At 39.5% G+C, this 43,186-nt stretch carries 45 protein-coding genes and 1 riboswitch (1 of these 46 running past the window's edge); of the genes, 30 read left to right on the forward strand and 15 right to left on the reverse strand.

The window, feature by feature from the left end:
* The 3 genes in view from urtC to urtE are tightly spaced (at most 10 nt apart) and all read left to right on the forward strand, a layout consistent with a single transcriptional unit that may run on beyond the window.
* Window positions 1–9, forward strand: partial view of an urea ABC transporter permease subunit UrtC gene (urtC, locus tag M2R48_RS00850; protein ID WP_262084808.1) — the 3' portion only. It extends 1,062 nt beyond the left edge of the window; only the last 9 of its 1,071 coding nucleotides appear in the window; the start codon falls outside the window, past its left edge; its stop codon occupies window positions 7–9.
* Window positions 9–845, forward strand: a complete 837-nt coding sequence (gene urtD, locus M2R48_RS00855; protein ID WP_410004151.1) for an urea ABC transporter ATP-binding protein UrtD — start codon at window positions 9–11, stop codon at window positions 843–845. The genes urtC and urtD overlap by 1 nt, the downstream gene beginning before the upstream one ends.
* Window positions 846–855: 10 nt before the next feature.
* Entirely contained in the window at window positions 856–1,554 is a 699-nt protein-coding gene (urtE, locus tag M2R48_RS00860) for an urea ABC transporter ATP-binding subunit UrtE (RefSeq protein WP_151957495.1), read from the forward strand.
* A 107-nt stretch (window positions 1,555–1,661) separates the two neighbouring features.
* On the opposite strand, the gene M2R48_RS00865 is transcribed toward urtE, so the two are convergent.
* The 4 genes from M2R48_RS00865 to M2R48_RS00880 all read right to left on the reverse strand — a co-directional run bounded on the left by M2R48_RS00865 (window position 1,662) and on the right by M2R48_RS00880 (window position 4,632).
* Window positions 1,662–2,360 (reverse strand): phospholipase D family protein, encoded by a 699-nt coding sequence (locus M2R48_RS00865; protein ID WP_154129934.1) that lies wholly within the window; start codon window positions 2,358–2,360, stop codon window positions 1,662–1,664.
* Window positions 2,361–2,447: 87 nt separating this feature from the next.
* Window positions 2,448–3,188: a hypothetical protein gene (locus tag M2R48_RS00870; RefSeq protein ID WP_262084809.1), complete on the reverse strand. Its 741-nt coding sequence runs from the start codon at window positions 3,186–3,188 to the stop codon at window positions 2,448–2,450.
* Between the two features lie 104 nt (window positions 3,189–3,292).
* Complete coding sequence (locus tag M2R48_RS00875; RefSeq protein WP_096732573.1) at window positions 3,293–3,796, reverse strand: GNAT family N-acetyltransferase; 504 nt, start codon at window positions 3,794–3,796, stop codon at window positions 3,293–3,295.
* Between the two features lie 113 nt (window positions 3,797–3,909).
* Window positions 3,910–4,632: an outer membrane protein OmpK gene (locus tag M2R48_RS00880; RefSeq protein WP_262084810.1), complete on the reverse strand. Its 723-nt coding sequence runs from the start codon at window positions 4,630–4,632 to the stop codon at window positions 3,910–3,912.
* A 502-nt stretch (window positions 4,633–5,134) separates the two neighbouring features.
* On the opposite strand from M2R48_RS00880, the gene M2R48_RS00885 reads away from it, so the two are divergent.
* The 4 genes from M2R48_RS00885 to M2R48_RS00900 all read left to right on the forward strand — a co-directional run bounded on the left by M2R48_RS00885 (window position 5,135) and on the right by M2R48_RS00900 (window position 7,835).
* The gene (locus M2R48_RS00885) at window positions 5,135–5,488 is read left to right on the forward strand and encodes an HPF/RaiA family ribosome-associated protein (RefSeq protein WP_004718651.1); all 354 of its coding nucleotides are present in this window, start codon (window positions 5,135–5,137) and stop codon (window positions 5,486–5,488) included.
* Window positions 5,489–5,683: 195 nt separating this feature from the next.
* Window positions 5,684–6,226 carry an ankyrin repeat domain-containing protein gene (locus tag M2R48_RS00890; RefSeq protein ID WP_262084811.1) on the forward strand — a complete coding sequence of 181 codons (543 nt, stop codon included), beginning with the start codon at window positions 5,684–5,686 and terminating at the stop codon, window positions 6,224–6,226.
* Window positions 6,227–6,241: 15 nt separating this feature from the next.
* A complete protein-coding gene (locus M2R48_RS00895) occupies window positions 6,242–7,009 on the forward strand; it encodes a transporter (protein WP_262084812.1) in 768 nt (255 codons plus the stop codon).
* Window positions 7,010–7,154: 145 nt separating this feature from the next.
* Window positions 7,155–7,835, forward strand: coding sequence for a glutathione S-transferase family protein (locus M2R48_RS00900; protein ID WP_262084813.1), 681 nt, complete (start codon window positions 7,155–7,157; stop codon window positions 7,833–7,835).
* A gap of 15 nt (window positions 7,836–7,850) precedes the next feature.
* Here the strand turns inward: M2R48_RS00900 and M2R48_RS00905 are convergent, their stop codons facing one another.
* From M2R48_RS00905 to M2R48_RS00915, 3 genes are all read right to left on the reverse strand, one after another.
* Window positions 7,851–9,038, reverse strand: coding sequence for a GGDEF domain-containing protein (locus M2R48_RS00905; RefSeq protein WP_262084814.1), 1,188 nt, complete (start codon window positions 9,036–9,038; stop codon window positions 7,851–7,853).
* A gap of 183 nt (window positions 9,039–9,221) precedes the next feature.
* Entirely contained in the window at window positions 9,222–9,824 is a 603-nt protein-coding gene (locus M2R48_RS00910; protein WP_262084815.1) for a GGDEF domain-containing protein, read from the reverse strand.
* A 332-nt stretch (window positions 9,825–10,156) separates the two neighbouring features.
* A complete protein-coding gene (locus tag M2R48_RS00915; protein WP_004818371.1) occupies window positions 10,157–11,071 on the reverse strand; it encodes an alpha/beta hydrolase in 915 nt (304 codons plus the stop codon).
* Between the two features lie 153 nt (window positions 11,072–11,224).
* Here M2R48_RS00915 and M2R48_RS00920 point away from each other — a divergent pair, with 153 nt between their 5' ends.
* Complete coding sequence (locus tag M2R48_RS00920) at window positions 11,225–11,656, forward strand: DUF2147 domain-containing protein (RefSeq protein ID WP_096732585.1); 432 nt, start codon at window positions 11,225–11,227, stop codon at window positions 11,654–11,656.
* A gap of 65 nt (window positions 11,657–11,721) precedes the next feature.
* Here M2R48_RS00920 and M2R48_RS00925 read toward each other — a convergent pair whose 3' ends face one another.
* Complete coding sequence (locus M2R48_RS00925) at window positions 11,722–12,078, reverse strand: Spx/MgsR family RNA polymerase-binding regulatory protein (RefSeq protein WP_034611235.1); 357 nt, start codon at window positions 12,076–12,078, stop codon at window positions 11,722–11,724.
* Window positions 12,079–12,565: 487 nt separating this feature from the next.
* Window positions 12,566–13,384, reverse strand: coding sequence for an exodeoxyribonuclease III (locus tag M2R48_RS00930; protein ID WP_004818376.1), 819 nt, complete (start codon window positions 13,382–13,384; stop codon window positions 12,566–12,568).
* Between the two features lie 40 nt (window positions 13,385–13,424).
* Here M2R48_RS00930 and pyrE point away from each other — a divergent pair, with 40 nt between their 5' ends.
* Window positions 13,425–14,075, forward strand: coding sequence for an orotate phosphoribosyltransferase (gene pyrE / locus M2R48_RS00935; RefSeq protein ID WP_004718641.1), 651 nt, complete (start codon window positions 13,425–13,427; stop codon window positions 14,073–14,075).
* A 75-nt stretch (window positions 14,076–14,150) separates the two neighbouring features.
* Entirely contained in the window at window positions 14,151–14,684 is a 534-nt protein-coding gene (locus M2R48_RS00940) for a hypothetical protein (RefSeq protein WP_004718640.1), read from the forward strand.
* A 2-nt stretch (window positions 14,685–14,686) separates the two neighbouring features.
* On the opposite strand, the gene M2R48_RS00945 is transcribed toward M2R48_RS00940, so the two are convergent.
* The 4 genes from M2R48_RS00945 to M2R48_RS00960 form a co-directional block, all read right to left on the reverse strand.
* Window positions 14,687–15,397 carry a VanW family protein gene (locus M2R48_RS00945; RefSeq protein WP_056517150.1) on the reverse strand — a complete coding sequence of 237 codons (711 nt, stop codon included), beginning with the start codon at window positions 15,395–15,397 and terminating at the stop codon, window positions 14,687–14,689.
* Window positions 15,398–15,413: 16 nt separating this feature from the next.
* Window positions 15,414–16,118, reverse strand: coding sequence for a class I SAM-dependent methyltransferase (locus M2R48_RS00950; RefSeq protein WP_262084817.1), 705 nt, complete (start codon window positions 16,116–16,118; stop codon window positions 15,414–15,416).
* 66 nt (window positions 16,119–16,184) lie between these two features.
* A complete protein-coding gene (locus M2R48_RS00955) occupies window positions 16,185–16,595 on the reverse strand; it encodes a hypothetical protein (RefSeq protein ID WP_262084819.1) in 411 nt (136 codons plus the stop codon).
* Between the two features lie 83 nt (window positions 16,596–16,678).
* Window positions 16,679–16,873: a DUF3565 domain-containing protein gene (locus M2R48_RS00960; protein ID WP_315972850.1), complete on the reverse strand. Its 195-nt coding sequence runs from the start codon at window positions 16,871–16,873 to the stop codon at window positions 16,679–16,681.
* A gap of 110 nt (window positions 16,874–16,983) precedes the next feature.
* Between M2R48_RS00960 and gshB the strand changes: the two genes are divergently transcribed.
* From gshB to lpxC, 8 genes are all read left to right on the forward strand, one after another.
* Window positions 16,984–17,928 (forward strand): glutathione synthase, encoded by a 945-nt coding sequence (gene gshB, locus M2R48_RS00965; RefSeq protein WP_209828440.1) that lies wholly within the window; start codon window positions 16,984–16,986, stop codon window positions 17,926–17,928.
* 304 nt (window positions 17,929–18,232) lie between these two features.
* Window positions 18,233–19,330 (forward strand): undecaprenyldiphospho-muramoylpentapeptide beta-N-acetylglucosaminyltransferase, encoded by a 1,098-nt coding sequence (gene murG, locus M2R48_RS00970; RefSeq protein ID WP_262084822.1) that lies wholly within the window; start codon window positions 18,233–18,235, stop codon window positions 19,328–19,330.
* A gap of 13 nt (window positions 19,331–19,343) precedes the next feature.
* A complete protein-coding gene (gene murC, locus M2R48_RS00975) occupies window positions 19,344–20,792 on the forward strand; it encodes a UDP-N-acetylmuramate--L-alanine ligase (RefSeq protein WP_004818388.1) in 1,449 nt (482 codons plus the stop codon).
* Between the two features lie 81 nt (window positions 20,793–20,873).
* On the forward strand, window positions 20,874–21,803 hold the full coding sequence (locus tag M2R48_RS00980) for a D-alanine--D-alanine ligase (RefSeq protein WP_224964557.1): 930 nt from the start codon (window positions 20,874–20,876) through the stop codon (window positions 21,801–21,803).
* Window positions 21,804–21,807: 4 nt separating this feature from the next.
* Window positions 21,808–22,662: a cell division protein FtsQ/DivIB gene (locus M2R48_RS00985; protein WP_004818392.1), complete on the forward strand. Its 855-nt coding sequence runs from the start codon at window positions 21,808–21,810 to the stop codon at window positions 22,660–22,662.
* A gap of 63 nt (window positions 22,663–22,725) precedes the next feature.
* On the forward strand, window positions 22,726–23,988 hold the full coding sequence (gene ftsA, locus M2R48_RS00990; RefSeq protein ID WP_004718623.1) for a cell division protein FtsA: 1,263 nt from the start codon (window positions 22,726–22,728) through the stop codon (window positions 23,986–23,988).
* A 163-nt stretch (window positions 23,989–24,151) separates the two neighbouring features.
* Complete coding sequence (gene ftsZ / locus M2R48_RS00995) at window positions 24,152–25,345, forward strand: cell division protein FtsZ (RefSeq protein ID WP_004718620.1); 1,194 nt, start codon at window positions 24,152–24,154, stop codon at window positions 25,343–25,345.
* A 125-nt stretch (window positions 25,346–25,470) separates the two neighbouring features.
* On the forward strand, window positions 25,471–26,373 hold the full coding sequence (gene lpxC, locus M2R48_RS01000) for a UDP-3-O-acyl-N-acetylglucosamine deacetylase (RefSeq protein ID WP_016539103.1): 903 nt from the start codon (window positions 25,471–25,473) through the stop codon (window positions 26,371–26,373).
* Between the two features lie 97 nt (window positions 26,374–26,470).
* Here the strand turns inward: lpxC and M2R48_RS01005 are convergent, their stop codons facing one another.
* Complete coding sequence (locus M2R48_RS01005; protein ID WP_262084823.1) at window positions 26,471–26,920, reverse strand: DUF721 domain-containing protein; 450 nt, start codon at window positions 26,918–26,920, stop codon at window positions 26,471–26,473.
* 105 nt (window positions 26,921–27,025) lie between these two features.
* On the opposite strand from M2R48_RS01005, the gene M2R48_RS01010 reads away from it, so the two are divergent.
* The 10 genes from M2R48_RS01010 (at window position 27,026) to recJ (ending at window position 40,871) form a co-directional block, all read left to right on the forward strand.
* Window positions 27,026–27,703, forward strand: a complete 678-nt coding sequence (locus tag M2R48_RS01010; protein WP_004718614.1) for a M23 family metallopeptidase — start codon at window positions 27,026–27,028, stop codon at window positions 27,701–27,703.
* Window positions 27,704–27,991: 288 nt separating this feature from the next.
* A complete protein-coding gene (gene aceE / locus M2R48_RS01015; protein WP_004718613.1) occupies window positions 27,992–30,700 on the forward strand; it encodes a pyruvate dehydrogenase (acetyl-transferring), homodimeric type in 2,709 nt (902 codons plus the stop codon).
* A gap of 2 nt (window positions 30,701–30,702) precedes the next feature.
* Entirely contained in the window at window positions 30,703–32,685 is a 1,983-nt protein-coding gene (locus tag M2R48_RS01020; RefSeq protein ID WP_262087429.1) for a 2-oxo acid dehydrogenase subunit E2, read from the forward strand.
* A gap of 363 nt (window positions 32,686–33,048) precedes the next feature.
* A riboswitch (yybP-ykoY riboswitch) is annotated at window positions 33,049–33,205 on the forward strand.
* A gap of 89 nt (window positions 33,206–33,294) precedes the next feature.
* The gene (locus M2R48_RS01025; protein ID WP_262084824.1) at window positions 33,295–33,873 is read left to right on the forward strand and encodes a TMEM165/GDT1 family protein; all 579 of its coding nucleotides are present in this window, start codon (window positions 33,295–33,297) and stop codon (window positions 33,871–33,873) included.
* A gap of 213 nt (window positions 33,874–34,086) precedes the next feature.
* The gene (locus M2R48_RS01030; RefSeq protein ID WP_004718609.1) at window positions 34,087–34,884 is read left to right on the forward strand and encodes an MBL fold metallo-hydrolase; all 798 of its coding nucleotides are present in this window, start codon (window positions 34,087–34,089) and stop codon (window positions 34,882–34,884) included.
* Window positions 34,885–34,973: 89 nt separating this feature from the next.
* Window positions 34,974–35,339, forward strand: coding sequence for a YkgJ family cysteine cluster protein (locus M2R48_RS01035; protein ID WP_262084825.1), 366 nt, complete (start codon window positions 34,974–34,976; stop codon window positions 35,337–35,339).
* A 222-nt stretch (window positions 35,340–35,561) separates the two neighbouring features.
* Window positions 35,562–37,028: an IMP dehydrogenase gene (guaB, locus tag M2R48_RS01040; RefSeq protein ID WP_004718605.1), complete on the forward strand. Its 1,467-nt coding sequence runs from the start codon at window positions 35,562–35,564 to the stop codon at window positions 37,026–37,028.
* A gap of 118 nt (window positions 37,029–37,146) precedes the next feature.
* Complete coding sequence (glmM, locus tag M2R48_RS01045; RefSeq protein WP_262084827.1) at window positions 37,147–38,478, forward strand: phosphoglucosamine mutase; 1,332 nt, start codon at window positions 37,147–37,149, stop codon at window positions 38,476–38,478.
* A gap of 32 nt (window positions 38,479–38,510) precedes the next feature.
* Entirely contained in the window at window positions 38,511–39,167 is a 657-nt protein-coding gene (gene pdxH, locus M2R48_RS01050) for a pyridoxamine 5'-phosphate oxidase (RefSeq protein WP_224964561.1), read from the forward strand.
* Window positions 39,168–40,871, forward strand: coding sequence for a single-stranded-DNA-specific exonuclease RecJ (gene recJ / locus M2R48_RS01055; RefSeq protein WP_262084828.1), 1,704 nt, complete (start codon window positions 39,168–39,170; stop codon window positions 40,869–40,871).
* 55 nt (window positions 40,872–40,926) lie between these two features.
* Here the strand turns inward: recJ and M2R48_RS01060 are convergent, their stop codons facing one another.
* Window positions 40,927–41,688, reverse strand: a complete 762-nt coding sequence (locus M2R48_RS01060; protein ID WP_262084829.1) for a putative porin — start codon at window positions 41,686–41,688, stop codon at window positions 40,927–40,929.
* 377 nt (window positions 41,689–42,065) lie between these two features.
* Between M2R48_RS01060 and M2R48_RS01065 the strand changes: the two genes are divergently transcribed.
* Together M2R48_RS01065 and M2R48_RS01070 are read left to right on the forward strand one after the other, a co-directional pair.
* A complete protein-coding gene (locus tag M2R48_RS01065; RefSeq protein WP_224964563.1) occupies window positions 42,066–42,608 on the forward strand; it encodes a PadR family transcriptional regulator in 543 nt (180 codons plus the stop codon).
* A gap of 38 nt (window positions 42,609–42,646) precedes the next feature.
* Entirely contained in the window at window positions 42,647–43,036 is a 390-nt protein-coding gene (locus tag M2R48_RS01070; RefSeq protein WP_262084830.1) for a Fur family transcriptional regulator, read from the forward strand.
* Window positions 43,037–43,186 lie beyond the last annotated feature (150 nt).

The raw sequence follows: 43,186 nt of genomic DNA on the forward strand, positions 1-43,186 counted from the left end.
GATCACTAATGTCAGAGCTATTGTCAGATTTGGGCTTAAATTCGCAGCATGGTGGTCAAATCGGTGAGGGTTATGGTCGTCCTAAAGCTGAAGGTGCTGATTTCAGTCATGGTATTGCGCTTTATTTAGAGAAAGTCAGTGTATGGTTTGATTCTTTCCGCGCTTTAAATGATTTGTCTCTTTACATTGAAGAAGGGGAGTTGCGCTGCATTATTGGGCCAAATGGTGCGGGAAAAACCACATTGATGGATGTCATCACTGGTAAAACACGTCCTACCGAAGGTTCTGCCTTTTTTGGTCAAAACTATGATCTTGCCAAAATGAGTACAGAGCAAATTGCAGAAGCGGGTATTGGTCGTAAGTTTCAGAAACCAACTGTATTTGAAAATTTTACCGTGATGGAAAATCTGCTCCTTGCTGCACCAAAAGACAAAACCGTGAAAAAAAGTTTTTTTAGCAAGTTAAGTTCCGATGCACAGTTGGCTTTGGATGAGTCTTTGCAACAGATTCGTTTACAAGAGTTTATTCAAAAGCCTGCGGGATTGTTATCACATGGACAAAAGCAGTGGCTAGAAATTGGCATGCTGTTGATGCAAAGACCTAAACTGATTTTGTTGGATGAGCCTGTAGCGGGAATGACCGATGCTGAAACTGAACGCACAGCAGAGTTATGTTTGGAATTAAAAAAGAATCATACCTTAGTTGTGGTCGAGCATGATATGAGCTTTATCGACACCATCAGTGAGAAAGTTACGGTTCTGGCACAAGGTGCCATTCTTGCAGAAGGAACCTTGGCGGAAGTACAAGCCAATGAAGATGTGATTGAAAAGTATTTAGGACGTTAAGGGGAGCAATATGCTAGAAATAAAAGACGTCAATCAATTTTATGGCGGCAGTCACATTCTCCGTGATGTGACTTTAACTGCACCGATTGGTGAGTGTTCTGTGGTTTTAGGACGGAATGGTGTGGGTAAAACCACCTTATTAAAATGTTTGATGGGAATTTTACCGATTAAGTCTGGGCAAATCTTATTGGATGGCAAAGACATTGCTAAAATGAGCCCTGAACAGCGTGTACGCGCGGGTTTGGCCTATGTTCCTCAAGGGCGTGATATTTTCTCAACCCTGACTGTAGAGGAAAATATTTTGATCGGCATGGCAAAGTTTTCAGGCGCAAAAACCCGTAAAGTTCCTGAGCATTTATATGAGATTTTTCCTGTCTTAGACGAAATGAAACATCGCCGTGGCGGTGATTTATCGGGTGGTCAGCAACAGCAATTAGCCATTGCACGTGCTTTAGCATCGGAGCCGAAAGTTTTGATTTTAGATGAGCCGACCGAAGGAATTCAGCCTTCGATTATTAAAGATATTGGTCGAGTGATTCGCAAATTGGCTGATGGTGGCGAAATGGCGATTGTACTTGTAGAGCAATTCTATGATTTTGCCGAGGAGCTGGCTGATAACTATACCGTGATGGCACGTGGTCAAGTGATTGCACAGGGCATCGGTGAAGAAATGCCTGAAAAGGGGATTCGAGATTTAGTGGCGATTTGATGGTTAATGAGGAATGAAGCTCTCAACTTATAAAATGAATAGTGAGAACTTCATTCTTTTCAACCCTTGTATTCGATTAAGGCTAAACGAATACACATGAAAATAGTCTAGATTTCTGTATTTTCATTCCACAGAAAATAACCACCATATTGGCTTGACCTGAATTCTCCACCCACAGTTTTACCTTGTTCAGTCAAATAATGTTTACCGCCATCGTTTAAAGTTAAAAAACCTTTTGCTACAAGTTTATCTAATAATTCAGGCGTTTTAAGCTTATGTTTAGCAGCAAGTTTTGAGGAAGTTAATTTACTCGAATTCTCTAATAGCTCTTTTGAATTATCTTCCACTTCTTCTGTTTTTACTTCATCAAGAGAAATTCGAACCTCATCGCTAATACGAATGATACGTTGAGCTTCTTCATAGGCATCTTTATAGACGTCAGTATCATCTTCTTTATTGATTAAGATCCCCATTTCATTATTATTTACTTGGCTAAATTCATATAAATTTAAGCTGGAAATAATGCAACTTGTTTCATTTAAATAACATTTAGCATGAAGATTTTTGCAGAAACTTACTCGAACATAATCTAATTTTTGCATCCATTTAATTTCATCAGGATGTAAATCGCTTTTCCCATAAATGATCCGAATATCAATTTTTAAACGATTTTTATCCTCTAATAATTCTTTGATACGGTCATTAAGCCGAAGATAAGGGCTAATTAAAATCAGTCTTTCTTTTGCATTTTTTATCAATTCTTCTAAGAAAAAATTTGTACCGCTCGTATTTAGAAATTTTGCCATTTTTCACCCAATTATTATGTATTAAGTAAAGGATATTAAAGCATATAATGCAACAAACTGAACTATTTTGAATTCCGAATCAAAATTTTATTGAGGCTCAACTTTCTGATAATAGCCTGTTGATGAAACATTCATACCAAAGCCACAATCGGCTTGTTCATTTAATTCTTTCACTTTAATAAAATTGCCTAAAGAGGAGTTATAGGTGAAATTGATGTCAATTTGACAATTTTCAAAACGATAGCTTGCTTTCTTGGCATGAAGAGGCATTTCTGTTTCAAACTCGCCAATATTTGGACCATAAATTAGGCTTCGAGCACCCATCCATAGACCAGTGAATTGAATGAGATATTTTTGATCACGTTTTTTAATGGTGATATTATTCCATTCGCCAAAACCTGCATAACTGGCATATTCTCCTGTTAAGTCATTGTTTGGTTTTGGTGTTACTAACTTTTTTAAATTAAATTGACTGGTTTTTGTGGGTTTAATTTGAAACCACGCTCTTGCCCATAAGGGTTGATTGAGTTTGCTATACGTTAAACCCACATTATTATTGGCAATGTCGATGTCATTATCTGAAACCTGAATGCCAGTGTCTTCTTCACCAACAGACTGACAAAAAGCACTCCAAGATGCTTGTCTTTGAAACTGATCAAGCGCTTTTTTATAGTTTTTCTGGTCGTAAGATTTTTGTCCCAATTTACGATATTGACTGAGTTTGGCACAACCCTGTTTTATATTTTGTTCATCGTAGTCAGCAGCATGGCTTGCTGTATTAAGTATCAATGCAAATGGTGCCAATAGACTGATTATCATTTTATTCATCGATATTCGCTCTGAAGTTCAGCAATATTGTTTATGGTTATACAACAAATTTTAAAAAAGCGACAAAAAATTTACGACGGATGCTGTATAAATACTGCTCTATTTTAATCAAAATTTAATTGCATCAATACCAAATCACGCCACTTCCCAAATTTTTGTCCGACTTGTGGCATGTAACCTGTTTGTTTAAATCCGAGTTGTTGGTGGAGATAAATCGAACCAGTATTTTCATGGTCAATTGCAGCAACCATAACGTGGATATTGTGCTGTTGAGCATGTTCAATCAATTTCAGCATTAAGCGTTTGCCGAGCCCTTGTCGAGTAAATTCTGGGTCGATATAAACAGAGTGCTCAACTGTATATAGATAACCGTTGATTGCTCTAAAGCTTGCATAATCAGCATAGCCTGCAATGGCATGAGTCGCTGTTTCTTCAGCAACAAAAAGTGGAAATTGCTGTTGTTGTAATTCTAGAAACCACTGTTGGTAATCTGCGAAAGTCTTTAATTGGCTGTTCCATGTTGCTAAACCTGTTGCAATTTCATGATTATAAATACGCATAATCTCAGTTAGGTCAGAAGCTTGAGCGGGGCGGATCTGAAAATTCATGGATACAGGTCAATGGAAAATTGATAGGGGTATTCTAAAAAGAATTATTTTTAAGGGCAATAAAAAAAGCAAAACCGAAGTTTTGCTTTCTAATCAATGGATTTAGCTCAGTCTTAGAAATGATACTTGATTAAAGCACTGACATTATTTTCATCTTTGCCTGGAACGCCATATTTGTTGTGCCATACAGAGTGTTCAACACCAAGATATAGACGCGTATCTGGAGAAATGTGTTTACCCGCATTCCATTTCCATTGTGTCGTCCAGTTCAACTCGCTTGAGTGAGCGACTTGATCTTTTTCTGCAGTTGACCAATCAAGGAAGCCATCTACAAGGAATTCTTCAGATGCAATTTTAAATGGAATTCCATAAGTAAATGTCAATTGATAGTCATCTTCTTGGATTTCATTATTGGCACGGTAGAAATTTAATTGCGCATATTGAAAATAAGGAATGGCTAAATCAACACCAACACCGTATAGGTAGTTGTTCATGTCTTTACCACCTTCCCATGTGGTCGCGATTAATACGTCTTTAATTGGGCCTAATTCAAGTTTTTTCCCAGAAACAGCACCTAAGCTAAGACGTGGAGAAACCTCAAAATAAGTATCCGATTGACCATCACTGTTGGTACGGTCAGCAAAGGCAAAGAAATCACCGTATTTAAGTTTTGCAGCATACTCAAAAGTGATGGTAGATTGTTTCTCATCTGGTGTTAATTCATAGTTTTCACCATAAAGACCAGTAATACTAAAATCTTGCCAAACAGGCGCAGCTTGAGCCAAAGTTGCAGTTGAAGCGATTGCGCAGATAGCCGCAATTTTTGTAAGTTTCATGAATTCTTCCTTTCCCCCAAGAAAAGCGCTTCAAGAATACAGATTCTTAAATAAAAATAAAGCGAAAATTAGATGGAATGAAAATAAATATGTAAACATCAAGAGGTGAAATGTTTTAAAACGTGAGTCGCATATTTAAAGCAAAGATTTAAAATTTATATCCATTAAAAGCCTAAGAATTAAACATAGTTGATGTTTTTAGTTGGAATTAGCCATTAAAAAATCAATTAAATCATTTAATTATAAAGTAACGTAACAAGATGTCATTTTTCATATTCTTTTCATAAAAAAGTTAAAAATCTACTTGCATATTTTCCAATATGGCCTGATATTGAATGTATAAGAACACCTATCTGCAGATCGTTAAAAGTGTTCATCTTTGCAATAGAGGAGTTACGGTTCCAATTTATTGTAGGTGAAAAGCTGTCTTATACAGCAGGCGCAAAGTGTGCCGTAAATATAAGTTTTGCACTCGTTTTTGATTAGAAAGAGGATGTTTTTTATGAATATAGAAATCCGTACAGATAAAAATATTAGAAATAGTGATCGTTTAATTACTTACGTACGCGATGAGCTAAATCAAGAATTCCAACGTCATAGCGAACGTATTACCCAGTTTTCAGTTCATATCAGTGATGAGAACGGTGACAAAGGTGGGGCGGATGATATCCAGTGTATGATTGAGGTCAAAGCAGCGGGTTTGAAGCCAGTCGTGGTAAAACATAGAGCGAAAAACATTGATCTTTCATTACACGGTGCGATAGATCGCGTAAAGCGTAGCCTAGAGCACGTATTAGAGAAAATTGAAAATCCACGTGGTGGAAAACTAGAACTTGCTGATGCAGATGAAGCATGATCTGATAAAAAGCCCTTCGGGGCTTTTTTATGGTCTTCAATTTTATTGTTCTAAAAGAGTTATGGATTGTCTTCTTTGTCATAAATGAACAATAAATGCCATTTATAAAATAAAAGCGATACGATTAAAATTTTTCAAAGCTATTTTAAAAATATTCGTCATAATGTTGTATAGGAATAGAATAGTGAGATCAAAATGTTATCAGCACAACAACAAGTCTTTATACAGGCTTTAGAAGATTTAGACCTTGCTCAAGTTAAACGTTTGCTTGCAGATGGATTTGATCCAAACTTTATGGAACCTGAAAAAGGTCCAGCTGTTTCGATTTGGTCAGATGGATTGTTTAAATGGTGGGAAAAAATTTGTGATGCTTATGAAGCGGGCGAACCTTTAACAGCAGAACAAAAAGCGCAAGATTTACAACCACATTTAGATATTTTGGATGCATTAATAAATGCCAAAGCAAACTTTTATTTGTGGGACGCTGAAGAGTGCTATGGTCCACTGTGGGATGCAGCAAGCGCAGCTTGTGTACCTGCAATTGACAAGCTTTTAGATCATAAGGTTGATCCGAATACCAAAGATGAAGAAGGTAAGACCATTTTATCTTCGATCAGTGATTTGTTCTTTGATTGTGAATTTGATCAAATAGATTGGTCTCAGGCTTTACCTGAAGAGAAAGAATCTTTAGAGTTACTACGTAGTCGTGGTGCGAAAATGTCCAAAGAATTATCGTAAATTTTGAGTCTTGATATGGCAATTTTAAATAGAATCACATTAGCCCTTGCTTCGAGTCTAAGTATAAGCGCAATGGCAGCAGAATTTTCTTTTGATCGTCCTGGAACAGGTTTCGGAACAGGAATCACGCCAGTGGGTCAATTGGCTTGGGAGCAAGGTCTTCCAAGTGCGACCTATACAGAAACTAAAGTAGATGGCGCAAAAGCAAAAACTGTAACCCTCAATGGCGATATGCTGCTCCGTACTGGTTTAACCTCAAGTATGGAATTACAGTTAGGCTGGCAGGGTCCAGCTTGGACACAAACCAAATACAAAGGCATGAAAGAGGATGACTCTGGCTTAGGTGATGTTTCTATTGGGATTAAAAAAGCCATCGACTTAAAAGATGACAAATTATCTATGGCGATTTTGGCTCAAGCCTTGATTGCAACGGGCAATGATGGTTTTAGTGAAGAAGATGATATTTATAGTATTGGCACATCATTAACTTATCAGTATAACGATTTGGTCAATACTGGAATCACCATGAACTATGCTGTGCAAGATGGGCATTGGTCAGTGACCGCTGTGCCTACTGTCGGTTATAAAATTGCAGGTAATCTTTCAGGGTTCTCTGAGTTTGTTTATTCAAAAACAGAAAGCCAAGACTATAAGTATGGTCTAGGCTCTGGTTTGATCTATGCGGTCAATGAACGTACCCAACTTGATGGAAGTGTGGGTGTAGATTTGGAAGGGCGAGACCGTAGTTATAAAGCTGGTTTAGGTGTGGCATTCTTATTCTAATCAATTCAGTCTGATACATCATCAAGGAGTAGTCGATCTACTCCTTGATTTGTTTTAAAAGCGAGCATTTTTTGAAATGCTTTTAGAACAGTCTTATCTTGTGTATGCTGAGTTCAAAATAAGCAATAAATACAGGAGTATTAGAATGTTCGAACTATTTATTGGTGATAAAAATTATTCAACTTGGTCTATGCGACCTTGGCTGGTGATTGAGCACTTTAAGATTCCTTTCAAGGAACATTTGATTCCTTTTGATCATTTCGACTTGGACAGTCAATTTAAGCAACATATCTTAAAAATTAATCCTACAGGCAAAGTCCCAGCCTTAGTGGACGATGGCTTTTTAATTTGGGATTCTTTGGCGATTTGTGAATATCTGGCAGAAAAGTTTCCTGAAAAACACTTGTGGCCTCAAGATGTAAAACAACGTGCACGTGCAAGATCGATGTCCGCTGAAATGCACAGTAGTTTTATGGCTTTGCGTAGTTGCTGTGACATGAATTTAGATGCTGATTTAAAGCATATTGGTGCACAGCTTTGGCAGGAAAATTTAAAACTACAGCACGATGTAAAGCGGATTGAACAATTATGGTCGGAGCGACCACACCCTGACAGTTTTTTATGTGGTGATGAATTTACGATTGTCGATGCTTTTTATGCGCCAGTTGTGATGCGTTTCATCGGTTATGGTATTGCCGTATCAGCGAGCAGTCAGCGTTATATCGACAAGATATTAGCGGTCCCTGCTATACAACAATGGATAGCAGAAGCCCATGCAGAATTTCGATTTGTAGCGTGTGAAGAACAATATCGTAGCCAAGTTTAATCTATTGAATACCGCTTAAGCTATTTCATTGATTTGAGCATGATAGAGCTGCACTTGATTGCGCCCGGATTGTTTGGCCCGATATAGCGCTTTGTCTGCGAGATGAATAATTTTGTTGATATTGTCTTCGTCATTCGAGGTGGCAATACCAAAACTGGCGGTCAGCTGAACATAATGATGATCAAGCGATTCAAGCACTTGGTTTTGAATCGCCAATCGGCAGCGTTCAGCAAGTGCTTGAGCAATGTTTAAAGAAGTTTCAGGCAAGGCAATAATAAATTCTTCACCGCCATAACGAGCCACAATATCTGACTGACGAATGTGAGATGATAATAATTTGGCAACTTGACACAATGCTTCATCACCAAAATGATGTCCATATAAATCATTGATTTCTTTGAAATGATCAATATCAATTAAGATAATGGCGTAGTGGGTTTGCTTATTTTGGATATCATCAAGCTTTTCATTAAAAAAACGACGATTATATAAATTGGTCAGTGGATCCGTTTCACTGAGTTTTTTAATTAATGATTCTCTATAGCGCCACTGAGATAGCAAAATTTCACATAAAATCAAACATACAATTAAAATAGGGACAATAAAATACAACATCGTTCCCACCCAGAAGGTATTGTCATGCCGATTATTTTCCAACATATGTTCATTAAAAATTGGAGCGTATGGAATGATGCGCCAATAGGTACAGAACATCATTGCAATATAGAACAGCAGGGCAGTACTAATTTGCAGATAAATAATTTTTCTATTGAATAAGATTAAACCCACACCAGAAATACACACGAATGCAAAAACAGTAGCTGGACTATAGATACCGACAAGAAAGCCATCAGCAAGCATTAAGATAATAAAAATACTGATGACGATATGGGGGAGGATGGTATTTGCCCATTTTTTATTCTGAAACAAATAACAAAATGCGATCAGGAAAAAAAGCAGTAGAGTAGAGCCAGCGTTGACCACAAGTTGTGAACGAATCAAGGAAATATTGACCCATTGCCAAGTTCCTGGATTGAATAAAATAAAAACTTTCCAAGCAATCCATGATAAATGAAGGGCAACAGTCAGGAACAGAATCAAGATACATTTATGTAAACTGCTCCAATTCATAATGATATTTGAATCTAATTGTTGTTTCAGCTTTTGCCAGTAATGATTAAGTCCTATATTCGATACCTTCATTCATAATTATTCCAGGTTTTTTCAGTTTGCTATTCATTAAGTACTGATTAATAATTTTTTAAATTATAGTGATTAAAATTTATTAAAACAAAGAATTGTTATCATTTATTTGTTAATGAAAGAATATTTTATTATTAATATAAAATAAATAGTGGTGTAATTTTTTTTAAATATACAGATGTTTTAAGATAAAACACCTGTACCCGTATAACAAGCTTTGCGATTGGTTTTCGCAATATATAACGCTTGGTCTGCTTGCTGTAATACCACATTACTCATGCTGTCATGTTTAGAAACAGACGCGCCACAACTTGTTTGAAGTGGAATGACTTTGTTATTGATCTTTAAATCATAATGATTCATTAAAAGTGATAGACGATCTGCGATATGATGAGCTTGATCTTGAGTAACATCACTGAGAATTAAAATAAATTCAGATTCGCTATAACGACCAACAAGATCTGTTTCACGGATATTTTGTAATAACTCTTGGGCGATTGCGGCTAAAGCCTTATGTGCGATTTTTGGATTGTATTTATTCTTGATTTCACACCAGTTATCCACACTGAGTAAAACGATACCAAAATTTGATTCAGTCTGAGGATGTAACTCTTTTAAATAGGTATTAATTGCAAACTGATTATAAATACCTGTATGTGGGTCGATTTCCAGATTATTGCTGAGTTGGTTTTTGTGGATTAATTTGGCAATAAAAGAATGTTTCAATACTTGATTGAATAAGGAATGAATTTTACGTCGTTTTTCTGAATAAATTTTATTACGCATAATCTAATCCATCCACACTTGGATTTTTATTGTTGATACTTAGAATGTAGCAACTTATTGGCTTAAACTCAAACTAAAGTTGAAGTAAATACTTGAAGGATATATACATAATTTTAAAAAGTGTGATTAACTTTGTAGTATAGGTTAAGAGTCTATTCGGACTGGGAAAACCCCCTAAAAATAAATCTGACACGAAATATAGTTCCAATGAATTGTATAATTATTATTCTAGTGAATGCTCATTTTGTTTAAATGGATGATTTTATTTTTAAAGGTGAACAACAGTTTGGCTTTTAAAGCGCTTGTTGTTCACCATTTGGTCAATATTGGGATTAATCTTTATCAATTTTATGAGCGAATTCAGCAATATCTGCTAAAGATTGTTTGGCTTCATCAAACCACGGGCTAAACATTTGGAAATTATGCCACATTCCCGTATATAGCTTGTAATTGACTTGCACGCCTGCAGCTTTGGCTTTTTCTTCGAAACGTTGCGCATCTGACAACAGAATCTCTTTAGAGCCAATTTGAACTAAAGTCGGTGGCAGCCCTGCAAAATCTCCAAATATAGGCGAAAGTGGGGGTAAAGAACGATCCATGTTTTTTGGTACGTAAAAATCAATGCCAGATTCAAGTGCTTCGATTGACAGTAAAGCATCATGCTTCTGATTATAGCGTAGAGATTCACCTGTTAAAGTCAGGTCTAAGAAAGGTGACATCAGGATTAAGGCGCTTGGGAGTTGTTGTTTATTTTCTTGTTTGATGCGTAGAGCGAGTGCCAAAGCCAGATTCGCTCCACAAGAATCACCTGACACAATAATGTCTTTCGCTTGCACACCTTGATCTAAAAGTTGCTGATAAATATCATAAATCGCATCACCTGCTTCAGGAAATTTGCTTTCAGGTGCGAGCGGGTAATCGACATGTAAAACTTGCATTTGTGTACGTGCAGCAACTTCAGATAAAAACGCGCGATGGGTTTTGATTGAACCGACAAAAAATGCTCCACCATGAATATGGAAAATCATTTGGGTTGCATGCGCTTGCGGTTTAATTTCTTCTGCCCGAATCCCAGCTATGCGCAAAGAACGAATCTGTACATCTTTACGTTGTGGAAAAACACGTGCAAGTTGTTCTATTCCAAAACGTGCAGTTGCAGGGGGAAGATTGAAACGACTGGGAAATTTGAAGCTAGATTTAAGAATAGATTCTGTAAGATATTGTTTCAGAGCTGAGTTAATCTTCATGTTCCTTCCATATTGTTAAACTTTTGACTTTATTTTTGTTGATTTATCAACATTTGTTACAAGGGTACACTATATAGTCACATTCAAGAATTGCTAAATCGACGTAAATTTTTGATACTATAAAGTGTCAATTAGACTAGGGAAAACAAAACAATGAAAAAAATTGTACTTGCATTAGGCTTATTATCAGCAACAGTTCTTGCAAATGCTGCGGATCCACTCAATGGAACAGTTTGGAAAACAATTGATGATACAACGAAACAGCCCAAAGCAATTGTGAAATTCACTGAACAAAAAAATGGAACATTGACGGCAACGATTCAAAGTATTTTAACGCCAGGTGAAGAAAACTCTTGTACCAAATGTGAAGGTCCTTACCACAATAAATCATTGAAAGGTGTGACGATTGTCAATGGTTTAAAAAATGTTGGTGGTAAAAACTATGACAATGGTACGATTCTAGATCCTAAAAATGGCAAGACCTATAAGCTCAAAGGTGAACTTGCTGGTAACCAGTTAAAGTTACGTGGTTATATGGGTATTTCTGCTTTAGGTCGCAACCAAACTTGGGTGCGTGCAAACTAAGCACATTGATTCACCACAACAAAAAGCCTGATCTATCGATCAGGCTTTTTGTTGCTCGATTATTTTTATGCTGTAAGTTTTAAAGCTTTAATTTTATCTTCATCAAAACCAATTACATATTGGCCATTTTGATCAATCACGGGGCGCTTGATTAAACTAGTGTGTGTGGTTAGCGCTTGAATCAGTGCTTGTTCACTCGATAAGGCCAGTTGTTGTTCTTGTTCACTGAGTTTTTTCCACGTTGTACCTTTTTTATTGAGTACAAGATCTTGCCCAATATGATCGAGCCATTGTTTAACCGTCTCTGCATCTATGCCTTGTTTTTTATAATCATGAAACTCATAACTCAAGCCAAGTTCAGTCAGTAAATCAAAAGCTTTTTTCATGGAGTTACAATTTTTGATTCCATAAATTTTCAACATGTCTTAACCTAATATTCAATTGTTTGATTTGACAGAAAGAGTAGCAAAATTGCCAATATGTATAGTATAAGAATAGATAAAATATTTTAAAAGGCATGATTGCTGTCATCAGAATTTAACAATTTGCGCTTAATATTTTATTGAAGCGAGCAGCAGACTGGCTGATTAAATGATTTAAATTTTAAAAATAAAAAAAAGAGAAAACCCGCATCTAATCATCCTGATTATGCGGGTCTCATTACAACGTCCAATGTCACATCCTTGAAAAATAAATATTAAAAATACTTATTTCCTTTTCTTCCTACGGCGTCCTATCCTTTTGCTGTCATCCTGACAATGTCCCTGTGCCGTGCGTGTATAATGCGCTTGTTGATATGAAGAAAATATAAGATAACACGACAAAATTTGTAAGTTATTGCCTTGTAATCAGTGAACACTTGTTCACAAAATTGCTCAATTTTTATTTAAAAATTGAGCATAGGGCTGTTTAAATTTGATAATCAATAATCACAGGGGCATGGTCGCTATACCATTCATCTTTATAGACCCAGGCATTGACTGTGCGATCCTTCCAGTCAGGTGAGCATGCTTGATAATCAATTCGCCAACCGACATTTTTAGCGCGCGCTTGTCCACGATTCGACCACCAAGAATACAGTTCAGCTTCTTTACGTACTTCACGAAATGTATCGACATAGCCCAGTTCGTCATAAATATGATCTAACCAAGCACGTTCATGCGGTAAACAACCTGAAGATTTTTGGTTGCCTGACCAGTTTTTAATATCGATTCGTTTATGCACAATATTGTAATCGCCACATACAATGATCGACTTATCTTCATCACGCCATTGTTTTAAAATTTTTCGATATTCTTCTAAGAAGTGATCTTTACGGGCTTGTGCTTCATCACCTGATGAACCTGAAGGTAAATACAGCGAGCAGATGTGCACAGGTTTGGCTAAACCGACATCAAATTCCGCGCTAATAAAACGACCTTGGCTATCGGCAAGTTCAAAACCCAAACCATTCTGGATCGATTTAAACGGCAAGCGACTGTAAATCGCTGTACCTGCATAGCCTGATTTTTCCGCAGGGAACAAATGGGTAAACCAACCTTCGGGTTTAAATTTATCGGTCCACTGTTCATGCGTAATACGGCTTTCTTGGATACAGATCACGTCTGCATCTGACTTTTCCATCCATTCAAGTAGGCCTTTAGTGACGGATGAACGTAAGCCATTTACGTTAATTGAGACAACTCTTAAAATTTTTTGATCACTTGGATAGCTACTCTTTGGTATCATGCGCAGTCATAACCTCAATGTATGAATTTTGGAGCACCTCATGTCAACGCCAGCTCAGTTTAACCCGCAAGCTTTTATCGAACTCGCATTATCACGTGGTGTGCTTAAATTTGGTGAGTTTACTTTAAAATCAGGCCGTGTGAGCCCTTATTTTTTTAATGCAGGTTTACTCAACGATGGTGAAGCATTATCGCTTTTAGCTCAAGGTTATGCAGATAAATTAACACAATGTAACAACGTTGAAGTGATCTTTGGACCTGCATACAAAGGAATTCCTTTTGTTGCAGCAACAGCTGTGGCTTTGTCACAAGTACATGGTGTAAGTGTGCCTTGGGGCTTTAACCGTAAAGAAGCCAAAGACCATGGTGAAGGCGGTGTATTGGTCGGTGCTTCAGTAGAAGGTAAAAAAGTCTGGATTATTGATGATGTGATTACTGCGGGTACCGCAATTCGTGAAGTTGTCACAATTCTTAAAAACGCAGGTGCGACAATTGCAGGCGTATTGGTTGCGCTAGATCGTCAAGAAAAAGGGCAAGGTCAATTGTCTGCCATCCAAGAAGTTCAACAAGAACTTGAGATTCCAGTGCATGCTTTAATTAGCATGAAAGACTTAATGGATTATCTAGATGCTAAAGGCGAGCAAGATGCTTTAGCAAAAATGGAAGCTTACCGTGTGAAATATGGTATATAAGTTAAAAAAAAGGATAAGATAAGGAGCATAAGCTCCTTATTTTTATGGACTATAAAGGATTAGGTGCCATTTTAAATGTTCATTCTATTGATAATCGTCGTGGTTGCTGTACTTGGCATTATGCTGGTCAAACATATCGACCAACGACGTTGGCAACGTTACCAATTTGAGCGGGATATGTTTTTTCGGCAATATCCATTTCAATGGAAAGGTTTAGAACAGTTTGAGCTGGTTTTAAATATCAACGTGCACGCCCAAAAAAAATTAATCAATGAATTGATGTTAAGAGCATCTGAGAACAGTTATATCAAGAAATCACGTATTCAACGTGAACCTGAATGTTCGAGACAGCAATACTCGATTAAAGTCATGATTCAAGATTTAACCATTGGTCACTTAGAAAAGAAATATGCAGACTTATTGGGAGAAAGTTTAGATCAAACTGATTTTGAAATTGGTCGTCCAATAGAGCTGGATGCCGAAATCATTGTGTTTGAAAAAGATGATATTGAGTTGGGTTGTCGTGTCAAACTGGCCTTACCGCGTGATCCACGGACTGCACATCAATACCTGATAGAAAATAGCCAACAACAATTTCAAGAAAAATAAGCTTAATCAGCATGCGAATTGAGCAAGTAGATACTTTGCTCAATCTGTTCTTGGTCTTGCAAGGTGCGGACAATTCGATGGGTTTTAGAATCTTCAACAATAAATTTGAGTGTATATTCCTTTAAATGCTGCTGAGCGACCAAGGTGGCGACCAGTTGGTCATGTTGTCTGAAAATTTGAATTTGTAGTGCCTGATCTAAACAATTTTGAAACTGTAAGTCCTTATAGCCATACACCACAGTTGCATCACTGCCTAAAGGGGTAAAGCGCTCATGTTCCTGATAAATATCAATCGAATGTGAATGTCGTTCTGTGATGGTTAAACCCGCTTTTAACGCATTGATATAGAGCAAGCAAGAAATTTGACAAATCCCACCACCCAGATCTTCTGAAATTTTTCCATTGACCAGATTACGCCCTGTTTTAAAGCCATTGTTTAACGTCGGGGCTGTTACCAAATGCCAAAATGAAAAGATTTGATTTGGCTCAATGACCAAACCGTTTATGCTCTGAATCGCAAGATCAATGTTATGGGTTTTATTTTCAAAATAATGATTTATCTTGATGCTTTGTTGGGTTGAAATTTGCTGGTCTGATTGCCACAGTGTTTGATGTTTTAAGGCAAACTGTAGCTTCGAGAAAAGGTGTTCACGACAATACCTGCGTAATAACTGATAAAGCAGTTTCCATGATTTGGGTAAATATTGCCGCATATTCCACCTGCTTATTCTAATTGTTTACTGACGGTTGTTTTTCTAAAACGACAACCAAGTATGATGCATATTCTTTTAAAAATGAACGGCACATCAAGCTGTCTAGGCTTCTAAACAGTGGGCGTAAAATCGTTGGAATACGATGGATAGGGAAAAATAAAAAGCCCTGACTTTCAACCAGCTTCCATTGAGGGCCAAGCAGCTTTTCAATCTCTGCCAATGTCATTTGATGAGCAGCATGCCAGCTTTGTTGTTGATGCTTTACAGCTTGTCGACGTTTGGCAGAGGGGAAATCAAAAATAAGCTTGCCATTGGTTTTTAATTTTTGATGCGCCTCATTCAGAAACTGTTCTGTGGTTGTATGGTCTTGATGCATGATCACATGAAAGCTATAAATGACATCGAGCTGATGGTTTTCGATTGGAATTTCAGTCAGAGAGCCTTCAAGCAAGATTTTATGCGGATATTTTTCTCTAGCGACTTTCAGCATTTCAGGGCTGAAATCTACACCGTAATCGGCATAATCGAGTAAACGACCTGTACCACAACCAATATCCATACAATGTGTAGGTGCTGTTTTACTGAGAATACGCTTGAGAAAAGCACGCTCTTGTTGGTTTAAATATTGCCCATAACTGTTGTTAAAACGGTTGTTATCGTAGTCGTGCGCAAGTTTGTTATAGTAATTTTTAATCTCTGATGAGTCGTTTTGATCTAGCATAGTGATCACGCATTAATTATCTGTTTTGCCATTGATGTGCTTGTACTTACTGGGCTGATGTTAGATCTATGCGGTAGGGCATAAATTTTTTATACCTTCTACTTTTTGATAGGTATAGGTTAAGGCATAATTTTCAAGAAAGGTCTGTTCTAATACCAACTGATCTTTTTTTAATGCTTTGATGACGAGCGTTTGGTTTGCTGCTTCATCTGGGTAAAGCAAATAGATGCTGTTATTTTTAATTTTGTATTTTGAAACCTCAGGTGGTTCTGGCGAACTGACGGTTTTATTTTTAAAGTCACACTCAAAAGGATATAAGGTAGCGGTGTCTTTGCCATCAAAATAAGCGACATTGGCAATTCCATTGTTCAAAGGCAACATCGCCCAATAACCTTGTAATAAATCATTTTTTTGCGCAAATGTATTTGATGCAATAAATAAAATAGAACACGCAATATAAATATTTTTTTTCAACATGTTATATATCCCACTATTGTTTTATTCGTCGAAAATATTGATTTAGAGTCAATCCTACTCCGAATATTATTTTATTTGAAGGCTCATTTCTGGGTTATTTCACAAGCCTTACACTCTAACGGCATGCCTATTTTTTCCTGCCGTCCTTGCTCTGTCAACACCCACGGACGATTCTGCCAAGGTGGAAGATGCCGCACATGTTGTTGATGCCCACACGCAAGTTCAGCAACATAATGTTGCTCCTCATCCAAATGAAATCCCACAATGGCTTGTTGCATTTCGATCATCATATTCACAATAATTGCTAAGAGTTTAGCGAAATTTCGGAAAAGTACACCAGATTCTCCGCTATACTGCATTCAATCCAAAATTTTATAAGAGCATCAATATGCGCGTACTTGTTGTGATGGATCCCATCGAAAGTGTAAACCTGAAAAAAGACTCAACAATGGCAATGTTATGGGCGGCTGCACGTCGAGGGCATGAGTTAGGCTATGCATTACAACAAGATTTATATATTGACCAAGGCAAAGCATTTGGTTTGATTTCACCGCTTCAGGTTTTTGAAGATTATGATCACTACTATGAGTTAGGTGAAAAAGCCAAAGAGTCACTTGCTGCTTATGATGTGGTGTTGATGCGTAAAGATCCGCCTTTTGACATGAACTTTGTTTATACCACTTATATTTTGGAACAGGCAGAGCGTGAAGGGGTGTGGATTATTAACAAACCACAAAGTTTGCGTGACTGTAATGAAAAATTGTTTGCGACCCAATTTCCAGATCTACAAGTACCCACTTTAGTGACTTCACAACAAAGTTTGATTCGTGAGTTCTTAAAAGAACATGGTGACGTTATTGTTAAGCCACTGGATGGTATGGGTGGAATGGGGATCTTCCGTTTATATCAAGATGGGGTCAATATTGGTTCAACCATTGAAATTTTAACTGAAAATGGCACACAACCGATTATGGCACAACGTTATATCCCTGAAATTGTGGATGGTGATAAACGTATTTTGATGATTAATGGTGAGCCTGTACCTTATTGCTTGGCTCGTATTCCTCAAAATGGTGAAGTGCGAGGGAATTTGGCAGCAGGTGGTTTGGGTGAAGCTCGTCCATTGACTGAAAATGACAAAGCCATCGCCGCCAAAGTTGGACCATTCTTAAAAGCCAAGGGTTTGGTTTTTGTCGGATTAGATGTGATTGGAAATTATGTCACTGAAATCAATGTCACCAGTCCAACCTGTATCCGTGAAATTGATGATCAATTTGGTACTTCAATTGCAGATGATTTGTTTAATGTACTAGAAGCTGGTCAGTCAGTTTAATTTAAGCTGGATACTGCATTTTAAATCTCAACTAAAAAATAGAGTCGTTCATGGCTCTATTTTTTTGCTGTCGATTGGCTATAAAAATGATAAATCATCGAGAAATATAAAAAAATAACGTTTAATTCCACTTTTTTTAACGGATTAATGATAAAAGTAGTTTAAACTTTCAAATCAGTAGAAAAAAACAATGAAAGGCTTGGTGAAAAAAAGTAAATAAACTTTTCCCCATAGCGGATTGTGATTACAATTGGTTGTTTAAGATATTCGTTAAATATTTATTTTTGCATTGAAGAATTAGACCGTGACCGAACCCCAGCAAAGCACACCGAAACACATCATGATGATGGCGGCAGGTACAGGTGGACATGTATTCCCTGCACTGGCAGTTGCAAAAGAATTGCAACAACAAGGCAGCCAAGTGTCTTGGTTGGCGACTCCGACAGGTATGGAAAATCGACTTTTAAAACAACATGATATTCCAATCTATCACATTGACATTCAAGGTGTACGTGGCAACGGTATTGTACGTAAATTAGCGGCACCCTTTAAAATTTTAAAAGCAACCTTGAGCGCAATGCGCTATATGAAACAGCTCAATGTCGATGCAGTGGCTGGTTTTGGCGGTTATGTTGCGGGTCCGGGTGGTTTGGCTGCACGTCTGTTGGGTATTCCTGTGATTATTCACGAACAAAATGCAGTGGCAGGCTTTACCAATACCCAGCTTTCAAGAATTGCTAAAAAAGTCTGCGAAGCATTTCCAGATACTTTTCCGAAAAGTGAAAAAATTGTGATGACAGGTAATCCTGTACGGTCAGAAATTACCGCAATTTATAATCCTTCTTTTCGTTATAAAGAACGCGAAAATGCGGCTGAACCCTTACATGTTTTAATTGTTGGCGGTTCTTTGGGTGCGCAAGCCCTGAATGAATGTGTACCTCAAGCCTTAAAACAATTTGATGTTCCATTAAAAGTGTTTCATCAATGCGGGCAAAATAAGCAAGAGACCACACAGGCTCTATATGCGGATGCACCTGCAAATATACAGGTTGAGGTTCAGCAATTTATTGAAGATATGGCACTGGCCTATAGCAACGCAGATTTAATTATTTGTCGTGCAGGTGCCTTAACAGTCACTGAAGTGGCGACGGCTGGTGTGGCGGCTGTATTTGTGCCATTACCAAGTGCGGTGGATGATCACCAAACTGCCAATGCACGATTTTTGGAGAAAACAGGTGCGGCGAAAATCTGTCCGCAACAGAGCATGACTCCAGATTCGTTAAAGGATTTACTAACACCGTTGATGAACCGCCAATTACTGATGGAAATGGCGGTAAAAGCTCGTCAACAAGCTCAACCAGATGCAACACAACGTGTGGTTGGTTTAATTCAAGATTTGTAAGTTAGAGTTGATTATGTCTCCAACAAGCCCTGCTGATAAAGCAAAAAACCTAATTAAAATTCCAGAGATGCGCCGTATTAAACATATCCATTTTGTGGGTATTGGTGGCGCTGGGATGTGTGGTATTGCAGAAGTATTGAAAAACCAAGGCTATAAGGTTTCTGGTTCTGACATTAAGGCATCAAAAACAACGGTTCAACTTGAAGAAAACGGTATTAAAGTTTTTATTGGACATACGGCAGACAATATCAAAGGTGCAAATGTACTGGTAGTTTCTACTGCAATTGACCCTGAAAATTTAGAAGTAAAAGCAGCCATTGAAAATCGTATACCCGTAGTTCGCCGTGCAGAAATGTTGGGTGAATTGATGCGTTATCGTCATGGTATCGCGGTTGCAGGAACTCATGGTAAAACCACGACAACCAGTTTAGTGACCTGCATGTTGGCAGAAGAAAACATGGATCCAACTTATGTGATCGGTGGTCTGTTAAACCGTACCGGTGTTAATGCTGCGTTGGGTGCTAGTCGTTTTATTGTCGCAGAAGCAGACGAATCAGATGCATCATTTTTACATCTGGAGCCTATGGCGGCCATTGTTACCAATATTGATGCAGATCATATGGATACCTATGGCGGTAGTTTTGATGTACTTAAAGACACCTTTATCAAATTCTTACAGAAAATGCCGTTCTATGGCTTGGCTGTAGTGTGTGGTGATGATGCCAATATTCGTGAAATCATGCCACGTATTGGTCGTCCAGTATTGACCTATGGTTTTAATGAAGACAATGACATTCGAGCAATTGATGTTGAACAAGTCGGTATGCAGTCAAGCTTTACCGTATTACGTAAAGGTCGTGAGCCATTACGTTTAACCATTAATCTTCCGGGTTTGCATAATATTCTAAATGCACTGGCTGCGATTGGTATTGCAACGGATGAAGGTGTATCTGATGCTGCAATTGCACGTGCCTTAGAAAGCTTTAGTGGTGTAGGTCGTCGTTTCCAAGTTCAAGGTGAGTTTGAATTGGATGAAGGTACAGTAAAACTTGTAGATGATTATGGGCATCATCCGAAAGAAGTTGAAGCAACCATTAAAGCTGCACGTGCCAGCCATCCAGATCGTCGTTTGGTGATGATGTTCCAGCCGCATCGTTATAGTCGTACTCGTGACTGTTTTGATGATTTTGTAGATGTGTTGTCACAAGTCGATCAATTGTTGTTGTTAGAAGTATATCCTGCAGGTGAGAAACCGATTGTTGGTGCAGATAGTCGTTCATTAGCTCGGAGTATTCGCCTGCGTGGTGAAGTTGAGCCGATCTTGATTGACCCAGTGGAAGGCAATTTGCAGAACGCGATACAAAAAGTGTTACAAGCGAATGACTTGTTATTAACACAAGGTGCGGGTAACGTGGGAGCAATTTCTGTAGAATTGGCTCAAAACCAACTGTATTTAAAATAATTGATTTGGCTTTGTTTAAATTTGGATTTGAATAAAGCCTCGAAATTAAATTGACTAACTTATAAGTTTAAGGATTTAAACGTGTCAAATGCTTCTAAATTCGGCAAAGTAGCGGTGTTGCTTGGTGGGAAATCTGCTGAGCGTGAGGTGTCATTAGATAGTGGTAAAGCTGTTTTAGAAGCATTATTACGTTCGGGTGTGAATGCGGAAGGCTTCGATCCTCAAGAACGTAGCGTGACGGAACTTGTGGGCTATGATCGCGCATTTATTGTATTGCATGGTCGTGGTGGTGAAGATGGTCAAATCCAAGGCGCGTTAGAATGGATGAATGTACCGTATACAGGTACAGGGGTTCAGGGTTCAGCGATTGGGATGGACAAAGTTAAAACCAAACAAATCTGGCAAGGTTCAGATTTACCGACTGCACCGTATCGTATTATTTCCAAAGATTCTGATTTAACTGAAGTGATTGAAAGCCTTGGCTTACCATTAATCATTAAGCCTGTACATGAAGGTTCTAGTGTTGGTATGAGCAAGGTTGAAAAAGCTGAAGACCTTGCTGCTGCAATTGAAAAGGCCACAGTACATGATGCTGTGGTGATGGCTGAAAAATGGATCACGGGGCGTGAATATACCATTTCTTTCCTCAATGGTTTGCCATTACCCGTGATTCGTTTGCAACCACCTGCTGATGTTGCATTCTATGACTATGAAGCAAAATATAACCGTAATGACGTGGAATATGGTATTCCATGTGGTTTAAGCGAGTCACAAGAAAAGAACTTACAAGAATTGTGTTTACGTGCTTTCCAAGCAGTCGGTGCCAGTGGTTGGGGACGGATTGATGCGATGTTAGATGAACAAGGTCATTTCTGGTTGTTAGAAGTGAATACAGTGCCTGGCATGACCAGTCACTCGCTTGTACCTAAAGCTGCAAAAGCTGTAGGTTATAGCTTTGATGAATTGTGTGTTGCGATTTTAGCGCAAACGCTCACGGAACAAGCACACTAAGTTTATGGCTCAACTTCCTGCTTCGATGCGTCGCAAACGTGCGGCAATTACATCAATACACGATAAGCCGCCAACACGTCAGGAAAAGCTTCTCAACGTGGGAAGCTGGTTGCTTATGGTCATTGCTATTGCTGTGCTATTTGCAGGAATCTATGGTCTGTATAAAGTGATTACCGATGCTCGGGTGGCCACACTTCAAGTGGTAGGCACCACTTCATCGGTAGAGTCACAAGCGATTACACAACATTTGGCACCTGTTGTTAAAAATAATTATTTCACCTCGGATTTAGAACAGATTCGAGATAAAGCACTAGAAGTATCATGGGTGGATCGTGTTGTGGTTTCACGGGCATGGCCAAATGGTATTCGTGTGCGGATTATGCCGCGTCATGCAATCGCACGTTGGGGAACCGGGCGATTACTGAGTGATGCTGGAGATGTCTATACAGAAGCGGTGGCGAAGAATTATTCAAACTTGCCATTGCTTCATGGGCCGCTCAGCCAATCCAAAGTGATGATGCGTCGCTATAATGAAATTAATCAATTATTTCACCCAGTCAACTTACGTTTAAAAGAGCTTTATCTCACTGAACGTATGACTTGGTTTATGCAGTTTGATTCGGGACTACGGGTGATCGTAGATCAAGATCAAACCATGAGTAAGCTACAACGTTTAAGTCACTTGGCTCAAACTGATTTGAAACCCGCTTGGTCGAATATTTCCGCCATTGATTTACGCTACCGAAATGGTTTGGCAATTCAATGGAGAAATTCTATTTCACCAAAGATTGTGAATGGTCAATTTGTTGTAACCAGTAATGACATAAGCGTTGCAGGTGGGATGGTTGCACAGCCATAATACGTGGCTTGAAAAAGAGGCATATAGCCAAACATAAACAATGAAGATAATGGTAGCAAAGTGATGAATGAAGCTGTTCCCTCAGTTGTTGCAATTGACATTGGGACACATAAAGTTTCAGTACTGATTGGTAAAGTACATGCCCCTGATAATATTCAGGTTATTGGCATGGCAAGCGCACGCAATAAAGGAATGAATAAAGGCAAAATTGTGAGCCTTGATAAAGTCACAAATGCAATTAAACAAGCTGTTCAAGAAGCTGAAGATATGGCTGAGTGTCGTATTCATTCAGCTTGGGTTTCAATTCCAAGCACCGAATTACAAAGCCATTATGCGATTGGTCGTACGCCGATTTCAAATTCAGAACATACCATTACGACAACTGAAGTGGTGCGTGCATTAGAGCTTGCTAAAGCCAGTCATATGACAGCCGATCATTACTTAGCAAGTGCAGTGCCTTTAGGTTTTGAGCTGGATGATTCAAGTGAGTGGGTACAGAATCCAATCAATTTATCTGCCAATAGTATGACAGCCCATTATCAATTGATGATGATGCCAATCAGTACTATGCAGAACTTGGATCGTGCAATGAAAGGCGCCAATATTTCGGTTGAAAAAATGGTGGTGTCTTGTTTAGCAACTGCAGAAGGCAGTTTGCTGAAAGATGAAAAGGAATATGGCGTTTGTTTGCTCGATATTGGTGCTGGAACGACCAATATTGCAGTCTATATTGAAGGGCATTTGGCATTAGCCCACACCATTCAATGTGGTGGTGAAAATGTCACCCGTGATATTGCCACTGTATTGCAAACCACAACCGAAGAAGCTGAACGGATTAAGTTACTGCATGGTTGTGTCGACATTCACCAAGTGAAACCGGATCATATGATTCAGTTTGAGGCAATTGATGGCCCACAAACCATTAGTCGTATTGAGTTGACTGAAATTATTATCGCACGCTATGAAGATATCTTAGGTAAAGTACGATACGAATTAGAACAACGTAGTGCACTACAAAGTTTGTATCATGGTGTAGTACTGACAGGTGATGTTTGCCAGATCGAAGGCATGGTGACATTGGCTCGTCGTATGCTGGGTATCTCTGCACACTTAGGCAATCCACCGTTACAAGTGGTGACCGATGATCAGAATTTACCATCTTTACGTCGTTCAATGTATGCTACAGCAGCAGGGTTACTTTTGTTCAGTCAAAGTGACATGCAAGAGGCGATTGAAGAACCTGAAGTTCAAGGTGGAAGACCATTCTTTGATCGGATTGTGAATGGTTGGAATGCCTTAAATAACAAATTAAAAGGTATTTTTTAGGTGTGGTTTTTTGGGGAATATTGTTAGGAAGTTGTAAGTGTTCTGTCCAATACTTGACAAGCTCTGCAATGAACAGCATCCTAAAAACAATTTTTATTATTGAAGATCAAGGCAGTATACGGGCTTAAGTGACTGCCAAATTATATTAGGAAATCTAAAGGTCATGGCCTCATTTGAATTTTTAGACGATGGACAAACCGATAACAACGGTCAAGCCCGTTTTACTGTGTTTGGTGTTGGCGGCGGCGGTGGTAATGCCGTACAACACATGGTGCAATCTGACATTAAAGGTGTGAAATTTGTTTGTGCAAATACAGACAAGCAAGCCCTTGATCGCATGAATGCGCCTTTTAAAATGCAACTTGGTGAGCAAAGCACACGTGGTTTGGGTGCTGGCGCTAATCCAGATGTAGGTCAAATTGCTGCTGAAGAAAGCCGTGAGCAAATCCGTCAACACCTTGAAGGTGCAGATATGGTATTTGTGACTGCTGGAATGGGCGGTGGTACAGGTACAGGTGCTGCGCCCGTTGTTGCTGAGATTGCTCAAGAAATGGGTATTCTTACTGTAGGTGTGGTGACAACACCATTTAACTTTGAAGGTCGTCGTCGTCAACGTTCGGCTGAAAAAGGGATTGAAGCATTAGAACAACATGTTGATTCTTTAATTATTATACCAAACCAACGTTTACTCAGCGTTTATGGTGACATCTCTATGCAAGATGCTTACCGTAAAGCAGATGACGTGTTGCTGAATGCGGTTCGTAGTATTTTTGATCTGGTTGTTCGTCCGGGTCATATTAACCTTGACTTTGCTGACTTGAAAACTGCGATGAGTACACGTGGTTATGCAATGATGGGTGAAGGGAAGAGTAGCGGTCCAGACCGTGCTGAAGAAGCGGCACGTTTGGCGATTCGTAGTCCGTTATTGGATAATGTAAATATCATGAATGCCAAAGGGGTGTTGATTAACATCACTGGCGGTGCTGATGTGACTTTACGTGAAACTGAAGTGATCACAGATGTTGTGAACCAGATTGTTGACCTTGAAGAAGGTGAAGTGTTCTTTGGTACTGTATTTGATCCCGACGCACGTGATGAAATCCGTGTCACTGTAATTGCTACAGGTTTAACACGTAATGCCAGTGATGCAACTGAAGCAAAACGCAGAACCCATATCAGCAATGTTGCGCAATCATATAGCCAGCAAGCCAGCCACAACACTGTGGTTGATGAAGATGATGTTCCTGCGATCAATAAACGTCAAGAAGATGGTGCACCTGTTGCAGCACCAAGTTCAAGCGGTCGTTCTACGCCAATGAGTATTCAAGATTATTTGAAAAATCAACAGCGTAAATGATTGATAATTATTAAAAATAATTAATATCAACGAAAAAGGTAGTGAGATTCATTACCTTTTTTGTTTTTTATCAATGGCTAAATGTGCTAACGTATAGCGGATTTGAGAATGAAGACCGAATTAGCATGTTGAAACAACGTACCCTGAAGCGAGTCGTTAAAGCGAGTGGCATCGGACTACATAGCGGACAAAAAGTCATGATTAACTTTTTGCCACATGTGGCGGACGGGGGTATTGTATTTCGCCGTATCGATTTAAATCCACCTGTCGATCTGCCAGCAGATGCCATGCTGATTCAAGAAGCATTCATGTGTTCCAATTTGGTCAGTCATGAAACCAAGGTTGGCACCATTGAACATGTCACCAGTGCAATCGCTGGCTTGGGTATAGATAACCTGATTATAGAAGTGTCTGCTTCTGAAATACCGATTATGGATGGTAGTGCAGGTCCATTTATATACTTACTCATGCAGGGCGAATTAGTAGAACAAGACGCACCGAAAAAATTTATTCGGATTCTCAAACCTGTTGAAGCACTCATAGAAGATAAGCGCGCAATTTTTACCCCTCACGATGGTTTTCAAATCAACTTCACCATCGACTTTGATCATCCTGCTTTTGCAAAAGAATACCAATCGGCGACCATTGATTTTTCAACAGAAACATTTGTTTATGAAGTCAGCGGTGCACGTACTTTTGGTTTTATGAAAGATCTTGATTATTTAAAAGCCAATAATTTAGCCTTGGGTGCGAGCTTAGATAATGCTGTTGGCTTAGATGATACTGGCGTGGTCAATGAAGAAGGTCTACGCTTTGCAGATGAGTTTGTTCGACATAAAATTTTGGATGCAGTTGGTGACTTATACCTACTTGGACATCAAATTATTGCCAAATTCGATGGCTATAAATCGGGACATGCACTGAATAATCAACTTTTACGCAATGTTAAAAGTGATCCAAGCAGCTATGAAATTGTAACATTTGATGACGAGAAGCTGTGCCCAATTCATTTTGTCAACGTGACATAAGTCTTTGTCTTTTAGGCATTGTGTTATAGTGTAACAATAAAAAGTGTGATATCTGTCATATTTTGATCAGTTTTAATCTTAATTTAATCTAATCAGTTTACTTTTTATTGCTTGCCAAACGTAGTAAAGCTTGGCTAAGCTTAGGGTCGCTCACAAAACTAGCGGCATTTTGTAACATTTCAGATGTTGCAGGTTGTATGCTTTTTACAGTTTTATGGCGTTGTGGGGATGTTTCAGTATTGCTGTTTTGAATACGTAAACGAACTTGCAGTTTTTGTAAATCACGAAGTTCGTTGATTTGTGATAATTGAGAAATATACTGTTTTTGAAGATAACCGAGTTGACTAATCATGGCTTGATTTTCACCGGTGATGGTCAAAATACCGTATTGATAACAGACAACTCGCCAATTCTCAGGTTGAGGAAGTAGCGGTTGAATTAATTTAGTAAGTTTTTGCCATTCGGCAACTTGCTTTGTAAGAAACGATAAGTTTCCTGTTTTTAAGTGTTGTCTTGTTGGTTGAAAGACGTTTTTTGGTTCAGACATACATGGTTCCTACATATTTATGTCCTATCTTAAGCGCTCATTTCGATAGATATCAAGGATGAGATCACTCAAGAAACTTGACTAAGAACAGTTAAAGAGGTTTTTATGCATACGCGACGTATTTTATTGGCTTTTACTTTAGCAGCTTCTGCTGCAACCGCTGCATTTGCAGACTTGGTTCAATCACCAGATCGTTTAGAGCAATTATCAAAGACTCTATCTCAAGGCTCTTATAATCCAGATGATTTAGATCTTCCTGCTTCAGCAAAGATGAATATTACTTTACGTAGCCAAGATGCGCCAATCGAGTTAAACAATGCAAGTATCGCTAAAAAATACGGTTCTAGCGCAAACTCTGCTTCTCGTTATACTGCAAACTCTCCATATTCTTGGTTAGTCACTCATCCTCTTCCAGACATGAAGCGCGTAAGCTCTGATTTTGGTGGTCGTACAATGGGTGGTCGTGCCGAACATCATTCTGGTTTAGATCTTTCAGCACCAAGTGGTACACCAATTTATGCAACAGGTCCTGGTATCGTAACCAAGTCTGGTTGGGGCACTGGTTATGGTCAATATGTAGAAATTAACCATGGCAATGGCTATATTACACGTTATGCGCATGCTTCACGTCTAATTGCCCGTGTGGGTGATCAGGTGAAGGCTGGTGAACATATTGCCAACGTGGGTTGTACCGGTCGTTGCACAGGGCCACATTTGCATTACGAAGTAGTGAAAGATGGTCAACGTAAAAATCCATCTTCTTACTTAGCCATGTTGCCATAACGCTAAACATTTGATTGTTGAGCTTATGACTGATGCTCTGTATGCATGGTTGAATTCGTAGTCGCGATGAATTAAATACTGTATTCAGACTATCATCAAATAAAAAATTATTTTGTATAAAAAACCGCCTTTATTGGCGGTTTTTTGTTATTTTAAGTGTTAATTAGTCAACAACTATTTAGTTGCTAAATAATCCTTACAATCTGCATTTGGCTGTAACGATAACTTAACAGGCCTAAAACATGATACATATAATATATAGAAAACTATTCAAGGAGTAAGTGGGAAATGGCGTATTATGGTGATAGCGACGCTCAGGAAACACAAGAATGGCAAGATGCCTTTGATTCAGTGCTCCAGCATATGGGTACGGATCGTGCTGCGTTTTTATTAGAAAAATTATATCAACAAGCAATTTCGAAGCATGTACCTATTCAGCGTCTAAATACCCCTTATTTAAATACCATTCCAGTTGAAGAATCTCCAGCGATGCCAGGCGACCAAGATATGGAGCGTCGTATTCGAGCATTAATTCGTTGGAATGCTTTGGCAATGGTTCTACGTGCCAATAAAACAGGTGATGACTTAGGTGGTCACTTGGCAAGTTTTGCGTCTTCAGCAACCCTATATGATGTCGGTTTTAACCATTTCTTCCGTGCCAATAGTGATAGCTTTGGTGGCGACATGATCTATTACCAAGGTCATTGTGCACCAGGTATTTACGCACGTTCATTTTTAGAAGGTCGTTTGACTGAAGATCAATTGAGTAATTTCCGTCGTGAAGTGGGTGGTCAGGGGCTTTCAAGTTATCCTCATCCTTACTTAATGCCAGATTACTGGCAGTTCCCAACCGTTTCGATGGGCCTTGGTCCAATCATGTCAATTTATCAAGCGCATATTCAAAAGTACTTGATGAATCGTGGTTTGATCAAAGAAGAAAACCGTAAGGTTTGGGCGTATCTTGGCGATGGTGAAATGGATGAGCCAGAAAGCTTAGGTGCAATCTCGCTTGCGGGTCGCGAAAAATTAGACAACTTAATCTGGGTGGTTAACTGTAACTTACAGCGTCTAGATGGTCCTGTACGTGGTAACGGTAAAATCATTCAAGAGCTTGAGTCGCTGTTCCGTGGTGCAGGCTGGCGTGTAATTAAAGTGGTTTGGGGTCGTCATTGGGATCCTTTGATCGATAAAGACACTTCAGGTGCTTTAAAAGCTCGTATGGATGAAACGCTGGATGGCGAATACCAACGTTACCAAGTAAAAGGGGGCGCTTATACCCGTGAAAAATTCTTTGGTAAGTACCCAGAAGCTGCGGAGTTGGTAAAAGGCTTAAGTGATGAAGATATTGATAATCTGAATCGCGGTGGTCATGACCCATACAAAGTATATGCCGCGTATGCAGCAGCAATGACCAGCAATGGTCAACCGACTGTAATCTTAGCGAAAACAGTGAAAGGTTATGGTTTGTCTGACGAAATTGAAGCTGTCAACAAAACTCACCAAATCAAGAAAATGCAACACGATTCATTGAAATATGTACGTGACCGTTTCAATTTACCATTCTCTGATGAGCAACTTGAAGAGCTTCCATTTTATCGTCCAGGTGAAAACTCACCTGAATTGAAATATATGAAAGCACGTCGTGAAGCTTTAGGTGGTTATTTGCCTGCACGTCGTAAAGACAGTGAAGTATTGGCGATTCCTGAGATTTCAGTATTTGATGGCGTGCTTAAAGGCAGTGGTGGTAAAGAACAATCAACCACGATGGTTATGGTGCGTTTGATTGCTGCATTGTTAAAAGAAAAAGCCATTAAAGACCGTGTTGTGCCTATCGTACCTGATGAAGCGCGTACCTTTGGTTTAGAAGGCATGTTCCGTCAGTTGGGTATCTATGCTGCGCATGGACAAAACTATACCCCAGAAGACCAAGAACAGCTCATGAACTATCGTGAAGCAAAAGATGGTCACATGTTGCAAGAAGGGATCAATGAAGCAGGTGCAATGAGCGCTTGGTCAGCATTGGGTACCAGTTATTCAACCAATAACTTACCAATGATTCCGATGTATATGTATTACTCAATGTTTGGTTTCCAACGTATTGGGGATATTGCATGGGCAGCGGGTGACTCTCAGGCACAAGGCTTCTTGTGTGGTGCAACAGCTGGTCGTACAACATTAAATGGTGAAGGTTTACAACACCAAGATGGTCATTCTCATATCTTGGCAGGAACGATTCCAAACTGTGTAGCGTATGATCCTTGCTTTGGTTATGAGTTAGCTGTGATTGTGCATGATGGTTTACAACGTATGTATGTGAATCAAGAACGTGTGTTCTATTACTTGACGCTCATGAATGAAAACTATGACCAACCTGCATTGCCTGAAGGTGCTGAAGAAGGCATCAAACGTGGTATGTACTTGTTCAATAAAGATGAAAAAGCCACAGTTCAGTTATTGGGTTCAGGCGTGATTCTGCGTGAAGTGATTAAAGCTGGGCAAATTTTACGTGATGAATACCAAATCCATTCCAATGTATGGAGCGTAACAAGCTTCAATGAATTGGCACGTGATGGTATGGCTGTTGAAGAATACAATCGCCTACATCCACTTGAAGACGGTAAAGAGTCTTGGGTTTCTCAGCAATTACGTGACACGGATGGTATTGTTGTTTCAGCAACAGATCATATGCGTGCCTATAGCGAACAGATCCGTGCTTACCTTCCAGATAGCCGTCCATATGTAACATTGGGTACAGATGGTTATGGTCGTTCAGATACACGCAGTAATTTGCGTAGTTACTTTGGTGTAGATGCGGCACATATTGTGGTTGCAACATTGAAAAAACTTGCTGATGAAGGTGAAGTGGATCCACGTTTAGTGAAAGATGCAATCTCTTCATTTGAACTTGATGTTGATCGTCCAGTTGCATGGTTACCGCAAGCGCATCCATCTGTACAAGAAGTTGCTGCTTATACTGAAGTGACAGAGGAGAAATAATGATGCAAGTTAAAACTCCTGATATTGGCGTTGATAAGGCCACTGTTGCAGAAATCTTGGTGAAAGTCGGGGATACCATCGCTGTTGATGACAGTATCGTTCTACTTGAGTCAGACAAAGCCTCTGTTGAAGTGCCAAGCACTTCAGCGGGTGTGGTTAAAAGTATTGCTGTTACGGAAGGTGATGAGGTCTCAGAAGGTGCTGTGTTGATCGAAGTTGAATCTGCGGATGCAACAGAGACAGAAACAGCAGCACAGCCTACTCAAGAAGCTGCAAAAACTGAACCTGCTGTAGAGGCTAAAGCTGAACCTGTGGCGCCTGCTGCACCTTCAGCATCTGCGCCAGCTTCATCTCAAACAGTTGAAGTTCAAGTGCCAGATATTGGTGTTGAAAAAGCTTTGGTCGGCGAAGTTCTGGTTAAAGTGGGCGACGAAATTGCGGTAGATGACAGCATCGTTGTAGTGGAATCGGATAAAGCAACGGTTGAAGTTCCAAGTACAGTTGCTGGCACGGTTGAAAGTGTTGTGGTCAAAGAAGGCGATAATGTTAAAGAAGGTGTGGTACTGATTACAGTGAAAACTGTAGGCGCTGCAACGACTTCGGCAGCACCTGCTGAAGCACCTCAACAAGCGTCAGCAACACCGACTCAAGCTGCGGCACTAGAAGCATCAGCGCCAGCCCAATCGGGTAAAGTTGAAGTTGCTGTTCCTGATCTGGGTGTAGATAAAGCAACAATTTCTGAAATCTTGGTGAGCGTAGGCGATCAAGTTGAAAAAGACCAAAGCCTTTGCGTTGCTGAGTCGGATAAAGCCTCTGTAGAAGTGCCAAGTACGGTTGCAGGGACAGTGACGGCGATCCATGTGGAATTGAATCAGTCTGTAAGCCAGGGCAGTGCTTTGGTGACGATTGAAGCACAGGGTCAGACTGCATCAGCACCGCAAGAAAAACCAGCCGCTCAAGCATCACAAGCTGCATCAGCACCAGTCGCGAAAACGACAGCATCAGCGCCAAAAGCTGAAGTGGCCGTTGCTCAAGCGGGTACTGAAAAGTTATCTAAAGCACAACAAACTGAAAATGCTAAAGTTTATGCTGGTCCAGCCGTGCGTAAGCTTGCGCGTGAACTGGGTGTGGTTTTATCACAAGTCGAGGCCTCTGGCCCTCATGCACGTGTGATGAAAGATGATGTTTTTGCTTTTGTTAAAGCCAAATTGACTGCACCACAAGCAGCAGCTCAAACAACTGCTGCGCCAGCCGCTTCAGGTTTGCCTGCATTACCAGATTTCAGTGCATTTGGTGGTAGTGAAATTGCACCAATGACGCGTTTACAGCAAGTGTCTGTACCGCAATTGTCATTAAACAATTTTATTCCGCAAGTGACACAATTTGATTTAGCAGATATTACTGAACTAGAAGCTTGGCGCGGTGAGTTAAAAGGGAAATTTAAGCAAGATGGTATTAGCTTAACGATCCTTGCCTTTATTGCAAAAGCGGTGGCGTTCTTACTCAAAGAAGAGCCTTATTTTGCAGGTCACTTGGCAGATGATCAAAAGTCTGTGCTGTTGCGTAAAGAAATCCATATGGGAATCGCTGTGGCGACACCAGATGGTTTAACTGTTCCAGTATTGCGTAATCCTGATCAAAAATCGATTAAGCAAATTGCCATTGAATTGGGTGAGTTAAGTAAAAAAGCACGTGATAAGAAACTTTCTCCGAAAGACTTACAAGGTGCAAACTTTACCATTACCAGCCTAGGTTCAATTGGTGGTACTGCATTTACGCCATTGGTGAACTGGCCGCAAGTTGCGATTTTGGGTATCTCACCTGCAACCATGCAACCAGTATGGAATGGCTCAGACTTTGATCCAAAACTGATGTTGCCATTGTCATTGTCTTATGACCACCGTGTGATTAATGGTGCGGATGCTGCGCGATTTACCAATAAATTGACCAAGTTGTTATCAGATATTCGGAACATCTTGCTTTAAGTTTTAAATTATAGAAGACCTCGCTTTAGGCGAGGTTTTTTTATATGCATCTGATTTTGTTTTATCAATAATTTTTAAATCTGCTTTAAAGTCATCATTCAATATAGTCAATCTGTCAAAAAACTCAGGCACAAGAATATAATTTCTCCTAATTAATATTTTCAACTAAATCAATCGGCGACATCCATGTCGCCCCACGATAGGATAACCATCTAGGGTTCAAAATTTGTGAAGAAACGAAATTGAATTTATTCTATGCGGGCATTAAAGATGCTTCGGCACGATATTTTTTGAAGTTTATCTGAGCTTTAAATTTTTTAATTTTTAAAAATTGAAAATGATTGATAAAGCGTTGTAGAATAGCTGTACTTCATTGGGGAGTAGCCGCTGTTTGTCATCTGCGAGATGATAAATGGGTGATGATCAACATAATTACTCAACAGAGTATGGTCATCATAGCAAAGAACCAATTTAGCTGAAGGTGTTTACTCAGCTATCTTTTGTTGGCAAGACCTTTGATTTATCACTCCGCGTTGAATAGGCGACTATTCATATTGGCTAGCAGGAGGGGTAAGTCATCGGTAAATATTGCTAGCCAGAGACTTTGAAATGTTAAATGCCTTCCTCATCTCTTTAGTGGTTGTCGCTTTATCCGAAATGGGCGATAAAACACAACTGCTCGCATTACTTCTTGCTGCACGTTTTCGTAAACCTATTCCTATTTTATTTGCAATTTTATTAGCAACTATTGTCAATCATGGCGTATCGGCTGTACTGGGTCAGTGGATTACCACAGTCCTTAGCCCGACATTATTACTTTGGATTGTGTCACTTGGCTTTATTGGTATGGCAGGGTGGATGTTGATTCCAGATGAATTGGATGATGAATCTGAAAGTATTAATAAATGGCAAAAATATGGGGTCTTTGGTGCAACCTTTGTATTATTCTTCCTTGCAGAAATTGGGGATAAAACCCAAATCGCCACAGTGGCACTTGCTGCACGCTTTGACAGCATCGGTTGGGTAACTCTAGGTACGACATTGGGGATTATGTTGGTCAATGCACCTGCTGTATTTATTGGCAATAAATTGGCAGATAAATTACCTATTGCTCTGATTCATAAAATTGGAGCTGCAATCTTCTTTATTATTGGTGTCGCCGCTTTAGTTCAGCATTACTTTTTTTAAGCACAATTTTCCAAGCTGATTGAACATCAATAAAGGCATCTATTTTTAAAGCTGAAAACCCAACTTAATGTTGGGTTTTTTATTATTCTGAGAATGATGACACAAATAATCTTTAAACTTAGGTTGTAGATTTATTGTAACTTTGAAGAAAACCTTATATGTTGTATGGGATAACTAAAGATTTATTTTAAAAAAGGTTTTGGGGTTTCTGGTATGGCTTTAGATCGCACCACGTCGCAAGTTTTGTTTGATAATGGCACTCATAAATGTATAAGTTTTACCAGTTTGGTGAAAGGTGAAGGTGTACAAGCCAATCAGTTTCTTATTTTAAATAATGAACGTGCAGCAGTATTAGATCCGGGCGGTGATTTGACCTATGTGCCCCTGACCATGGAGCTTAATAAATACACCCGATTACAAAATCTAGACTATGTCATGGCATCTCACCAAGACCCCGACATCATTACTTCAATGCCACGTTGGTTGGTCTATACCGATGCCAAAGTGGTCGCATCTAAATTATGGGCACGCTTTTTACCTCATTTAAACTCAGCATTTATGAGTGACCGTATGAAGGGGGGCTGGTTAGAACGTCTGATCGAATTGCCTGACCAAGGTGGCTCTATTCCATTGGGAGAAACGCGCATTATCGTGGTTCCTGCGCATTTCTTACATTCCGTTGGAAATTTCCAGTTTTACGATCCAATTTCAAAAATTTTATTCTCAGGTGATATGGGTGCATCGATTGTTGATGATGCCTCGAAACCAATTGAAGATTTTGCAATGCACATTCCAACCATGCATGGTTTTCATCAGCGCTATATGTGTACCAATCGGGTGATCCGTTTATGGGTGAAAATGGTGCGTCAAATGGATATTGAAATGATTGTGCCGCAACATGGTAAGCCGTTTATTGGTAAAGAGATGATTCATCAGTTTTTAGACTGGATCGAAAATTTACAATGCGGTGTCGATTTGATGGATGAGTCCGTGTTTACCTGTCCGCAATAAAAAATTCAAAAAAGATATTGAGTTTGAGTGCGACTTTTTTTAGGATTTTCTTGCCAAAATTTTAAATTGATAACGAGAATCTTAAAAAAATGTTGTCACAAATCTCAGCACAGGATGCGTGCTTAAGTTGCGGGGCGTGTTGCGCCTTTTTCCGAGTCTCATTTTATTGGGCAGAAGGAGAAGCCATGCCGCCAGATTATGTCGAACCTTTGACAGCCGTGTATTCTTGTATGCAGGGCACCAATCAAAAGCAACCACGTTGTGTGGCATTAAAGGGTGAGATTGGACAGCAAGTCAGCTGTAGTATGTATGAGCAACGGAGTTCTTCATGCATACAGGTACATGCTGGGGATTCACAATGTGCAAAAGCAAGACAAGGCTATGGTTTAATTCCCCTGATCGAAATAGAAGTCGCTACACCCAGCAATGATGAAGACTTTGATCAGGTGTGTTAACGCTTCATTGGGAAAATTTAGGATATAAGGCAGAGACTGTGAGTCGACAGTCTACTGTGGTGTTAAATCCACGATAATTTTATATTCAAAGCCCATTTTTATTTCAATAAGATACTGAAAAATAAAGTGTGATCGAGAATAAGATAAATCCGCACAATAAAAAATGAAAATTGAACGGAAATTTGTATATAATAGCTCACGGAAATTACCAGCGAGACTGTTATGTTGACCATCGTTCAAGAAGCGCTAACCTTCGATGATGTCTTATTACTCCCTGCCTATTCTACTATCCTCCCAAAAGATGTCTCTCTAAAGACACGCCTCACACGCGGCATTCAACTGAACATCCCTATGGTTTCAGCAGCAATGGATACTGTGACTGAGTCACGTATGGCGATTGCAATGGCGCAAAACGGTGGTATTGGTATTTTACATAAAAACATGGATATTTCTGCACAAGCTGCAGAAGTTCGCCGTGTAAAAAAATTCGAAGCGGGAATGGTGAAAGATCCAATTACCGTAACACCTGAAACCACGATCCGTGATTTGATGGCAATTACACAAGCCAACAACATCAGCGGTGTACCTGTCGTTAAAGATGGCAAAGTGGTTGGGATTGTAACTGGCCGAGATACTCGTTTTGTAACGAACTTGGAACAACCAGTAAGCAATATCATGACAGGGCAAGATCGTCTTGTGACTGTTCGTGAAAATGAATCGAAAGAAAATATTCAAGCATTATTGCAAAAACACCGTATTGAAAAAGTATTGGTGGTTGATGAAAGCAATGCATTAAAAGGCTTAATTACAGTTACAGATTTCCGTAAAGCGGAATCTTATCCAAATAGCTGTAAAGATGAATTAGGTCGTTTACGTGTTGGTGCTGCAGTGGGTACTGGCGCTGAAACTCCAAGTCGTGTTGAAGCTTTGGTTGAAGCCGGCGTTGATGCGATTGTAGTGGATACGGCGCATGGTCATTCTGCGGGTGTGATCGAGCGTGTACGTTGGGTGAAAGCAAACTTTCCTCAAGTTCAAGTGATTGGCGGTAATATCGCAACGGGTGATGCTGCTTTGGCATTACTTGATGCGGGTGCAGATGCGGTGAAAGTGGGTATTGGTCCTGGTTCAATCTGTACGACACGTATCGTTGCAGGTATTGGTATGCCACAAATCTCTGCAATTGACAGTGTTGCCAATGCATTGAAAGACCAAATTCCATTGATTGCTGATGGTGGTATCCGTTTCTCTGGGGATATGGCAAAAGCGATTGGTGCTGGTGCAAGCACGATTATGGTGGGTTCACTTATGGCGGGTACTGAAGAAGCGCCTGGTGAAGTTGAATTCTTCCAAGGTCGTTATTACAAAGCATACCGTGGTATGGGTTCTTTGGGTGCAATGGCTGGTGCGACGGGTTCTGCCGATCGTTATTTCCAAGACTCGAAAGCAGGCGCTGAAAAATTGGTCCCAGAAGGGATTGAAGGCCGCGTACCGTACAAAGGTCCAATGGGCAATATCGTACATCAAATGATGGGCGGTTTACGTTCATCTATGGGCTATACCGGTTCTGCAACCATTGAAGATTTACGTCAAAATGCAAAATTTGTGAAAATTACCGCTGCAGGTATGCAAGAGTCACATGTGCATGATGTAACGATTACCAAAGAAGCACCGAACTATCGTGTAGGTTAATCTTTTGTAATATTTTGATTGGAAAAAGCCGTCAGTTTATGACGGCTTTTTTATTTTGGTGTAAAGTAGTAAACCTTAAAAATTGATTGTTATACAACACATAATAAGTGGGTAAAAGATGAGTTATTTTGGAACAGACGGGATTCGTGGAAAATTTGGTGAACTCCCAATTACCCCAGAATTTGCACTTAAACTCGGATTTGCGGCAGGGAAAGTATTAAAGCAAATTAGCCCAAAATCAAAACCGATTGTGGTTTTAGGTAAAGATACTCGTTTATCGGGTTATATTCTTGAAGCAGCTTTACAGGCGGGTCTCAATGCGGCAGGTGTTTATGTACATTTGCTTGGACCCTTACCGACCCCTGCAATTGCTCATTTAACCCGTGCATTGCATGCCAACTTAGGGATCGTGATTTCTGCTTCACATAACCCTTATTTTGATAATGGGATAAAATTCTTTTCAGATGAAGGGAAAAAGCTCCCAGATACGATTCAAGATGCGATTAACCGAGAGCTTGAGAACGATATCATCATTGAAGACACCGCAAACTTAGGTAAGAGTGTACGTGTTAAAGATGCCAATGGTCGTTATATTGAGTTTTGTAAATCGACATTCCCATATCATTTCAATTTACGCCATTTAAAAATTGTGGTGGATTGCGCCAATGGCGCAGCATATAGCGTAGGCCCAGCAGTATTTCGTGAATTAGGTGCAAAAGTTATTGCGCTTTATAATGAACCAGATGGTTTAAATATCAATAAGGATTGTGGTTCAACACATCCTGAAAATTTACAAAAAGCCGTGATTGAGCATCAAGCAGATTTAGGTATTGCTTTTGATGGCGATGCAGATCGTGTGGTTTTGGTCGACCGTTTTGGTAAATTGATTGATGGTGACCATATTCTGTATATTTTAGCAACCCAAGCATCTCAAAAACCGGCGGGTATCGTGGGTACAGTGATGAGTAACATGGCATTAGAATTGGCACTTGAAAAAGCCAAAGTGCCTTTTGTGCGTGCTAAAGTGGGTGATCGCTATGTATTGCAAAATTTAGAAGAAAACAACTGGGTGACTGGTGGCGAACCATCTGGTCATATTTTGACTTTAGACAAGAGCACAACAGGCGATGCAATCATTGCAGCCCTGCAAGTGTTAACAGTATTGGTTGAACAGAATAAATCTTTAGATGAATTGGTTGCAGATTTTAAAACTTTACCCAATGTTTTGGTCAATGTTCGTCTTGAACAAATGTTTGACCCATTTGCAGTGCCAGCATTGGTTGCCGAGTTTGATAAAGTAGAAGCCACACTTAAAGGACGTGGGCGAATTTTAATTCGTAAGTCAGGGACGGAACCGATCATCCGTGTTATGGTAGAAGGCGATAATCTGCAAGAAGTAACTGATTTGGCAAATTATTTAGCAGATGCTGTTCGTCAAAATGCGGCTTAAAATATTGTATCGTCTGTAGAAGGTTTTGCTTCATGCGTGATGTAATTAAAGACTTAAGTGAGCTTCGCCTTACTTATCAAAAAGGTGAACTACATGAGGAGCAGGTGGATGCTCATCCTCATGCGCAGTTTCTCAATTGGTTTAATTTGGCTTTAGAAGCAAAACTGCATGAACCCTATGCAATGTCGTTGGCAACTGCAAATGCACAAGGGCGTCCACATGTGCGTACTGTGTTATTGCGTGGAGCCACTGAGGCTGGTTATGATTTTTATACCAATTATGATAGCCAAAAAGGCTTAGATTTAGCTGAAAATCCTTATGCAGAATTGCTATTCTATTGGCCTGAGTTAGAACGTCAGGTTCGTGTGGGTGGTCAAGTTCAGAAAATATCTGAACAAGAATCTACAGATTATTATCATAAGCGTCCGCGTGATAGCCAAATTGCAGCGCATATCAGTACCCCACAAAGTGGTGTGATTGAAAGTCGTGAACATTTACAACAGCGTTTTCAAGCGTTGTATGATCAAGTGGCTGAAAAGAATGAATTGGCTAAACCCGAATTTTGGGGAGGCTATCGTTTAGAGCCGACGTATTATGAATTCTGGCAAGGTCGCCCAAATCGCTTACATGATCGCCTCACTTATGAAAAAGTCGGTGGATCTTGGACAATACAACGTTTGATGCCATAAATGCAAAAATTACAAATTAAACAAAGACCTTTGATCACACGCCCTGAAAGTTTTCAGGGCGTGTTACCCTTTATTGCTGAAATTTTGGCTCGTCGTGGTGTGCAATCTGAACAAGAATTAGATTTAAAACTTAAATATTTACTTGCACCAGAAATGAAAGGTTTGGAGCAAGCCATTCAAATAATTGATCAAGCTTTAGATCAAGATAAAAAAATTGTGATTGTTGGCGATTATGATGCAGATGGTGCCACCAGTACCGCACTGATGATGCTGGCTTTACGAGAAATGGGCGCCAATGTTGAATACCTCGTTCCAGATCGTTTTAAATATGGTTATGGCCTAACCCCTAAAATTGCCGACTTGGCTTTTGAAAAATATCAGCCTGATCTATTAATTACGGTCGACAATGGAATTTCCAGCCATGCAGGTGTAGCACAAGCGCAGTCATATGGAATGCAGGTGATTATCACAGATCATCATTTAACGACCAAGGAAACGCCTCAAGCTGAAGCGGTTGTTAACCCAAATCAGTTAGGGTGCGAATTTCCAAGTAAGGCTTTGGCTGGCGTCGGCGTGGCATTTTACCTATTGGCAAAGTTAAGTAGCCATCGGACAAAACTGGGGAAATCGGCTGCAAAAATGCCGCAATATTTGGATTTGGTTGCTTTGGGCACTTATGCCGATGTTGCCAGCCTCGACCATAACAATCGTATCTTAGTGGATGCAGGGGTTAAACGGATTCAACAGAATCAATGTCGTGCTGGGATTAGTGCCTTATTAGACATCGCAGCGCGAGATCCTGCTGAGTTAAAAGCCTCTGATTTAGGTTTTGTGTTAGGGCCTCGTCTTAATGCCGCAGGGCGTATGGAAACCATGGACATCGGTATTGAATGTCTTTTGGCAACCGATACGCAGACAGCTCACGCTTTGGCACGCCAGCTCAATGATTTAAACTTAGAACGCCGTCAAGTTGAGTCGGAGATCAAACAAGAGGCTTTGGCAGCGCTGGAAAATCTACAGCTTGATCAAGATCATTTACCCGCAGCGCTGGTCATGTTTGAAGAGCATTGGCATCAAGGGGTGATTGGTATTGTAGCAGGCCGTTTAAAAGAGCAATTTCATCGCCCCAGTATTGTATTTGCGGCAGATAAAGACGGGATTCATATCAAAGGTTCTGCACGTTCGATTGATGGTATTCATATTCGAGACAGTATTGAAAAAGTTGCCGAGCAATATCCTGATTTGATTAGTCATTTTGGTGGGCATGCGGCGGCGGCGGGTTTGACCATTCAAAAGCAACATTTTGAAGAATTTAAACAACGGTTTACTGAGTTGGTTGCTCAATCCGATGATGCACTATTCCAAGCGGTGTTGTGGACGGATGGTGAATTACCTGCTCAGGCATTTCAACTGCAAACTGTAGATACTTTGGCGCAATTGGGGCCGTGGGGGCAAAAGTTTCCTGCACCGGTATTTGAAGGGCGTTTTAAAGTCATCGATTATCGTTGGTTAAAGGAAGTGCATCTGAAATTGCGTTTAGCTTTGGAAAATGGCCAACCGATTGATGCGATTGCCTTTAATGTACGCGATAAATTCAATTTTGATCCCATGCAAGATATGGTACGTATTGTTTATGAATTGGATAAAAATCAATTTAATGGCAATGTGAGTTTGCAGTTAAGAATGCTGCATTTAGAACAGTAAATTTAGAGATTAAAAAACCGCTTATACAGAGCGGTTTTTTAAGTTTTAACAATAATTAGAAGCGGTAAGCAGCGCGAAGACCATAGATATTATCGTCATCTTCAAAATCAACAGAACCTTCTAAGCTGATTTGTTGAGTAAAGAATTTTTTTGCACGAATTGTGAATGTGTCTTCATCATTACCATCAGTGCGACTACCTGAATAAGCCAATCCGACACTGAAAGTTTTATCTAGGTATAAATCCGTACCTACGTTGTAAGCATCGGTATCACCAAAGCTTGCACCACCTTCAAAATTCATGTCATAGCGACCCACTTGAGTGACATATTTAGCACGGATAGTTGGATCTATATCATCATTAAAATCATTATCATAGCCTGCTAAACCCACTGCAATCAAAAGCCCCGGGATTGGCAAGTAACCTACTTCAGCAGAGTAAGTTGTTGTATCTAAATCATCGACATGATCGGCCTTAGCTGTAGAGCGTCCAATAGCAGCACTTGCATAAAAATCAGTATTTGGAACGAAATATTCAATACCAACACCATAAGCTGTTACATCGTAGGCATCATAATCGATATAGCTAATCCCAGCATTTACGTTGCTTGCGCGATCTAGAAAGGCAGCTTCGTTTAATGGGTTATTTTTAACTTGAACAGGGTTAAAATAATATGTTCCATCAATAGCAAAACCAGTAGATGTATCCCCTTTATCTGGATCAACAATACCGAGTGAACCACCGATTTCAGCTTGGTATGCATGTGCAGACCCAAAAGAACTAGCAAGTAATGCAGCAAATAAAGTTTTCTTAAACATTGTGTGACCCTTTTGTTATAAAAATATTAATTTTTTGTTACAAATCGCATTGTATGTAAATTAATCTCTATGTCAAGGCTAAAGATCTGAAAATTAAAAGTTTGATGTCCCAAGATATAAAAACGATGCTTAAAAAATGGGTAACTAAGTCAAGCTTTAAGCAATCCATAACAATAATAGAAATAGCCAATAGATTCGGTTTAAAGGCTTTTAATCGGTCTTTTTTATGTCTTAAATTTTTAAGATAGATCGATTTAAAATTATTTAATTCATTATTTATCAAAATATTATAATTTATTGTGTTCTATTATCTTGTCTTAAGACTTATTAAGATATATCTTAATATGCATAAATTAATCGATTTGAGAAGAATAAAGATGAAATCAGAGCGACATGATCATTCACAAAATGATTTTGAGCATCGTGAACAGCATACCGAACGAGGCTATGGTGGGCGACGAGGTCGGTTGTTTGAATCGGGTAAAATGAAGCTTTTGGTTTTACATCTGATACAGCAACAGCCAAAACATGGTTATGAAATTATCAAAGCCATCAGTGATCTGGTCGGTGGAGGCTATACTCCAAGTTCAGGCACAATCTATCCAACCCTGACCTATCTTGAAGAAATTGGTTTTGTGCATGCTGAAAATACAGAAGGTGATCGTAAGCAATATCAGATTACTGATGCTGGAAAATTACATTTAAAAGAGCAGCATGCACATATCAAACACTTATTAGAGCGTTTGGAAACTCGACGCGAAATTCATGAAAACGACCAATATTTGGATATTCATCGTGCGATGGAAAACTTAAAAACATCATTACGCTTAAAGCTCAAGGGTAAAGATTTTGATGCGGAGCAAGTTAGACAAGTCGCTGAAAAAATTGATCAAGCTGCAGTAGAAATTGGACGTTTATAACAATGCAATAATAAGGCAATAGAAGGTTTAGGTGAGACATGAGTATTGAGGTACAACAAAAACTGCGTCATGCAAATTTAAAAGTGACCCAAGCAAGAGTGATTGTATTCAAAGCACTGTTGGACCAAAAAGCACAACTGACCGCAAAGCAGATTTATCAGCAGTTATATTTACAAAATAAGCAGATCAGCTTATCGACCATATATCGAGTGGTGAGCGATTTAGAGAAAGTCGGTTTGATTACGCAAAATCTGCATGGCAGAGATGAAGCCAAATATGCTTTGCCTTATTTATCCGAAGTGGAGTCACTCAATATCCAATGTGCCGACCTAACCCAGATCAATAAAGCATCATTGATCGCTTCACTGGAACAGGTTCTTCAAGCGTTTGATATTGATGTTTTGGATATTAAATTTAGTACGACATGAGGGTCTGTTGACATTTCATAAATGGCTTGCGTTGTAGGTTAAAATTGAGCAGGCAAGGCATGAAACGAAGAGAATAGCGAGACTATTTTCGAGTTTCATAACGTAGGCTGAGATAATTTTAGCCACAACCCTTCGGGACTAGCGTGTTTT

Source organism: Acinetobacter sp. I-MWF (assembly GCF_025433935.1).
GTDB lineage: Bacteria > Pseudomonadota > Gammaproteobacteria > Pseudomonadales > Moraxellaceae > Acinetobacter > Acinetobacter guillouiae.

What these genes read in the sequence shown, in the direction of transcription:
- urtD (WP_410004151.1), top strand. Translation starts at nt 9, where the DNA reads ATGTCAGAGCTATTGTCAGATTTGGGCTTAAATTCGCAGCATGGTGGT.
- urtE (WP_151957495.1), top strand. Translation starts at nt 856, where the DNA reads ATGCTAGAAATAAAAGACGTCAATCAATTTTATGGCGGCAGTCACATT.
- M2R48_RS00865 (WP_154129934.1), bottom strand. Translation starts at nt 2,360, where the DNA reads ATGGCAAAATTTCTAAATACGAGCGGTACAAATTTTTTCTTAGAAGAA.
- M2R48_RS00870 (WP_262084809.1), bottom strand. Translation starts at nt 3,188, where the DNA reads ATGAATAAAATGATAATCAGTCTATTGGCACCATTTGCATTGATACTT.
- M2R48_RS00875 (WP_096732573.1), bottom strand. Translation starts at nt 3,796, where the DNA reads ATGAATTTTCAGATCCGCCCCGCTCAAGCTTCTGACCTAACTGAGATT.
- M2R48_RS00880 (WP_262084810.1), bottom strand. Translation starts at nt 4,632, where the DNA reads ATGAAACTTACAAAAATTGCGGCTATCTGCGCAATCGCTTCAACTGCA.
- M2R48_RS00885 (WP_004718651.1), top strand. Translation starts at nt 5,135, where the DNA reads ATGAATATAGAAATCCGTACAGATAAAAATATTAGAAATAGTGATCGT.
- M2R48_RS00890 (WP_262084811.1), top strand. Translation starts at nt 5,684, where the DNA reads ATGTTATCAGCACAACAACAAGTCTTTATACAGGCTTTAGAAGATTTA.
- M2R48_RS00895 (WP_262084812.1), top strand. Translation starts at nt 6,242, where the DNA reads ATGGCAATTTTAAATAGAATCACATTAGCCCTTGCTTCGAGTCTAAGT.
- M2R48_RS00900 (WP_262084813.1), top strand. Translation starts at nt 7,155, where the DNA reads ATGTTCGAACTATTTATTGGTGATAAAAATTATTCAACTTGGTCTATG.
- M2R48_RS00905 (WP_262084814.1), bottom strand. Translation starts at nt 9,038, where the DNA reads ATGAAGGTATCGAATATAGGACTTAATCATTACTGGCAAAAGCTGAAA.
- M2R48_RS00910 (WP_262084815.1), bottom strand. Translation starts at nt 9,824, where the DNA reads ATGCGTAATAAAATTTATTCAGAAAAACGACGTAAAATTCATTCCTTA.
- M2R48_RS00915 (WP_004818371.1), bottom strand. Translation starts at nt 11,071, where the DNA reads ATGAAGATTAACTCAGCTCTGAAACAATATCTTACAGAATCTATTCTT.
- M2R48_RS00920 (WP_096732585.1), top strand. Translation starts at nt 11,225, where the DNA reads ATGAAAAAAATTGTACTTGCATTAGGCTTATTATCAGCAACAGTTCTT.
- M2R48_RS00925 (WP_034611235.1), bottom strand. Translation starts at nt 12,078, where the DNA reads ATGTTGAAAATTTATGGAATCAAAAATTGTAACTCCATGAAAAAAGCT.
- M2R48_RS00930 (WP_004818376.1), bottom strand. Translation starts at nt 13,384, where the DNA reads ATGATACCAAAGAGTAGCTATCCAAGTGATCAAAAAATTTTAAGAGTT.
- pyrE (WP_004718641.1), top strand. Translation starts at nt 13,425, where the DNA reads ATGTCAACGCCAGCTCAGTTTAACCCGCAAGCTTTTATCGAACTCGCA.
- M2R48_RS00940 (WP_004718640.1), top strand. Translation starts at nt 14,151, where the DNA reads ATGTTCATTCTATTGATAATCGTCGTGGTTGCTGTACTTGGCATTATG.
- M2R48_RS00945 (WP_056517150.1), bottom strand. Translation starts at nt 15,397, where the DNA reads ATGCGGCAATATTTACCCAAATCATGGAAACTGCTTTATCAGTTATTA.
- M2R48_RS00950 (WP_262084817.1), bottom strand. Translation starts at nt 16,118, where the DNA reads ATGCTAGATCAAAACGACTCATCAGAGATTAAAAATTACTATAACAAA.
- M2R48_RS00955 (WP_262084819.1), bottom strand. Translation starts at nt 16,595, where the DNA reads ATGTTGAAAAAAAATATTTATATTGCGTGTTCTATTTTATTTATTGCA.
- M2R48_RS00960 (WP_315972850.1), bottom strand. Translation starts at nt 16,873, where the DNA reads ATGCAACAAGCCATTGTGGGATTTCATTTGGATGAGGAGCAACATTAT.
- gshB (WP_209828440.1), top strand. Translation starts at nt 16,984, where the DNA reads ATGCGCGTACTTGTTGTGATGGATCCCATCGAAAGTGTAAACCTGAAA.
- murC (WP_004818388.1), top strand. Translation starts at nt 19,344, where the DNA reads ATGTCTCCAACAAGCCCTGCTGATAAAGCAAAAAACCTAATTAAAATT.
- M2R48_RS00985 (WP_004818392.1), top strand. Translation starts at nt 21,808, where the DNA reads ATGGCTCAACTTCCTGCTTCGATGCGTCGCAAACGTGCGGCAATTACA.
- ftsA (WP_004718623.1), top strand. Translation starts at nt 22,726, where the DNA reads ATGAATGAAGCTGTTCCCTCAGTTGTTGCAATTGACATTGGGACACAT.
- ftsZ (WP_004718620.1), top strand. Translation starts at nt 24,152, where the DNA reads ATGGCCTCATTTGAATTTTTAGACGATGGACAAACCGATAACAACGGT.
- lpxC (WP_016539103.1), top strand. Translation starts at nt 25,471, where the DNA reads ATGTTGAAACAACGTACCCTGAAGCGAGTCGTTAAAGCGAGTGGCATC.
- M2R48_RS01005 (WP_262084823.1), bottom strand. Translation starts at nt 26,920, where the DNA reads ATGTCTGAACCAAAAAACGTCTTTCAACCAACAAGACAACACTTAAAA.
- M2R48_RS01010 (WP_004718614.1), top strand. Translation starts at nt 27,026, where the DNA reads ATGCATACGCGACGTATTTTATTGGCTTTTACTTTAGCAGCTTCTGCT.
- aceE (WP_004718613.1), top strand. Translation starts at nt 27,992, where the DNA reads ATGGCGTATTATGGTGATAGCGACGCTCAGGAAACACAAGAATGGCAA.
- M2R48_RS01020 (WP_262087429.1), top strand. Translation starts at nt 30,703, where the DNA reads ATGCAAGTTAAAACTCCTGATATTGGCGTTGATAAGGCCACTGTTGCA.
- M2R48_RS01025 (WP_262084824.1), top strand. Translation starts at nt 33,295, where the DNA reads ATGTTAAATGCCTTCCTCATCTCTTTAGTGGTTGTCGCTTTATCCGAA.
- M2R48_RS01030 (WP_004718609.1), top strand. Translation starts at nt 34,087, where the DNA reads ATGGCTTTAGATCGCACCACGTCGCAAGTTTTGTTTGATAATGGCACT.
- M2R48_RS01035 (WP_262084825.1), top strand. Translation starts at nt 34,974, where the DNA reads ATGTTGTCACAAATCTCAGCACAGGATGCGTGCTTAAGTTGCGGGGCG.
- guaB (WP_004718605.1), top strand. Translation starts at nt 35,562, where the DNA reads ATGTTGACCATCGTTCAAGAAGCGCTAACCTTCGATGATGTCTTATTA.
- glmM (WP_262084827.1), top strand. Translation starts at nt 37,147, where the DNA reads ATGAGTTATTTTGGAACAGACGGGATTCGTGGAAAATTTGGTGAACTC.
- pdxH (WP_224964561.1), top strand. Translation starts at nt 38,511, where the DNA reads ATGCGTGATGTAATTAAAGACTTAAGTGAGCTTCGCCTTACTTATCAA.
- recJ (WP_262084828.1), top strand. Translation starts at nt 39,168, where the DNA reads ATGCAAAAATTACAAATTAAACAAAGACCTTTGATCACACGCCCTGAA.
- M2R48_RS01060 (WP_262084829.1), bottom strand. Translation starts at nt 41,688, where the DNA reads ATGTTTAAGAAAACTTTATTTGCTGCATTACTTGCTAGTTCTTTTGGG.
- M2R48_RS01065 (WP_224964563.1), top strand. Translation starts at nt 42,066, where the DNA reads ATGAAATCAGAGCGACATGATCATTCACAAAATGATTTTGAGCATCGT.
- M2R48_RS01070 (WP_262084830.1), top strand. Translation starts at nt 42,647, where the DNA reads ATGAGTATTGAGGTACAACAAAAACTGCGTCATGCAAATTTAAAAGTG.